The organism is Aminobacter sp. J41 (assembly GCF_000526635.1).
In the GTDB taxonomy this organism is placed as follows: Bacteria; Pseudomonadota; Alphaproteobacteria; order Rhizobiales; family Rhizobiaceae; genus Aerobium.
In genome coordinates this window covers 225,613-281,320 of the sequence record NZ_JAGL01000001.1, presented here as the reverse complement: position 1 = coordinate 281,320, position 55,708 = coordinate 225,613, and the positions used below count along the sequence as shown (strand labels likewise).

53 protein-coding genes (1 of these 53 cut by a window edge) are annotated in these 55,708 nt (G+C 65.0%); 30 read left to right on the top strand and 23 right to left on the bottom strand.

The features are described from left to right. The first annotated feature begins 38 nt into the window (after positions 1 to 38). Genes ffh through rpsP form a run of 3 tightly spaced genes read left to right on the top strand, consistent with a single transcriptional unit; the run spans position 39 to position 2,376 of the window. Positions 39 to 1,613 carry a signal recognition particle protein gene (gene ffh / locus L630_RS0101335; protein ID WP_024846489.1) on the top strand — a complete coding sequence of 525 codons (1,575 nt, stop codon included), beginning with the start codon at positions 39 to 41 and terminating at the stop codon, positions 1,611 to 1,613. Positions 1,614 to 1,620: 7 nt separating this feature from the next. Next, a complete protein-coding gene (locus tag L630_RS0101330) occupies positions 1,621 to 1,938 on the top strand; it encodes a chorismate mutase (protein WP_024846488.1) in 318 nt (105 codons plus the stop codon). Between the two features lie 45 nt (positions 1,939 to 1,983). Beyond that, positions 1,984 to 2,376, top strand: coding sequence for a 30S ribosomal protein S16 (gene rpsP / locus L630_RS20890; protein WP_034329083.1), 393 nt, complete (start codon positions 1,984 to 1,986; stop codon positions 2,374 to 2,376). Positions 2,377 to 3,030: 654 nt separating this feature from the next. Here rpsP and L630_RS0101320 read toward each other — a convergent pair. Beyond that, on the bottom strand, positions 3,031 to 3,735 hold the full coding sequence (locus L630_RS0101320) for a pyrimidine 5'-nucleotidase (protein WP_024846487.1): 705 nt from the start codon (positions 3,733 to 3,735) through the stop codon (positions 3,031 to 3,033). 154 nt (positions 3,736 to 3,889) lie between these two features. Between L630_RS0101320 and L630_RS0101315 the strand changes: the two genes are divergently transcribed. Beyond that, positions 3,890 to 4,669, top strand: coding sequence for a GGDEF domain-containing protein (locus tag L630_RS0101315; protein ID WP_024846486.1), 780 nt, complete (start codon positions 3,890 to 3,892; stop codon positions 4,667 to 4,669). A gap of 61 nt (positions 4,670 to 4,730) precedes the next feature. Beyond that, on the top strand, positions 4,731 to 5,636 hold the full coding sequence (locus tag L630_RS0101310) for a DMT family transporter (RefSeq protein ID WP_024846485.1): 906 nt from the start codon (positions 4,731 to 4,733) through the stop codon (positions 5,634 to 5,636). Positions 5,637 to 5,654: 18 nt separating this feature from the next. On the opposite strand, the gene L630_RS0101305 is transcribed toward L630_RS0101310, so the two are convergent. Both L630_RS0101305 and argB read right to left on the bottom strand, forming a co-directional pair. After that, positions 5,655 to 6,542 (bottom strand): SDR family NAD(P)-dependent oxidoreductase, encoded by an 888-nt coding sequence (locus L630_RS0101305; protein WP_024846484.1) that lies wholly within the window; start codon positions 6,540 to 6,542, stop codon positions 5,655 to 5,657. A 28-nt stretch (positions 6,543 to 6,570) separates the two neighbouring features. Continuing rightward, positions 6,571 to 7,467 carry an acetylglutamate kinase gene (gene argB / locus L630_RS0101300; RefSeq protein ID WP_024846483.1) on the bottom strand — a complete coding sequence of 299 codons (897 nt, stop codon included), beginning with the start codon at positions 7,465 to 7,467 and terminating at the stop codon, positions 6,571 to 6,573. A 136-nt stretch (positions 7,468 to 7,603) separates the two neighbouring features. On the opposite strand from argB, the gene L630_RS0101295 reads away from it, so the two are divergent. Continuing rightward, positions 7,604 to 8,998: an MATE family efflux transporter gene (locus L630_RS0101295; protein WP_051473057.1), complete on the top strand. Its 1,395-nt coding sequence runs from the start codon at positions 7,604 to 7,606 to the stop codon at positions 8,996 to 8,998. Between the two features lie 339 nt (positions 8,999 to 9,337). On the opposite strand, the gene L630_RS0101290 is transcribed toward L630_RS0101295, so the two are convergent. From L630_RS0101290 to L630_RS0101270, 5 genes are all read right to left on the bottom strand, one after another. Next, positions 9,338 to 10,261, bottom strand: a complete 924-nt coding sequence (locus L630_RS0101290) for a branched-chain amino acid ABC transporter permease (RefSeq protein WP_210246031.1) — start codon at positions 10,259 to 10,261, stop codon at positions 9,338 to 9,340. A 56-nt stretch (positions 10,262 to 10,317) separates the two neighbouring features. Beyond that, positions 10,318 to 11,205, bottom strand: a complete 888-nt coding sequence (locus tag L630_RS0101285; protein WP_024846480.1) for a branched-chain amino acid ABC transporter permease — start codon at positions 11,203 to 11,205, stop codon at positions 10,318 to 10,320. Between the two features lie 71 nt (positions 11,206 to 11,276). Continuing rightward, positions 11,277 to 12,476: an ABC transporter substrate-binding protein gene (locus L630_RS0101280; RefSeq protein ID WP_024846479.1), complete on the bottom strand. Its 1,200-nt coding sequence runs from the start codon at positions 12,474 to 12,476 to the stop codon at positions 11,277 to 11,279. A gap of 44 nt (positions 12,477 to 12,520) precedes the next feature. Then, positions 12,521 to 13,267 carry an ABC transporter ATP-binding protein gene (locus L630_RS0101275; protein WP_024846478.1) on the bottom strand — a complete coding sequence of 249 codons (747 nt, stop codon included), beginning with the start codon at positions 13,265 to 13,267 and terminating at the stop codon, positions 12,521 to 12,523. Next, positions 13,260 to 14,015 (bottom strand): ABC transporter ATP-binding protein, encoded by a 756-nt coding sequence (locus tag L630_RS0101270; RefSeq protein WP_024846477.1) that lies wholly within the window; start codon positions 14,013 to 14,015, stop codon positions 13,260 to 13,262. Before L630_RS0101270 ends, L630_RS0101275 begins: the two co-directional genes overlap by 8 nt. Before the next feature lie 354 nt (positions 14,016 to 14,369). Here L630_RS0101270 and L630_RS0101265 point away from each other — a divergent pair, with 354 nt between their 5' ends. After that, the gene (locus L630_RS0101265; RefSeq protein WP_024846476.1) at positions 14,370 to 15,740 is read left to right on the top strand and encodes a cytochrome P450; all 1,371 of its coding nucleotides are present in this window, start codon (positions 14,370 to 14,372) and stop codon (positions 15,738 to 15,740) included. A gap of 583 nt (positions 15,741 to 16,323) precedes the next feature. On the opposite strand, the gene mutS is transcribed toward L630_RS0101265, so the two are convergent. Continuing rightward, a complete protein-coding gene (gene mutS / locus L630_RS0101260) occupies positions 16,324 to 18,975 on the bottom strand; it encodes a DNA mismatch repair protein MutS (protein ID WP_084465672.1) in 2,652 nt (883 codons plus the stop codon). A 194-nt stretch (positions 18,976 to 19,169) separates the two neighbouring features. Between mutS and L630_RS0101255 the strand changes: the two genes are divergently transcribed. Further along, positions 19,170 to 21,455: an NADP-dependent malic enzyme gene (locus L630_RS0101255; protein ID WP_024846474.1), complete on the top strand. Its 2,286-nt coding sequence runs from the start codon at positions 19,170 to 19,172 to the stop codon at positions 21,453 to 21,455. Positions 21,456 to 21,512: 57 nt separating this feature from the next. Here the strand turns inward: L630_RS0101255 and L630_RS0101250 are convergent, their stop codons facing one another. The 10 genes from L630_RS0101250 to sppA all read right to left on the bottom strand — a co-directional run bounded on the left by L630_RS0101250 (position 21,513) and on the right by sppA (position 31,519). Continuing rightward, entirely contained in the window at positions 21,513 to 22,394 is an 882-nt protein-coding gene (locus L630_RS0101250) for a GNAT family N-acetyltransferase (protein WP_024846473.1), read from the bottom strand. A 158-nt stretch (positions 22,395 to 22,552) separates the two neighbouring features. After that, positions 22,553 to 24,841 carry a PAS domain-containing hybrid sensor histidine kinase/response regulator gene (locus L630_RS0101245; RefSeq protein ID WP_051473056.1) on the bottom strand — a complete coding sequence of 763 codons (2,289 nt, stop codon included), beginning with the start codon at positions 24,839 to 24,841 and terminating at the stop codon, positions 22,553 to 22,555. A gap of 69 nt (positions 24,842 to 24,910) precedes the next feature. Continuing rightward, a complete protein-coding gene (locus L630_RS0101240) occupies positions 24,911 to 25,906 on the bottom strand; it encodes an MDR family oxidoreductase (RefSeq protein WP_024846471.1) in 996 nt (331 codons plus the stop codon). Between the two features lie 54 nt (positions 25,907 to 25,960). Further along, positions 25,961 to 26,449, bottom strand: a complete 489-nt coding sequence (gene lspA / locus L630_RS0101235; RefSeq protein WP_024846470.1) for a signal peptidase II — start codon at positions 26,447 to 26,449, stop codon at positions 25,961 to 25,963. 7 nt (positions 26,450 to 26,456) lie between these two features. Continuing rightward, on the bottom strand, positions 26,457 to 27,302 hold the full coding sequence (locus tag L630_RS0101230) for an RNA methyltransferase (protein WP_024846469.1): 846 nt from the start codon (positions 27,300 to 27,302) through the stop codon (positions 26,457 to 26,459). Between the two features lie 523 nt (positions 27,303 to 27,825). Then, a complete protein-coding gene (locus tag L630_RS0101225) occupies positions 27,826 to 28,800 on the bottom strand; it encodes a class I SAM-dependent rRNA methyltransferase (protein ID WP_024846468.1) in 975 nt (324 codons plus the stop codon). A gap of 63 nt (positions 28,801 to 28,863) precedes the next feature. Beyond that, positions 28,864 to 29,826 (bottom strand): ornithine cyclodeaminase family protein, encoded by a 963-nt coding sequence (locus L630_RS0101220; RefSeq protein ID WP_024846467.1) that lies wholly within the window; start codon positions 29,824 to 29,826, stop codon positions 28,864 to 28,866. A 9-nt stretch (positions 29,827 to 29,835) separates the two neighbouring features. Further along, positions 29,836 to 30,168: a LapA family protein gene (locus L630_RS0101215; protein WP_024846466.1), complete on the bottom strand. Its 333-nt coding sequence runs from the start codon at positions 30,166 to 30,168 to the stop codon at positions 29,836 to 29,838. 30 nt (positions 30,169 to 30,198) lie between these two features. Then, complete coding sequence (locus tag L630_RS0101210) at positions 30,199 to 30,492, bottom strand: integration host factor subunit beta (RefSeq protein ID WP_024846465.1); 294 nt, start codon at positions 30,490 to 30,492, stop codon at positions 30,199 to 30,201. A gap of 58 nt (positions 30,493 to 30,550) precedes the next feature. Next, on the bottom strand, positions 30,551 to 31,519 hold the full coding sequence (sppA, locus tag L630_RS0101205; protein ID WP_024846464.1) for a signal peptide peptidase SppA: 969 nt from the start codon (positions 31,517 to 31,519) through the stop codon (positions 30,551 to 30,553). 246 nt (positions 31,520 to 31,765) lie between these two features. Between sppA and lptC the strand changes: the two genes are divergently transcribed. From lptC to ptsN, 6 genes are all read left to right on the top strand, one after another. Further along, positions 31,766 to 32,497, top strand: a complete 732-nt coding sequence (gene lptC / locus L630_RS0101200) for an LPS export ABC transporter periplasmic protein LptC (protein ID WP_024846463.1) — start codon at positions 31,766 to 31,768, stop codon at positions 32,495 to 32,497. Next, complete coding sequence (locus L630_RS0101195) at positions 32,487 to 33,035, top strand: LptA/OstA family protein (protein WP_024846462.1); 549 nt, start codon at positions 32,487 to 32,489, stop codon at positions 33,033 to 33,035. The genes lptC and L630_RS0101195 overlap by 11 nt, the downstream gene beginning before the upstream one ends. Before the next feature lie 3 nt (positions 33,036 to 33,038). Beyond that, positions 33,039 to 33,842, top strand: a complete 804-nt coding sequence (lptB, locus tag L630_RS0101190) for an LPS export ABC transporter ATP-binding protein (RefSeq protein ID WP_024846461.1) — start codon at positions 33,039 to 33,041, stop codon at positions 33,840 to 33,842. Between the two features lie 141 nt (positions 33,843 to 33,983). Then, positions 33,984 to 35,495 (top strand): RNA polymerase factor sigma-54, encoded by a 1,512-nt coding sequence (gene rpoN, locus L630_RS0101185; RefSeq protein WP_024846460.1) that lies wholly within the window; start codon positions 33,984 to 33,986, stop codon positions 35,493 to 35,495. A 226-nt stretch (positions 35,496 to 35,721) separates the two neighbouring features. Continuing rightward, positions 35,722 to 36,306, top strand: coding sequence for a ribosome-associated translation inhibitor RaiA (raiA, locus tag L630_RS0101180; protein WP_024846459.1), 585 nt, complete (start codon positions 35,722 to 35,724; stop codon positions 36,304 to 36,306). A gap of 81 nt (positions 36,307 to 36,387) precedes the next feature. Beyond that, positions 36,388 to 36,852, top strand: a complete 465-nt coding sequence (gene ptsN, locus L630_RS0101175; protein ID WP_024846458.1) for a PTS IIA-like nitrogen regulatory protein PtsN — start codon at positions 36,388 to 36,390, stop codon at positions 36,850 to 36,852. A 64-nt stretch (positions 36,853 to 36,916) separates the two neighbouring features. On the opposite strand, the gene L630_RS0101170 is transcribed toward ptsN, so the two are convergent. Together L630_RS0101170 and L630_RS0101165 are read right to left on the bottom strand one after the other, a co-directional pair. Then, positions 36,917 to 37,171, bottom strand: coding sequence for a DUF1150 family protein (locus L630_RS0101170; protein ID WP_024846457.1), 255 nt, complete (start codon positions 37,169 to 37,171; stop codon positions 36,917 to 36,919). Between the two features lie 75 nt (positions 37,172 to 37,246). Next, positions 37,247 to 37,672, bottom strand: a complete 426-nt coding sequence (locus tag L630_RS0101165; RefSeq protein ID WP_024846456.1) for an Hsp20 family protein — start codon at positions 37,670 to 37,672, stop codon at positions 37,247 to 37,249. Between the two features lie 112 nt (positions 37,673 to 37,784). Here L630_RS0101165 and L630_RS0101160 point away from each other — a divergent pair, with 112 nt between their 5' ends. Beyond that, positions 37,785 to 38,726, top strand: a complete 942-nt coding sequence (locus tag L630_RS0101160; protein WP_024846455.1) for a nucleoside hydrolase — start codon at positions 37,785 to 37,787, stop codon at positions 38,724 to 38,726. Between the two features lie 592 nt (positions 38,727 to 39,318). Here the strand turns inward: L630_RS0101160 and hrcA are convergent. Beyond that, entirely contained in the window at positions 39,319 to 40,389 is a 1,071-nt protein-coding gene (gene hrcA, locus L630_RS0101150) for a heat-inducible transcriptional repressor HrcA (RefSeq protein WP_024846454.1), read from the bottom strand. Positions 40,390 to 40,523: 134 nt separating this feature from the next. On the opposite strand from hrcA, the gene rph reads away from it, so the two are divergent. From rph to L630_RS0101090, 12 genes are all read left to right on the top strand, one after another. Continuing rightward, positions 40,524 to 41,240 (top strand): ribonuclease PH, encoded by a 717-nt coding sequence (gene rph, locus L630_RS0101145; protein ID WP_024846453.1) that lies wholly within the window; start codon positions 40,524 to 40,526, stop codon positions 41,238 to 41,240. 2 nt (positions 41,241 to 41,242) lie between these two features. After that, the gene (locus L630_RS0101140; RefSeq protein ID WP_024846452.1) at positions 41,243 to 41,653 is read left to right on the top strand and encodes a VOC family protein; all 411 of its coding nucleotides are present in this window, start codon (positions 41,243 to 41,245) and stop codon (positions 41,651 to 41,653) included. After that, the gene (locus tag L630_RS0101135; RefSeq protein WP_024846451.1) at positions 41,653 to 42,300 is read left to right on the top strand and encodes a non-canonical purine NTP pyrophosphatase; all 648 of its coding nucleotides are present in this window, start codon (positions 41,653 to 41,655) and stop codon (positions 42,298 to 42,300) included. Before L630_RS0101140 ends, L630_RS0101135 begins: the two co-directional genes overlap by 1 nt. 446 nt (positions 42,301 to 42,746) lie before the next feature. Further along, a complete protein-coding gene (hemW, locus tag L630_RS0101130) occupies positions 42,747 to 43,895 on the top strand; it encodes a radical SAM family heme chaperone HemW (RefSeq protein WP_024846450.1) in 1,149 nt (382 codons plus the stop codon). 3 nt (positions 43,896 to 43,898) lie between these two features. Beyond that, positions 43,899 to 44,795: a 16S rRNA (cytidine(1402)-2'-O)-methyltransferase gene (gene rsmI, locus L630_RS0101125; RefSeq protein WP_024846449.1), complete on the top strand. Its 897-nt coding sequence runs from the start codon at positions 43,899 to 43,901 to the stop codon at positions 44,793 to 44,795. After that, the gene (locus L630_RS0101120) at positions 44,785 to 45,159 is read left to right on the top strand and encodes a YraN family protein (RefSeq protein ID WP_024846448.1); all 375 of its coding nucleotides are present in this window, start codon (positions 44,785 to 44,787) and stop codon (positions 45,157 to 45,159) included. The genes rsmI and L630_RS0101120 overlap by 11 nt, the downstream gene beginning before the upstream one ends. A gap of 91 nt (positions 45,160 to 45,250) precedes the next feature. Beyond that, positions 45,251 to 46,078 carry a cyclase family protein gene (locus tag L630_RS0101115; RefSeq protein WP_024846447.1) on the top strand — a complete coding sequence of 276 codons (828 nt, stop codon included), beginning with the start codon at positions 45,251 to 45,253 and terminating at the stop codon, positions 46,076 to 46,078. Further along, entirely contained in the window at positions 45,967 to 49,005 is a 3,039-nt protein-coding gene (locus L630_RS0101110) for a [protein-PII] uridylyltransferase (RefSeq protein ID WP_280940231.1), read from the top strand. The genes L630_RS0101115 and L630_RS0101110 overlap by 112 nt, the downstream gene beginning before the upstream one ends. Positions 49,006 to 49,038: 33 nt before the next feature. Beyond that, entirely contained in the window at positions 49,039 to 50,643 is a 1,605-nt protein-coding gene (gene murJ, locus L630_RS0101105; protein WP_024846445.1) for a murein biosynthesis integral membrane protein MurJ, read from the top strand. A 75-nt stretch (positions 50,644 to 50,718) separates the two neighbouring features. Continuing rightward, entirely contained in the window at positions 50,719 to 51,786 is a 1,068-nt protein-coding gene (trpS, locus tag L630_RS0101100; RefSeq protein ID WP_024846444.1) for a tryptophan--tRNA ligase, read from the top strand. Positions 51,787 to 51,882: 96 nt separating this feature from the next. After that, entirely contained in the window at positions 51,883 to 52,374 is a 492-nt protein-coding gene (locus L630_RS0101095) for a universal stress protein (protein ID WP_024846443.1), read from the top strand. Positions 52,375 to 52,519: 145 nt separating this feature from the next. Next, positions 52,520 to 53,101: a NifU family protein gene (locus tag L630_RS0101090; RefSeq protein ID WP_024846442.1), complete on the top strand. Its 582-nt coding sequence runs from the start codon at positions 52,520 to 52,522 to the stop codon at positions 53,099 to 53,101. A 270-nt stretch (positions 53,102 to 53,371) separates the two neighbouring features. Here the strand turns inward: L630_RS0101090 and nth are convergent, their stop codons facing one another. Further along, positions 53,372 to 54,172: an endonuclease III gene (gene nth, locus L630_RS0101085; RefSeq protein ID WP_024846441.1), complete on the bottom strand. Its 801-nt coding sequence runs from the start codon at positions 54,170 to 54,172 to the stop codon at positions 53,372 to 53,374. 21 nt (positions 54,173 to 54,193) lie between these two features. Here nth and L630_RS0101080 point away from each other — a divergent pair, with 21 nt between their 5' ends. The 3 genes from L630_RS0101080 to L630_RS0101070 all read left to right on the top strand — a co-directional run. Next, entirely contained in the window at positions 54,194 to 54,676 is a 483-nt protein-coding gene (locus tag L630_RS0101080) for a DUF2244 domain-containing protein (protein WP_024846440.1), read from the top strand. A gap of 71 nt (positions 54,677 to 54,747) precedes the next feature. Further along, positions 54,748 to 55,635, top strand: a complete 888-nt coding sequence (locus L630_RS0101075; protein ID WP_024846439.1) for a bifunctional helix-turn-helix domain-containing protein/methylated-DNA--[protein]-cysteine S-methyltransferase — start codon at positions 54,748 to 54,750, stop codon at positions 55,633 to 55,635. Positions 55,636 to 55,687: 52 nt separating this feature from the next. Next, a protein-coding gene (locus tag L630_RS0101070) for a ribokinase (protein WP_024846438.1) crosses the window boundary here: on the top strand, positions 55,688 to 55,708 show its 5' end (the start). The gene runs 873 nt beyond the window's last position; the window shows 21 of its 894 coding nt (coding positions 1–21); the start codon lies at positions 55,688 to 55,690; its stop codon lies beyond the right edge, outside the window.

Genomic DNA, 55,708 nt, shown 5'->3' with positions numbered 1-55,708 from the left:
CTCTGGCGAGATCATTCGGCAGGGAACGGGAAAAGCGGATGTTTGAATCACTTCAGGAACGCCTCGGATCCATTCTGAACGGCCTTACCGGCCGTGGTGCGCTCTCGGAAGCCGACGTCTCGGCGGCGCTGCGCGAGGTTCGCCGCGCGCTGATCGAGGCTGACGTCGCGCTCGAGGTCGTGCGTTCCTTCACCGATCGCGTCCGCGCCAAGGCGGTCGGTGCCGAGGTCCTGAAGTCGATCAAGCCCGGCCAGATGGTCGTCAAGATCGTCCATGACGAGCTGGTCGAGATGCTGGGCTCCGAGGGCGAGACGATCGACCTTAATGCGCCGGCTCCCGTCGTTATCATGATGGTCGGCCTGCAGGGTTCGGGTAAGACCACCACCTCCGCCAAGATCGCCAAGCGGCTGACCGAGCGCCAGGGCAAGAAGGTCCTGATGGCCTCGCTCGACACCCGCCGTCCGGCCGCCCAGGAGCAGCTGCGCCAGCTCGGCGAGCAGACCGGCGTTTCGACGCTGCCGATCGTCGCCGGCCAATCGCCGGTCGAGATCGCGCACCGCTCGGTGCAGGCCGCGAAGCTCGGCGGCTACGACGTCGTCATCCTCGACACCGCCGGCCGTACCCACATTGACGAGCCACTGATGATCGAGATGGCGGAGATCAAGGCCGCCTCGAACCCGCACGAGATCCTGCTGGTCGCCGACTCGCTGACCGGTCAGGACGCCGTCAACCTCGCCCGCAATTTCGACGAACGCGTCGGCGTCACCGGCCTGGTGCTCACCCGCATGGACGGCGATGGCCGCGGCGGTGCGGCCCTGTCGATGCGCGCCGTCACCGGCAAGCCGGTCAAGCTCATCGGCGTCGGCGAGAAGATGGACGCGCTGGAGGAATTCCATCCCCGGCGTATCGCCGACCGCATCCTCGGCATGGGCGACATCGTCTCGCTGGTCGAGAAGGCGGCCGCCACCCTCGACGCGGAAAAGGCCGCGGCGATGGCCAAGAAGATGCAGTCGGGCAAGTTCGACCTCGACGATCTTCTCGATCAGCTGCGCCAGATGCAGAAAATGGGCGGCATGGGCGGCATCATGGGCCTGATGCCCGGCATGGCTAAGATGAAGGACCAGATTGCCGCCGCTGGCCTCGACGACAAGATGTTTGCGCGCCAGATCGCCATCATTCAGTCGATGACGAAGGAAGAGCGCGCCAATCCGGACCTTCTGAAGCACTCGCGCAAGAAGCGCATCGCCGCCGGTTCCGGCACCGATGCCGCGCAGATCAACAAGCTTCTGAAGATGCACCGCCAGATGGCGGACATGATGAAGGCGATGGGCGGCAAGGGCAAGGGCGGTGGCATGATGCGCGCCGCCATGGGTGGCCTTGCCTCCAAGATGGGCCTTGGCGGCCTGATGGGCGGCGGCATGCCCGACCTTTCGAAGATGGACCCCAAGCAGCTCGAGGCCCTGCAGAAGCAGGCCGAGGCAGCTGGCCTTGGCGCAGGTCTGCCGAAGAGCCTGCCCGGCGGTCTTCCGGGTGGACTTCCCGGCGGCGGCCTTCCGGGTCTGCCTGGTGGATTGAAGCTTCCCGGCCTGCCGGGCGGCGTGAAAAAGAAGTGAGGGGGCAATGACAGAAGACACGGCCAGGTCGCCTTACGAGCAGCTCGCCGAGTACCGCATCTCGATCGACAACATCGATGCGGCGCTCGTCCACATGCTCGCCGAGCGTTTCCGCTGCACCAAGGCAGTGGGCGTGCTCAAGGCCAAGTACGATCTGCCGCCCGCAGATCCGGCCCGTGAAACGCAGCAGATCGCGCGCCTGCGCCAGCTGGCTCAGGACGCGCGTCTCGACCCGGATTTCGCTGAGAAGTTCCTGAACTTCATCATTCGCGAAGTCATCCGCCATCACGAGGCAATTGCCTCGGAGAAGGAATCCCTTTCCTGAATTCAACGGAATGCCTTTAGGCCAGAACATCTAGGAGAAACGAACATGGCACTGAAAATCCGTCTTGCCCGCGCTGGCTCCAAGAAGCGCCCCTACTACCACATCGTCGTTGCCGACCAGCGCGCCCCGCGCGACGGCCGCTTCCTCGAGCAGCTCGGCTCGTGGAACCCGATGCTGCCGAAGGACGGCCAGCGCGTCGTGCTGAACGAAGACCGCATCAAGCACTGGCTGTCGACCGGCGCCCAGCCGACCGACCGCGTCGCCCGCTTCCTGGCTGACGCCGGCCTCGTTGCTCGCGAAGCCCGTAACAACCCGACCAAGGCTATCCCGGGCAAGAAGGCCCAGGAGCGCATCGCTGCTGCAAAGCAGGCCGAGGAAGAGGCTGCCGCCAAGGCTGCCGAGGCTGCTGCAGCTGCCGCCGAAGGCGCTTCCGAGTAAGCTTCTCGCCTAAAGGCACAAATGAAATGGCGGGTCCTCGACCCGCCATTTTTGTTTTCGGGCGGGGTTTCCTTCTGGCGCCCGATCACGCCCCGTCTGTGGACTCGAACGCGCCTTTTGTCTTCCCGGCGGGTCGGCCTTAGATTTCTTGCCGGAACGTGCACTTCCTCTGCAGAGCCAACCGTCGTAAGGATTTGGGGCTGCGCCCCTTCGCCCGCTCCAGCCTCCTCCGCTTCTGGGTGCGCCTCCCGCGTCTGGAAAGGTTCCGCGCGACCGCAAGCGGAACCCTCTGCTCCTGCCCTGCAACGTCTCCGGCATGGATGGCCGGGTCAAGCCTGGCCATGACGAACGGGAGAGGCGACAGGAAGAGGAGAGCCCTCCTCATCGTCTCCCATTGCGGAACACACGACTCTCGATGCCAACGGCGGGGCGAAGTTATGGATGATGCATTTCCACTTCGTCATGGCCGGGCTTGACCCGGCCATCCGTGCCTGAACGCTGAAGCCGCACCGGCGTTACGGAACGACGTGATGACATTGCCCCGCGGATCCTCCCCCATTTATGGGGGAGGGGGACCATGCGAAGCATGGAGGAGGGGGCGTGCTCGTGCGCCCCCATAACAGTACCATGCGCCGGATCCGCCACCGGCCGCCGCTACAGCCCCGCAAGGATCGTGTTGAGGAAGCCGGAGAGGTTGTCGGTCACGTAGTCGACATCGTCCTCGTGCTCGGGATCCTGCTCCCAGATCTCCGAGAAGGTCGGCTCGAAATTGTTCGGCACGATCAGCACCGTCGTCATGCCGAGCGCCTTGGGGACCGAGAGGTTGCGCGCGAGATCCTCGAACATGACCGCGTTCGGCGCGTCCACCCGGTGGATGCCGAGGAACTTGTCGTAGGGCTCGCGCGCGGGTTTCGGCACGAGGCCGGCCGCGACGATGTCGAAAATGTCGTCGAAATCGTCGAGGATGCCGAGCTGGCGCGCGGTGTTTTCCGCGTGCCGCCGGTCGCCATTGGTGAAGATGAACTTTCGCCCGGGCAGCTGGCGGATCGCCGCGCCCAGCGCCGGGTCCGGCTGCACCCAGGAATAGTCGATGTCGTGCACCTTGTTGAGAAAATCGTCCGGATCGATGCCGTGGCGCGTGATCAGCCCGTTCATCGTCGTGCCGTATTCGCGGTAAAGCTCTTTCTGCACCTTGCGCGCCTCGTCCCGCGGCAGCTGCAACAGCTCGGCCACATAGGCCGTCATCTTCACGTCGATCTGCGCGAACAGGTTCGTGTGATGCGGGTAGAGCGTGTTGTCGAGGTCGAACACCCAGTCGGTGACATGGGCGAAGCGGGCGGGATCGGGTGCGTTTGTCATGGCCACTGCCTAGCCCATCTGTGGCCCGGAATGAAGGCCGCTGCCGGGCGGCGACAAGGAAATGCGGCCGATCGTTCAAATTTGATCTATTAGCGAAATCGGCGCGCAACAAGAATCTGGCATTCCGCTGGGGAAGTTCCCGAGAGTGCCGCCGATGTTTTCCCTGCTCGCCCGCGCAGCCATCTTTTCGATCATCGCGACGATGCTCGCTCTGTTCATGATCGTGCGGCTGATTCCGCTCGCGGGCGGCGAGGTCGATTTCAGCGCGGTTCCAGTCAAGATCTTTTGCCCGTTCGTGGTGATCTTCGCCGGCAGCGTCTATTTCCTGCTGCAGAAGCGCAAGCTTCGCCAGGCGATCTCGGACCTCACCTTTGTGCATGCGCAGCTTGCCGAGACGCATGCGGAGCTCGCCGCCGCCTACGCGCAGCTGGCGGAAAAGGCGCGCCACGACGAAATGACGGGCCTCCTCAACCGCGAGACCTTCTTCAAGGCATTCGGCAACACCCGCCGCCGCAGCGATACCGGCGCGCTGCTCATCGTCGACGCCGACAATTTCAAGTACATCAACGACACCCACGGCCATCAGCAGGGCGACGTCGCACTCCTCCTGATCGCCGACGCGATCCGCCGCTCGGTGCGCGAAAACGATATTGTCGGCCGCATTGGCGGCGAGGAATTCGCCGCCTTCCTGCCGGGCGCGAGCGTCGAGGATGCGATGCTGGTTGCCGAGCGCATGCGCATTGCCGTCGAGGAACTGCGGTTCCATCCGGGCGAGGGCAAATACCTGCCGCTGTCGGTCAGCATCGGCGCGACGCGGTTCCGCCCGAACGTGGCGCTGGCAGAGATGATGCGCGAGGCGGACATTCGCCTCTACGAGGCCAAGCGTCGGGGCCGCAATCGTGTCGTCTTCGATATCGTCCGCGAGGCTGCCTGAGCGACGAGGCTTGTCAGGAGAGCCTTAAAGCGCCTAAGTCGCTTCACCGACTGGGGGCGACATGGAACTCTGGATACCCATCACCATCGCCGCGGCCTTCCTGCAGAACCTGCGTTCGGCCGCGCAGAAGCACCTCAAGGCCGTCATGGGCACGACCGGGGCGACCTTTGTGCGCTTCGGCTTCGGTGTTCCGTTTGCCTGCCTCTATCTCTGGCTGCTCGCGACGGTCGGCGGCTATGATGTTCCATCGGCCAACGGCACCTTCCTGTTCTGGGTGGGCGTCGGCGCATTCGGCCAGATCGCGGCGACCTTCCTGCTCATTCACCTGTTCTCCTACCGCAACTTTGCGGTCGGCACTGCCTATTCGCGCACCGAGCCCGCGCAGGCAGCGCTGTTCGGGCTGATCTTCTTCGGCGAGACGATCACGGCGGGCGTTTTGTCCGCCATCGCCATCAGCGTCTTCGGCGTGATGCTGATCTCGGTCGCGCACATGGAAATGAGCTGGCGCAATCTCGTCGCCTCGGTGTTCGCTCGCAATTCGCTGATCGGCCTTGCTTCCGGCACCCTGTTCGGCATTTCGGCCGTTGCCTACCGCGCCGCCTCTCTGGCACTTGGCGGCCCGAACTTCGCGATGCAGGCGGCCGTCACGCTGGTGTGGACGATCTGCCTGCAGACGATCGTCATGGCCGGCTGGATGATGTGGAAGGACCGTGCCGAGATCGGCCGCATCGCGCGCGCCTGGAAGGTGTCGCTGTTCACCGGCTTTGTCGGCTCGACGGCCTCGTTCGGCTGGTTCATGGCGATGACGCTGCAGCAGTCCTCGATCGTCAAGGCGCTGGCGCAGATCGAGATGCTGTTCACCTTCGCGGCCTCGGTGTTTTTCTTCAAGGAGAAGATCAACCGCTACGAGACGGTCGGCTGCATCCTGATCGTGCTCGGAATCGTCGTGCTGGTGCTCACCCGCTAGGGCGGCGCTTGGCGAGGATCAATTCTTCGCCAGCCTTGCCGCCTCGGCCTTGGCGAGTTCGTGCTCGAGCTGTCGGAAGCCGGTGTCCGGCTCGAACTCGTTGTCGCGGTCCATGACCTCTTCCCAGCGCTCGACCAGCCGTTCGGCGACGTCCGGGCCGTCCTCGAGGAAAACGCCTTCGGTGAGCGTCACATGGGCGGTCTCGAAGCTGCCGCCGCCGGCAGCAAGCACCACGCGCGTCGGCGCGTCCTCGCGCACCAGCGCCAGTACCGCGGGGCTCACCCGGTGCGGCTCGAGCATTGCCAGCTGCTCCGGCGGGAACAGGTCGCCGACCATCCGCGTCGCGGCGGTGGGCGCAAGGCAGTTGACGCGGATGTTGTACTTGGCGCCTTCGAGCGCCAGCGTAAGCATCAGGCCCACCAGCCCCATCTTGGCGGCGGCGTAGTTCGCCTGGCCGAAATTACCGTAGAGGCCTGAGGACGACGTCGTCATGACGATGCGGCCATACTTGCGCTCGCGCATGTGGTCCCACACCGCCTTGCAGCAGTTGGCGGCGCCCATCACGTGCACGTCGAGGACCAGCCGGAAGTCGGCGAGATCCATCTTGGCGAAGCTCTTGTCGCGGATGATTCCGGCATTGTTGACGAGGATGTCGATCTGGCACCAGCGCTGCAGCGTCTCGGCGACCATCGCCTGCACGGCGTCGAAGTCGGTCACCGATGCGGCGAAGGGAAACGCCTCGCCCCCTGCCGCAATGATCTCGTCGACCACCTTCTGCGCCGGTTCGGCGTTCATGTCGTTGACGACGACCTTCGCGCCGCGTCGTCCCAGGAGCAGGGCATGTTCGCGTCCGAGGCCCGAGCCAGCGCCCGTGACGATTGCCACCCGCCCAGTCAGATCGATCATGCCATGCTCCTTGGAATGTTGTCCTTGCTTACGGAACGATCAGCGTTCCGGCGCCGTGCTCCGTGAACAGCTCGAGCAGGACGGAGTGCGGCGTCTTGCCGTTGAGGATGACGACGCCTTCGACCCCGCGCTCGATGGCCTCGATGCAGGTCTCGACCTTCGGGATCATGCCGCCCGAAATCGTGCCGTCGGCGATCAGCGCGCGCGCTTCCGCCACCGTCAGCTCGTCGATCAGCTTCTTGTCCTTGTCGAGGACGCCCGGAACGTCGGTGAGGAAGAGGAGACGCGAGGCGTTGAGCGCGCCTGCGATGGCGCCGGCAAAGGTGTCGGCATTGATGTTGTAGGTGTGGCCGTCGCGGCCCGGTGCCACCGGCGCGATCACCGGGATCATCTCGGAGCGGGCCAGCAGGTCGAGCAGCGTGCGGTCGACCTCGACCGGCTCGCCGACGAAGCCGAGATCAAGCACCCGCTCGATGTTGCTGTCGGGATCCTTCACGGTCTTCTGCGCCTTCTCGGCGAAGACCATGTTGCCGTCCTTGCCGCACAGGCCGATCGCCCATTCGCCCTCGGCGTTGATGAGCGCGACGATCTCCTTGTTGATCGAGCCGGCCAGCACCATCTCGACGATCTCGACCGTCTTCTGGTCGGTGACGCGCAGCCCGCCCTCGAACTTCGATTCGATGCCCATCTTGTTCAGCATGGCGCCGATCTGCGGGCCGCCGCCATGCACGACGATCGGGTTGACGCCGGACTGCTTTAGTAAGGCGATGTCGCGCGCAAAGGCGCGGCCGAGCTCAACATTGCCCATCGCATGACCGCCATATTTCACCACGACAGTCTTGTTCTCGTAACGCTGCATGTAGGGCAGCGCCGCCGAAAGAAGGCGGGCCTGCTCTTCGGCGGTGGCAAGCTGATCGGTCGTCATCAGAACCTCGGGCGTTTGGCGGGCAATTGCTGGACTGGGGTCTTAGCCCCAAATAAATCCCCCCGCAATTGCTTGCGCCAAGGAAGCATGCCGCCGTGGTGCTGGATTCGCCGTGGCAAAACGGTAATGACCACGGATGACCAGTCTTCCCGCTGATTCCGCGCCGGTGCGCACCGGCTCCTCATGGCTCGCCGAGGCAAGGGCGATGCTCGCGCTCGCCTGGCCGATGGTGCTGACCAATCTCGGCCAGACGGCGATGAACACCACCGACGTGATGATGATGGGCCGCCTCGGGCCCGAAGCGCTTGCCTCCGGCACGCTCGGCTCGAACCTCTATTTCGCGCCGATGATGTTCGGGCTTGGCCTGATCCTCGCGGTCTCGCCGATGGTCGCCTTCGAGATCGGCCGCAACCGCCATTCCGTGCGCGACGTGCGCCGCACGGTGCGTCAGGGGTTCTGGATCGCCTGCATGGTCGTCGTGCCGCTGTGGCTGTTCCTCTGGCACACGGAGGAAATCCTGCTCGCGATGGGGCAGGAGCCGGAGCTTGCGGCAGGCGCCGGCGTCTACATGCGTTCGATGCAGTGGTCGATCCTGCCCTTCTACGGCTTCATCGTGCTGCGCTCCTTCATCTCGGCGCTCGAGCGGCCCGGCTGGGCGCTCGTCATCGTCTTTGCCGCCGTGGGCTTCAATGCGCTGTCCAACTACTGCCTGATGTTCGGCAAGTTCGGCTTCCCGGCGCTCGGCCTGTTCGGCGCCGGCATCAGCACGACGCTGTCCGCCACGCTGATGTTTGCCGGCATGGCAATCGTGGTCACGCGCCATCGCGTCTTTCGCCGCTACCGCCTGTTCGGCCGCTTCTGGCGCCCCGACTGGCCGCGTTTCTGGGAAATGCTCAGGATCGGCCTGCCAATCGCCGGTATCCTCGTTTTCGAGGTCGCGGTGTTCGGTGCTTCCGGCCTGTTGATGGGCCTGATCGACACAACCTCGCTAGCCGCCCATGCCATCGCGCTGCAGATCGGCGCCATCACCTTCATGGTGCCGATGGGGCTTGGGCAGGCGGCAACCGTGCGTGTCGGCCGTTTCCATGGCGCCGGCGACCGCGAAAGCCTTGGCCGCGCCGGCTGGACCGCTCTTGCCATGGGCCTTGCCTTCATGGCGATGACGGCGATTGCCATGATCACCGTGCCGCGGCTCCTCATCATGGGCTTCATCGACATTTCCGATCCGGCCAATGCCCCCGTGGTCGCCAAGGCGATAACCTTCCTGTCGGTTGCGGCGGTGTTCCAGCTGGCCGACGGCGCGCAGGCGGTCGGCAGCGGCATGCTGCGCGGCCTGCGCGACACGCGCGTGCCGATGCTCTACGCCGCCATCGGCTACTGGGCGGTCGGCCTGCCGCTCGGCGCGGGCCTTGCCTTCTGGGGCGGCTTTGCCGGTGTCGGTATCTGGATCGGCCTCGCCACCGGCCTTGCCGTCGTCGGCGCCCTGCTGATCGGACGGTGGGTGAGGCGGGAGCGGCTGCTCGGGGCTTGATGTGATGCTCCCCTGCGCGCCGCTGAGGGGGGGAAGGGGTACGGGAGAAATAGATAGCCACTGATTGATGTTCATTCCCGGCGCGTCCGGTTCGGCGCCGCGGGCACACGGGACACATTCAGGCATGAATCCGCGGGTGAGGCCCGCGGATGACGAGGAGGAAATGCCGGGAAAACCTGGTGACGCCTCGGCTGCGCAACGGCGGCAATCTCGCGCTTACTTTCCAACTTCGTCATCGTCGGCCTTGAGCCGACGATCCATGCCGGAACTCCTCCGTTACACCAGCGAGCGACACGCCAGACGCAACGTCCCCTCGCGCCTGAAGCCCACAGGCGCCCATCACAGCGGCTTCTTCAGCCACCTTGCCAGCACGCCGACAACGCCCTCGCGGAACAGCAGCACGCAGATGACGAAGATGCAGCCCTGGATCACCGTCACCCATGCACCCATGGTGGCGAGGTAGTTCTGCATCGTCACGATCACCGCGGCGCCGACGATCGGCCCGAACACGGTGCCCATGCCGCCGATGAGCGTCATTAGCACCACCTCGCCCGACATCGACCAGTGCACGTCGGTGAGCGACGCCAGCTGGAACACGATCGCCTTGGTGGCGCCCGCGAGCCCCGCCAGCGTCGCCGACAGCACGAAGACGGCGAGCTTGTAGCGGTTGGTGCGGTAGCCGAGTGAGATCGCGCGCGGCTCGTTCTCGCGAATCGCCTTCAGCACCTGTCCGAATGGAGAGTGGATGATGCGGTAGATGAGCAGCAGCCCGCCGAGGAAGATCGCCAGCACCACGAAGTAAAGGCTGAAGTCGGATCGCAGGCTGAGGACGCCGAACAGGTTGCCGCGCGGCACAGCCTGGATGCCGTCTTCGCCGCCGGTGAATGGTGCCTGCAGCGAGAAGAAGAACACCATCTGCGCGAAGGCGAGCGTCACCATGGCGAAGTAGATGCCCTGCCGGCGGATCGCCAACGCGCCGAACACCGTGCCGAGGATCGCCGACGCCACGACGCCGGAGAGGATTGCCAGCTCCGGCGGAAAACCCCAGACCTTGGCCGCGTGGGCCGAAACGTAGGCCGCGCCGCCGAAATAGGCCGCGTGGCCGAAAGAGAGCAGGCCGCCATAGCCGAGCAGCAGGTTGAAGGCGCAGGCAAACAAGGCGAAGCACAGCACCTTCATCACGAAGACGGGGTAGAGCAGGAACGGCGCGACGAGGCCGGCTGCGAGCAGACCGATGAAGATCGCCGCATGGTGGGCTGGCATGCCGGCGCGCGCCTGCTGCCCGGCAATGCCGGATTGCGTTTCGATAGCCGCGGTCATCAGGCAGTCCTCCCGAACAGGCCGGCGGGTTTGACGAGCAGGACCACCGCCATGATGACGAAGATCGCCACTGACGATGCCTCCGGATAGAAGACCTTCGTCAGGCCCTCGATCAGACCGAGGCCGAAGCCCGTCACGATCGCGCCGAGGATGGAGCCCATGCCGCCGATCACGACGACGGCGAACACGACGATGATGAGGTCGGCGCCCATATTGGGGTTCACCGAGTAGATCGGTGCGGCGAGGACGCCGGCGAAGGCAGCGAGCGCGACGCCGAAGCCGTAGGTCAGCGTGATCATGCGCGGCACGTTGATGCCGAAGGCGCCAACCAGCGTCGGGTTCTCGGTGGCGGCGCGCAGATAGGCGCCGAGCCGCGTCTTCTCGATCACGAACCATGTCCCAAGGCAGACGACGAGCGAGGCGACCACGACCCAGCCGCGATAGTTCGGCAGGAACATGAAGCCGAGGTTCTGTCCGCCGGCAAGCTGGGGCGGGATCGCATAGGGCAGGCCGGAGATGCCGTACTGGTTGCGCAGCACGCCCTGGATGATCAGCGCCAGGCCGAAGGTGAGCAGCAGCCCGTAGAGATGGTCGAGGTGGTAGAGCCGCGAGATCAGCAGCCGCTCGATGATGATGCCGGTGATGCCAACGACGACCGGCACGATGAGGAGCGCCCACCAGTAGCCGATGCCAAGATAGGTCAGCAGCATCCAGGCAACGAAGGCACCCAGCATATACTGCGCGCCGTGCGTGAAGTTGATGATGTTGAGCAGGCCGAAGATCACTGCCAGCCCCAGCGACAGGATCGCATAGAAAGACCCGTTGATCAGACCGAGCAGCAGCTGCCCGAAGAGCGCCTGTGGCGGGATACCAAGTAGTTCGAACATAGATTCGTCCTGCCGGTTGATGCGGGAGAGGGCGCGCACCACGATGGCGCGGCGCGCGCGGTCTCAGGCTCTTACTGGACGAGCGGGCAGCCGCCGTCAGCGAGCGGGCGGAATGCCTTGTCGGCCGGGATGGTGGCGAGCTTCTCGTAATAGTCCCACTCTCCCTTGGAGTCGCCCGGCGCCTTGACCTTGAACAGGTACATGTCGTGCACCTTGCGGCCGTCTGCGCGGATCTCGCCCTTGCCGAACAGCGGATCGTCCGTCGGCAATTCCTTCATCTTGGCGATGACGGTGTCCGCATCAGCCGACTTTGCCGCCTCGACCGCCTTCAGGTAGTGCAGCACGCCGGCATAGACGCCGGCCTGCACCATTGTCGGCTTGTCGCCGTCCTTCTCCTGGAAGCGTGCGGACCATTCGCGGGTGCTGTCGTTGAGATCCCAGTAGAAGCTCTCGGTCAGCACCAGGCCCTGCGCCGTCTCAAGGCCGAGCGCGTGCACGTCGGTGAGGAAGATCAGCAGGCCGGCCAGCGCCTGGCCGCCCTGGGTGATCCCGAACTCGGCCGCCTGCTTGATCGAGTTGATGGTGTCGCCGCCGGCGTTCGCGAGGCCGATCACCTTGGCGCCGGACGACTGCGCCTGCAGCAGGAACGAGGAGAAGTCCGTGCCGGGGAACGGGTGGCGCACCGAGCCGACCACTGAGCCGCCGGAGGCTTCCACCACCGCGGTGGTGTCGCGTTCGAGCGCATGGCCGAAGGCGTAGTCGGCCGTCAGGAAGAACCAGCTGTCACCGCCGTTCTCCACCATCGCCGAGCCGGTGCCGTGGGCGAGAGCCCAGGTGTCGTAGGTCCAGTGGACGGTGTGCGGCGAGCAGGCAGGGCCGGTGAGGTCGGATGCCGCCGCACCCGAATTGATGAAGACGGCGTTGGCTTCACGCAGCACTTCGTTGACCGCGAGCGCTGCCGAGGAAGTCGGTACGTCGACGATCGCCGTCACGCCTTCCTGGTCGACCCACTGGCGCGAGATGGTGGAGGCAACGTCCGGCTTGTTCTGGTGGTCTGCCGAGACGATCTCAACCTTGATGCCCTTGTCCGCGGCGCCGAAATCGTCGACCGCCATCTGCGCGGCGATCACGGATCCTTCGCCGGCGAGGTCGGCATAGACGCCCGAGCGGTCGTTCAGCACGCCGATCTTGACGGAGATGTCCTGCGCCAGCGCGCTCGACGCCATAAGCGAGGCAGCGAGGGATGCCAGCAGAATTCCAGTCTTCCTCATGTCAGTCTCCTCCGATTGCGGCGCATTTTGCGCCATTGCTCCCCCTACACGCCGAGATAGGCGTGCAGTTTTTCGAGATTGGCCTCGAGCTCGTTATTGGCGATTTCGTCGATGACGCGACCCTGCTCCACCACGTAGTGACGGTCGGCAACCGTCGAGGCGAAGCGGAAATTCTGTTCGACGAGGACGATGGTGAAGCCCTCGTTCTTCAGCCGCGCGATGGTGCGGCCGATCTGCTGGATGATGACGGGCGCGAGCCCTTCGGTAGGCTCGTCGAGCAGCAGCATCTTGGCGCCGGTGCGCAGGATGCGCCCGATCGCCAGCATCTGCTGCTCGCCGCCCGAAAGCTTGGTTCCCTGGCTCGACAGGCGTTCCTTGAGGTTCGGGAACAGCTCGAAGATTTGCTCAACCGTCATGCCGCCTGGCTTCACCTGCGGCGGCAGCATCAGGTTCTCCTCGACCGAGAGCGAGGAGAAGATGCCGCGTTCCTCCGGGCAGAAGGCGATACCCTCGCGCGCCACATAGCGCGCCGGCACATGCATCAGCTCCTTGCCCTGGAAGACGACCGAGCCCTTGCGTTTGGGCAGGATGCCCATGACGGACTTCAGCGTCGTCGTCTTGCCCGCGCCGTTGCGACCAAGCAGCGTCACCACCTCGCCCGGATAGACGTCAAAACTGACGCCATGCAGCACGTGGCTTTCGCCGTACCAGGCTTCGAGGTTGCGGACGGACAGCAGCGGATCGCGCGCGGGACTGGTTTGCGCGCGGGGTGCGGTGGCAGCCTCAGCCATGGCCAGCTCCAATGTAGGCCTCGACGACGCGTGGATCCTTCGAGACAGTTGCGTAGTCGCCCTCGGCGAGCACCTTGCCGCGCGCCAGCACCGTGATGGTGTCGGAAAGCGAGGCGACGACCGAAAGATTGTGCTCGACCATCAGGATGGTGCGGTCGGCGGAGATGCGCTTGATGAGCGCGGCGATGCGGTCGACATCTTCATGGCCCATGCCGGCCATCGGCTCGTCCAGCAGAAGCATTTCCGGGTCGAGCGCCAGCGTGGTTGCAATTTCCAGCGCGCGCTTGCGTCCATAGGGCAGGTCGCCGGCAAGCGTCGTCTCGAACTGGGCGAGGCCGACGTCGGCGAGCAGCTCCCGCGCCCGGTCGTCGAACTGCGACAGCACCTTTTGCGAGCGCCAGAAGTCGAAGGAGTCGCCGCGCTGGCGCTGCAGCGCGATGCGCACGTTCTCGAGCGCGGTGAGGTGCGGGAAGACGGCGGAGATCTGGAACGAGCGGACGAGGCCGAGCCGGGCGATGTCTGCCGGCGACATCGCGGTGATGTCCTGGCCCTTGTAGGTGATGCGCCCGCGCGTCGGCGACAGGAACTTGGTGAGCAGGTTGAAGCAGGTGGTTTTGCCAGCCCCGTTCGGGCCGATCAGGGCGTGGATCTGCCCCTTTCTTACGTTCAGGCTGACGCCCTCGACGGCGTAGAAACCCTTGAATTCCTTGGTCAGGTCTTCCGCGGCCAGAATGACGCCGTCCTGCATGCGTACCTCACACCCGGGCGATCGCGCGCAGCGCGTCGCAATTGTTGCCGTGTGCCTCCTCCCAGAGGCTTTTGGTCATTCCCCCTGGCCGCGCGATCTGCTGTCACGCGTTCCATCTTTGAAAATGCACAAAGGAAAACGCAAAGCAAGAAAACAGTTACTCAAAATCGTTTCTTCCGCGCCGGAAGCGAAAATCAGGAGCTTCGCAAAAATACACGCGTTAATTAAATTCGGAATTTATGTCAGCACTTCTGACCGAACTTCGAGAGTTCTCGCGAGTTATTTGACACGGACTCCGTAGCCGTTTCCCGCTGTCCGATTGAACCCGCTCGAGCCCTTGCCTAGGTAGGAAAGATGGACATCAAGCCGACACCGTTCGTCCCGCCCGCGCCCAAGCCGCGAACCCGTCCGCCGACGACGCTGGAGCTGATGCGGATCGTCTACCGCAACCCGCTCGAGCTGTGGGGCGAGCCTTCTTACAACGAACCGTGGATCTCGATCGGAACCGGCGTCGGCGGCCCGCTGCTGATCGCCAACGATCCGGCGCTGATCCGCCACATCCTCGTCGACAACGCGAAGAACTACCGCATGGCGCGCGTGCGCCAGAAGATCCTGCGCCCGATCCTGCATGACGGCCTGCTCACCGCCGAAGGCGAGGTCTGGCGCCGCTCGCGCAAGGCGATGGCGCCGGTTTTCACCCCGCGCCACATCGAGGGCTTCGCCGGGCCGATGCTGCGCATCGCCGAAAAATTCGCCGGGCGCTACCACGACGGCATGGTCACCGATGTCGCCCGCGACATGACCATGCTGACCTATGACATCCTCGCCGAGACGCTGTTTTCCGGCGAGGTTTCCGGCAACCCCGACGATTTTGCCCACCAGGTCGACCATCTCTTCGAGACGATGGGCCGCGTCGACCCGCTCGACCTCATCGGCGCGCCGGACTGGATCCCTCGCATCACCCGTATTCGCGGCCGCAAGACCATGGCGTTCTTCCGCAAGCTGGTCGCCGACACCATGCAGATGCGCAAGGACAAGCTTGCCCGCGACCCCGATGGCTCGCCGAACGACTTCCTGACCCTGCTCCTCAAGGCCGAGGGTCCGGACGGCTTGAAGGCCAGCGAGATCGAGGACAACATCATCACCTTCATCGGCGCCGGCCACGAGACCACCGCGCGTGCGCTCGGCTGGACGCTCTATTGCCTTGCCGAGGCGCCGTGGGAGCGTGACCGTGTCGAGGCCGAGATCGACGAGGTCATCGCCTCGACGCCGGACCCGTATGAGTGGCTCGGCAAGATGCCCTATACTCGCGCTGCCTTTGAGGAAGCGATGCGGCTCTACCCACCGGCGGCTTCCATCAGCCGCGAGGTCATTCAGCCCGAGCGCTGGCGCGACCTCGACATCATCGCCGGCGCGCAGATCCAGATCATGCCGTGGACGATCCACCGCCACCGCAAGCTCTGGGATAATCCCGAGGCGTTCCTGCCCGAGCGCTTCCATCCCGGCAACCGCGAGAAGATCGACCGATACCAGTATCTCCCGTTCGGCGCCGGCCCGCGCATCTGCATCGGAGCGGCGTTCGCGATGCAGGAGGCCATCATTGCGCTTGGCGTCCTCATGTCCCGCTTCCGCTTCGACACCACGCCGCAGACGAAGCCCTGGCCGGTGCAAAAACTCACCACCCAGCCGCAAGGCGGCCTGCCAATGCGGGTGACGCGGAGGTGAGGGGGTAGGGGCTTAGGGGAGTAGGGACTTAGGGGAGGTAGGTAGCTAGATAGCTAGTAGTTAGGCAGATTTGCCCCTCATCGCCCACCCGGGCACTTCTCAGCGTAAAGGGGGAAAAGGCCGCTGTTCCACGGCTTTCGCCAATCGTTGATGCGGGGATCAGGAAGCAGAAAGTTATGAGCAACCAATGGCCTAGATGGCTATCGCTCCTCTCCCCGTTGCGGGGAGAGGATGCCGGCAGGCAGGTGAGGGGCAAGGCCGTCGGTTCAAGTTCAGCGCGACTTCGCCGGCAGGCAGGTGAGGGCAGCGCCGGCTTCCGGAAGGGGGCGTGCTGCCCCTCATCCGCCCTCCGGGCACCTTCTCCCCGCAAGCGGGGAGAAGGGAGGAAGGCGCTTTTGCAGAGTGCTTCCACGGCTGGGGAACGAGCGCCTCAGTCCGCGTCCATCTTTAGTTATGAACAAGGGTGGGGATGGTGATGCAGAATGGTCTCACCTCGCTCCTCTCCCCGTTCACGGGGAGAGGATGCCGGCAGGCAGGTGAGGGGCAGCGCGAGGTTTCAGAACCCGCTCCGGCGCCCAAAACCTCACTTCTTCGCCGCCAGTTCCTTCAGCCGGTACAGCGCTTCCAGCGCCTCGCGCGGCGTCATGTCGTCCGGCTGCAGCCCGGCGACGGCTTCCGTCAGCGCATCGTTCGCTTTTGGCGCGGCGGCTTCGCGTTTGGCGGCAACCGAGAACAGCGGCAGGTCGTCAACCAGCCGGTCGGCTTTGCCGGACGTCTCACCTTCCTCAAGCTGGTGCAGCACCTCGCGCGCGCGTTCGACCACCGCCTCGGGCAGGCCCGCCAGCCGTGCCACCTGCACGCCATAGGATCGGTCGGCCGCGCCCATGCCGACCTCGTGCAGGAAGACGACGTCGCCTTCCCACTCCTTCACCCGCATCGTCACATTGTGCAGGCGCGGCAGCTTGCCGGCGAGCGCGGTGATCTCATGGAAGTGGGTGGCGAAGATCGCGCGGCAGCGGTTCTTTTCGTGAAGGTATTCCACCGCCGCCCAGGCGATCGACAGGCCGTCGAAGGTCGAGGTTCCGCGGCCGATCTCGTCGAGGATCACCAGCGAGCGCTCGCCCGCCTGGTTGAGGATCGCCGCCGTCTCGACCATCTCGACCATGAAGGTCGAGCGGCCGCGTGCAAGGTCGTCCGAGGCGCCGACGCGCGAGAACAGCCGGTCGACAACGCCGATATGGGCGCTGGTCGCCGGCACGAACGAGCCCATCTGCGCGAGAATCGCGATCAGTGCGTTCTGGCGCAGGAAGGTCGACTTACCGCCCATGTTCGGGCCGGTCAGCAGCCAGATGGCACCGTATTTGCCGCCGTCCTCGGGCGAAAGATTGCTGTCATTGGCCACGAACGGGTCGCCCAGCTGGCGCCGCAGCGCCTGCTCGACCACCGGATGGCGACCGCCCTCGATGCGGAAGGCAAGGCTGTCATCGACGCGCGGTCGGCAATAGTTCTCGCTGGTCGCCAGCACAGCGAGCGCGGCCGAGACGTCCAGTTCCGCCAGCGCCGCCGCGCCCGCGCGGATCGCCTCGGCATGCGAGACGACTTCGGCGAGCAGCGTGTCGAACACTGAAAGCTCGATCTGCAGCGCCCGGTCGGCGGCGTTGGCGATCTTCGTCTCAAGACCCGCCAGCTCCGTCGTGGTGAAGCGCATCGCATTCGCCATGGTCTGGCGATGGATGAAGCGCGCCTTGGCGGCATCCGTGCCCGTCAGGGCTTCGGCATTGTTGGCCGTCACCTCGATATAGTAGCCGAGCACGTTGTTGTGGCGGATCTTCAGCGACCGGATGCCGGTCTCCTCGATCAGCTCGCGCTCCATCTCAGCGATGACGCGGCGCGACTGGTCACGCAGCGCCCGCATCTCGTCGAGCTCGTCATGATAGCCCTCGCGCACGAAGCCGCCGTCGCGCTTCAGGAGCGGCATTTCCTCGGCAAGGGCGCGGTTGAGGTGGTCGCGCAGGCTTTCCGGCAGCGCCCGCAGCTCCTCGCAGCATTTCGTCAGCCGCTCCGGCAGCATGGCCGAGGAGAGCAGCTCTGCCACCTGCCGCGCCGCGTCGATGCCGGTGCGCAGCGCGCCGAGGTCGCGCGGCCCGCCGCGGTTGAGCGCAAGGCGCGACAGCGCGCGCGGCATGTCCGGCGCGCCCTTTAGCAGTGCGCGCAGACCCTCGCACAGCCGCGTCTCCGACTGCAGGAATGAGACGCAGTCGAGCCGCGCCTCGATCTCGGCCGGGTTGGTGAGCGGGGCGGTGAGCCGCTCGGCTAAGAGCCGCGCGCCGCCGCCGGTGACCGTGCGGTCGATCGCCTTCAGAAGCGAGCCGTCGCGGTTGCCCGACAGTGTGCGTACGAGTTCCAGGTTCGCGCGCGTCGCCGCGTCGATGAACAAGGTCGCGGCGTTCTCCTCACGTTCGGGCCGCGCCAGCGGCGGACGCTCGGAGATCTGCGTCTTCTCGACATAGGCGATCGCCGCCGAAATCGCCGATAGCTCGGCGCGGCTGAACTGGCCGAAACTCTCCGGCGTCGCGACATTGTAGAAACGGGCGATGCGGCTGGTGGCCGCCGCCGAATCGAACAGCACCGCCGGGTGCGGGCTGGCGACCCGCCCGAGCACGTCGAACACCGGCTTCAGCTCCGGATCATGGAACACGGGCTCGGCGACGACCACCTCGCGCGGGTCGACGCGCAAAATATCGGCGAGCAGCCGGTCGGCGGCCGATTCCGCCACCTTGAAGGCGCCGGTCGAGATGTCGATCCAGGCGAGCGCGTAAGCGTGTTCGGTCGTGCCGCGCACGCGGCCAATCGCCATCAGGTAGTTTGCCTCGCCGGGCGCAAGCAGCTTTTCCTCGGTGATAGTGCCGGGCGTGACGAGGCGCACCACGTCGCGCTTCACCACCGCTTTGTAGCCGCGCTTTTTCGCTTCCGCCGGATCTTCCATCTGCTCGCAGACGGCGACGCGGTAGCCCTGCGCGATCAGCTTTTCGAGATAGTCGTCTGCCGAGTGCACCGGCACGCCGCACATGGCGATGTCCTCGCCCTGATGCTTGCCGCGCTTGGTGAGCGCGATGCCCAGTGCCCGGCTGGCGATTTCCGCGTCCTGGAAGAACAGCTCGTAGAAATCGCCCATCCGGTAGAACAAGAGCGAATCAGGATTCGCGAGCTTGATCTCGATGTACTGCTCCATCATCGGCGTCGCGCCTTCGGCGGACAGCTGGAGCGTGGAAGCGGGGTTGATTGGCGTCTGCTGATTCAAGGGAACTTGCCTTCGCTGAAAGCCGATGTCCTGCTTGGCGATTTAACGCTGGCAAGTGTAGCCTCAATCGATATAGGTCGGCAAAACTCCACAGAAACGAGCCTGCCCAGGAAGGAAACAAGCGCCAGATGCCACTGAACGACACGACCGCCGAAGGGGGACCGTCGGTCACTCCGCAAGAAGCCCTCGATTTTCATGCGATCGGCCGCCCGGGCAAGCTCGAGGTCACGCCGACCAAGCCGATGGCCACCCAGCGTGACCTGTCGCTGGCCTATTCGCCCGGCGTCGCGGTCCCGGTGAAGGCGATCGCGGAGGATCCGACCCGCGCCTTCGATTACACGTCGCGCGGCAACATGGTGGCCGTGATTTCCAACGGCACGGCGATCCTTGGCCTCGGCAATCTCGGCGCGCTGGCTTCTAAGCCGGTGATGGAAGGCAAGGCGGTTCTGTTCAAGCGCTTCGCCGACGTCGACGCGATCGACCTCGAGGTCGACACTCAGGACGTCGATGAGTTCATCAACTGCGTGCGCTATCTCGGCCCGTCCTTCGGCGGCATCAACCTCGAGGACATCAAGGCGCCCGACTGCTTCATCATCGAGCAGCGCCTGCGCGAGATCATGGACATTCCGGTGTTCCATGACGACCAGCACGGCACCGCGATCATTGCCGCTGCCGGCCTCATCAACGCGCTGGAAATCACCGGCCGCGACATGAAGACGACCAAGCTCGTCTGCAATGGCGCGGGCTCTGCTGGCATCGCGTGCATCGAGCTCGTCAAGGCGATGGGCTTTGCCCCGGAGAACGTGATCCTCTGCGACACCAAGGGCGTGGTCTACAAGGGCCGCACCGAGGGCATGAACCAGTGGAAGTCGGCGCATGCGGTCGAGACCGACAAGCGCACACTGGCCGACGCCATGGAAGGCGCGGACGTCGTGTTCGGTCTCTCCGCCAAGGGCGCCTTCACCGACAAGATGATCGCCTCGATGGCGAAGAACCCGATCATCTTCGCGATGGCGAACCCGGATCCGGAGATCCTGCCGGAAGAGGTCGCCGAGATCCGCACCGACGCGATCGTCGCGACCGGCCGCTCCGACTACCCGAACCAGGTCAACAACGTCCTCGGCTTCCCCTACATCTTCCGCGGCGCACTCGACGTTCGCGCGACCACCATCAACGACGAGATGAAGATCGCGGCTGCCCGAGCGCTCGCCGAGCTTGCCCGCGAGGACGTGCCGGACGACGTTGCTGCCGCCTATCGCGGCAACCGCCCGAAGTTCGGCCCGAACTACATCATCCCGGTTCCGTTCGATCCGCGTCTGATCTCGGCGATCCCGCTTGCGGTCGCCAAGGCCGCGATGGATTCGGGCGTTGCCAGCCGGCCGATCCTCGACCTTGAAAAGTACCGGCAGGAGCTGCTTGCCCGCCGCGACCCGATGGCGTCGACCCTGCAGCGCATCTACGAGCGCGTGCGCCGTCAGCCCAAGCGCGTCGTCTTCGCCGAGGGCGAGGAGGAGCAGGTCATGCGCGCCGCGGTTTCCTACGTGAACCAGCAGCTCGGCAGCGCGATCCTGATCGGCCGTGACGACGTCATCAAGGAAAATGCCCGCCAGGCCGGCATCGACCTCGACCGTCCAGGCATCGAGATCATCAACGCGCGCCTGTCGCGCAAGAACTCGATCTATACCGAGTTCCTGTACGAGCGCCTGCAGCGCAAGGGCTACCTGGTCCGCGACTGCCAGCGCCTGATCAACAACGACCGCAACCATTTTGCCGCCTGCATGGTGGCGCTCGGTGATGCGGACGCGATGGTGACGGGCGTGACCCGCAACTACTCGATCGCGCTTGACGATGTTCGCCACGTCATTGACGCCCGCCCCGGCCACCGCGTCATTGGCGTCTCGATCGTCATTTCCCGCGGCCGCACCGTGATCGTCGCCGACACGGCCGTCCACGACATGCCGAATGAGACCGAGATCGCCGACATTGCCGAGGAGGCAGCGGGCTTTGCCCGCCGCATGGGCCATGAGCCGCGCGTGGCGCTGCTGGCCTACTCGACCTTCGGCCACCCGCAGGGCGAACGCTCGGCCCGCGTCGCGGAAGCGGTGCGCATCCTCGACAAGCGCCGCGTCGACTTCGAGTATGACGGCGAGATGGCGGCGGATGTCGCGCTCAACCCCGAGCTGATGCGCCAGTATCCGTTCTGCCGCCTGTCGGGCCCGGCCAATGTGCTTGTGATGCCGGCTTATCACTCGGCTTCGATTGCGACCAAGATGCTGCAGCAGCTCGGCGGCTCGACGGTGATCGGCCCGCTGCTCGTCGGCCTTAACAAGCCGGTGCAGATCGTGCCGCTGAACGCCAAGGACAGCGACATCGTCAACATGGCCGCAATCGCTGCCTACACCTCCAACGGCTGATGCAAATGCTGCACCCGGCGCCCCTGCGGCGCCGGGTGACTCTGCGTAAGTTGGTTCTTACGAAACGCGCGGGGCGAAGCGGTCGGCGTCCGCGCCGTAATAGTTGATGTAGCGCGACGAGATGCTCTCGACCGGCAGCACGATGAAGACGTCGGTCGTGCCGAATTCGTGGTCGACGACGCAACCGTCCCCAATCTTCGCGCCCAGCCTCAGATAACCCTTGATCAGCGGCGGCATCTCGTTGAGGGCCGCGCGCGCGTCGATCGCCTCGGCCGGCATCAGGTCCATCTCGTGGTAGCGCGACGGCACTGCCGAGACGCGCCAGTCGCCGCCGGCGCGGCAGTTCTGCGCCAGGAACGATAGCGCCTGCGCGTGTGCAGCCGGCACCGTGCCGTGAAACGAGGCGCATCCCGTCATTGCGCCGATGCCGTAGTGGCGCACATAGGCCCAGATGCCCTGCCACAAGAGTTCGATGGTACGGCGCGAGCGGTATTCGGGCAGGACGCAGGAACGCCCGAGTTCCAGGAAGCGGATGTCGGGGTGGCGCGCAACCAGCCGGTCGATCTCGAATTCGGCGCTCGAATAGAAGCCGCCGGTCGCCATCGCCACGTCCTGGCGCAGCAGCCGGTAGGTACCGACGACCTCATTCTTCGTGCCATCTGTTCCGCGGTCGATGACGAGCAGGTGGTCGCAGACGTCGTCGAAGCGGTCGGCATCGACCTGGTCGGCAGCGCTCGCAAGGGTTGCTCCCTTTGCGCCCAGCTCCTCGTGAAAGACCCGATAGCGCAGCTTCTGCGCGACCGAAATGTCATGCGTGCCGCCGGCCAGCCGCACTTCCAGTGTCGCGATCCGTCCAAGCACGGTTCCGGGCTGCAATTCGTTGCCACGCGAGGTGACGAAACCGGAAAGCCCGCGCGATGGGTCCAGCAGGTCTTGCATGGTCGATTCTCCTCGGCTGCCGTCAGCAGTCCTAAGCCATCTGTCGGGAAGGGCGAAGGCCTTTGCGGACGGCAAGGCCAATTATGCTTGCCGGACCCGCCCCTGACCACCGCCGCAACGCCGGTCGACCAACGATATAGGCGTTTTCTGCAACGGAACTATGACCGTGCGGCGTGTTGTTCCGTTTCCAGCCGCTTGCCATGGCGCTCCACCGCGGCGACCAGCGCCTGCGGGTCGAGCGGCTTGGTGAGGAACCCGGTGGCACCGTGGGAAATCACGCCCTTGCGTGTCGCCTCCTGCCCGTCGGCGGACAAGACAAGGATCGGCACGGGCGGCTTGCCCTTGGCTTCCTCGAACTTGCGGATGTGGGCAATCGCGTCGAGCCCGTCCATCACCGGCATGTGCAGGTCCATCAGCACGACATCGAAGTCGCGCTCCTGCACCGCGTCGACCGCCGCGCGGCCGTTGCCGACGACCTTCACCTGATGACCGCTTTTGGTAAGCGCAGAGCGCGCCAGCAGCGCGTTGATGTCATTGTCCTCGGCGATCAGCACGGAGAAAGACGTCGCGCCGCTGGCGGTGGTTTCGATACGGCGCTCGCCGTCGCCGGCGGGCGCCGCGTTTGCCGCCACAGGTGCCGCGGTCAGCACCCGCATCAGCGTTTCGCCGCGCACGGGCCGTGCCAGGAACGCATCGTAGCCTGCCGCGCGGTAGCGCGGCAGCTTGCCGCGATCGGTCGGCGAAATCAGGATGATCGCTTGCGACGGGCGAATGCCGGCGCCGCGCAGCCGCTTGAGCAGCCGCGCGTCGACATTTTCCATCTCCGCGTCCATGAAGACGACGTCATAGGCGGCGCGGCCCGGTGCAGCGACGAGATGCTCGATGCACGGCACGATCTCGGGTTTTCCGCCATGGGCGGTAATCGTCCGTGCGATTGCCTCTGCTTCCATGCCGTTCTTCGACACGATCAGGCAGGAGCGGCCGTTCAGCGTGCGCACGATCTGCGGCTTGCGGCGCCCCTTCTGCGCGGGAAGCGAGATGGTGAAGCGCGAGCCCTTGCCGCGCTCCCCGGTGGCGGTGATTTCGCCGCCCATCGCCTCGACGATGCGCCGCGAGATGGCGAGCCCGAGGCCTGCGCCGCCATGCTTGCGGGTCGAGGTGCCGTCGCCCTGCTCGAACTCCTCGAACAGCCGGCCGATGTCCGCCTCGTCGAGGCCGGGACCGGTGTCGGTCACATCGATGCGCAGCATGTCGCCCTCGAGCTTCAGCTCCACCAGCACGCCGCCGGCTTCGGTGAACTTCACCGCATTGCCGATCACGTTGAGCATCACTTGCCGCAGCCGGCCGGGATCGGCTCTGATCGTGTCCGGCACCTGCGGGTCGATGTGGCAGCCAAGGCCAATCGATTTCGCGTAGGCGCGCGGGGCAAGCAGCTCGACGACGTTCTCGGCCAGCTCGCGCGGCGAGACTTCCTGCGCTTCGAGTTCAAAGCGGCCGAACTCGATCTTGGAGTAGTCGAGCAAATCCTCGATCAGCGCAAGGAGCGCCGAGGCCGAGGTTGAAACGGCATTGACGTAGGTCTTCTGCTCCGGCGACAGGCGCGTGTCGGCAAGCAGCTTCGCCATGCCCATGATGCCGTTCATCGGTGTGCGGATCTCGTGGCTGACGGTGGCAAGGAAGCGCGACTTCGCCTGGTTGGCCGATTCCGCCCGCTCGCGGGCAATGTTCGCCGCCTCTTCGGCGCGCTTCAGCGCGGTGATGTCGCGGGCGATCGCCCGGTGCGAGACGGCGTTGTTCACCTTGTCGCGCGCCGACAGCTCGATCCATGAGAACCAGCGCTCGCCGTCCTTTGCGCGGATGACGACGTCGGTTGAGGACAGATACTCGCCGTTCGAGAAGGCGCTGTCGGGCACGACGCCGATCTCGACGCCGACGTCGCGCAGTTTCTTGCCGACCAGCTGCTCCGGCCGGCAGCCGAGCAGGTCCGAAAGCACCCGGTTGGCATAGACGATGCGCCCGTCCCGGTCGCGGTGGACGATGATGTCGCCCAGTGCATCGATCAGCTCGTGGAAGCGCTCCTCGCTCTCCTGCATCTCCCACATGCGGTCGGCGAGGTGCTCGATCTCGAAGCGGTTGCGGTTCGCAGTCTCGTCGATCAGCGAGGCAAGCCGTCCCTTGTCGCGCAGCTCCGCGACCATCAGGTAGATCGTGACGAGGCTGATGAAGACGAGCCCAGCCGCGACGGTCAGCGAGGAGTGGGTGAAATAGGTGACGGCTGCAAGCGTCAGCAGCGCCAGCACCAGCGCCGGCCGCAGCAACGAGCGCGCCGGGCTCGCCTCGGGCTCGTGGGCCAGCGGCGGCGGGGTGATGCGCATCCGCACGCGCCCCTGCGCGTCGGAGTTTTGGGTGTCGCGTTCGGGTCGGTTCGTGGCACGCTTATCCAACATGCCATGACCCTACGGCATAACGCTTAGGGAAGGTTGTGGCCCGCCGCTACAATTTTAGCGATTTCGCCTTTACGCCGTCATGTCGATGACGAGACGGCCGCGAACCTTGCCTTCGATGATGTCATGCGCCGCGTTTTCGATCGCGTCGAACGGCATTAGCGTGGAGATCGCGCGCAGGTGCTCGCGGTCGAGATCCTTCTCGATCCGCTGCCAGGCTTCCAGCCGCAGCTCGCGCGGCGCCATCACCGAATCGACGCCAAGCAGCGAAACGCCGCGCAGGATGAACGGGGCAACGCTTGATGGCAGGTCCATGCCGCCGGCAAGGCCGCAGGCCGCGACCGCGCCGCCATATTTGGTCATCGACAGGACGTTGGCGAGCGTATGGCTGCCAACCGTGTCGACGCCGCCTGCCCAGCGCTCCTTGCCGAGCGGCCGCGCCGGGTTGGTCAGTTCCGCGCGCTCGATCACCTCAACCGCACCCAGCTGCTTCAGGTATTCGTGCTCGGACGGGCGGCCCGTCGAGGCGATGACGTGATAGCCGAGCTTTGACAGGATCGAGATCGCGACCGAGCCGACGCCGCCGGCGGCACCGGTGACGATCACCGGCCCGCGCTCCGGCACGATGCCGTGCCGCTCCAGCGCCATCACGCACAGCATGGCGGTGTAGCCGGCGGTGCCCACGATCATCGCGTCGATCGGTGACATGCTGGCCGGCAGCGGCACCAGCCACTCGCCTTTGACGCGGGCGCGCTTTGCATAGGCGCCGTGATGCGTCTCGCCGACGCCCCAGCCGTTGAGGACGACCTTGTCGCCGGGCTTCCAGTTCGGATTTTCGGAGGAGATGACCGTGCCGGCAAAGTCAATGCCGGGGATCAGCGGCCAGCGCCGGATCACCGGCGCCTTGCCGGTGATCGCAAGCCCGTCCTTGTAGTTGACCGTGGTGGCTTCGACGGCGACGGTGACGTCGCCTTCCATCAGATCCGCGTCGGTCAGTTCGACAATGGCGTTGGTCTGGTTCTTTGCTTCGTCCTGCGAAACGAGCAACGCGGTGAAACGTTCGGACATGAGGCTTCCTCGTGAGGCATTTGCCCGCGAGTTTGGCCGCCGCCTGTCGCAGGGTCAACCGTTTCGCTGTGCGCTCTTGCTTCTGCGCCAGACGATGAACTCATCCAGCACCACCAGTGCAGCGCCGACCGAAATGAAGGCGTCGGCGAGGTTGAACACCGCAAACGACCAGGTCGGCAGGTGGAAAAGCACGTAGTCGACCACGTAGCCGAGCCAGACGCGGTCGATCAAATTGCCGATCGCGCCGCCGACGATCAGCGCAAAGCCCAGCCGCGCCAGCACCTGCTTCTCGTCGGTGCGCGCCGCGATCCAGATGACGAAGGCGGTCACCGCCAGCGTGATGACGACGAGGCCGAGCGAACCGAAGTCCGACATCATCGAGAAGGCGATGCCAGTATTGTGCGTGCGATAGAGCGCGAGGAACGGCAGCACCGGCACTCCTTCATGCATCGGCAGATACGCCTCGACGGCGAACTTGATCGCCTGGTCGACGATCACAGAGAGGATCGCGATGAGCCCGTAGGGGAAAAGGAGTGCCTTCATGAAGAGCCTATACGCCGCCTGATGGCAGCGCATGCCGCCGGATTTCGTAGAGAGCAACGCCGGTGGCAACCGCCAGGTTCAACGAATCGGCGCGGCCGGTCTGCGGAATGCGGATCAGCTGGTCGCAGGCCGCGGCGAGCTGGTCAGGCAGGCCCTGCTGCTCGTTGCCCATCATCAGGATCACCGGCCCGCCATCATATTTCGGCTGGCGGTAGTCGACGGAGCCTTTCAGATGCGTGCCGAACAGGCGCGCGCCGCTCGCCTTGCGCCAGGCAAGGAAGTTGTCGACATTGGTCTTGGTCACCGGCACCGCGAAGATCGAGCCCATCGTCGCGCGCACGGTCTCGAGCGAAAACGGGTCGGTCGTGTCGCCGATCAGGATGACGCCCTTGGCTCCGACCGCGTCGGCGGTGCGGATGATGGTGCCGAGATTGCCGGGATCGCGCACCCGGTCGAGCGCGACATAGACGTCGTTGCCCTCGGGGCGAATGTCCTTTAGCGGCATCCAGCGCTGCTTGAAGACACCCAGCACCATCTGCGGGTTGTCCTTGCGGGTGATGGCGCCGAGCACCTTTTCCGACACTTCCAGCACCAGCCCGCCGGCGGCAAATGTCTTGGCCGCTATCTTCTCGACGGCGGCGTTTCCACGCTGGTTCTTGGCGAACACCAGCGTGCGGATCGTCCAGCCGAGCTCCATCGCGTCGATGACCAGCTTCAGCCCTTCGGCCATAAAGGCGTCCTGGACATCGCGAAACTTCTTCATCGCCAGCGCGCGGATGTCCTTGACGATAGGGTTGGAGAGGCTCGTGACCTCCTTCACCTGCCCGACGCGTCTTTGCTCTTCACCGCTCATGGATGGATTTCCTCGAATGGACCCCCACCCCTAGCCCCTCCCCACAAGGGGGAGGGGGATCGGAGAGGTCTGTCCTCGTCTTTCAAACTCTGCTGCGCCCGCTGCACGGGACCTTGCTGCGCCGAACGAGCTGGGTCGTCAATGCGCCACAACGCCTTCGGGGATCTTGTCACGTCACTTATGGCCAGTCGTGTCCCCGGGCAGACAGGCTTCCTCATCAACATTTGCTGACGGGGTGTGGGAACGATACCCCCACCCCTACCCCCACCCCTAACCCCTCCCCACGAGGGGGAGGGGGATCGGAGATGTCGCTCATCAACCCGTGGGTTGGACGGATAGTGGGCCCTCACGACCAAAGCCCACCGCCCCACCCAGAAACCTCGCCACCGCGAGACCGGGGAAACCTGCCAACGTTCCCCTCCCCCTTGTGGGGAGGGGTTAGGGGTGGGGGTACAACTGGCACCGGTTGCCAGCGCTCTGCGCGGCGACCGTCCGGTCGGCTCCCGTCCCGCCGCACCGAACCTCATTCCGCGACCCAGCGCGAGAACAACGAGGTCGACAGCACGCGGCCGGCGGATTTTTCGCGGATGACCAGCTCGCCCGATTCCACGCGCCCGCCCATACCGGCGAAAGTGTCGCGCATCAGCGTGTGGATCGCAAAGAACGAGGCGCGGATCGAATAGGCGGTCAGCACGACGGCGAGCGGCTTCGGCGTCAAAATCTCGCGGCACACATCCGCCATCGCCGGCAGGTGGTCGAACAGCTGCCAGACCTCGCCCTTCGGTCCGCGGCCATAGGCAGGCGGGTCGAACAGGATGATGTCGTAGCGGCTGCCGCGGCGCTCCTCGCGCTCGACGAACTTCATCGCGTCGTCGCAGATCCAGCGGATCGGCTTGTCGGTGAGACGGGCGAGCTCCTGGTTTTCGCGCGCCCAGCCGATCGCCTTCTTCGACGCGTCGACATGGGTGACCTCTGCGCCCGCCCGGGCCGCGACCAGCGAGGCAAGGCCGGTATAGCCGAAGAGGTTCAGCACCCTGACCGGGCGCTTCGCCTTGCGGATCAGCTCTTCCATGAAGTGCCAGTGCGTCGCCTGCTCGGGGAAGACGCCGACATGGCGGAACGAGGTGAAGCGCCCGAGATAGTCGGTGTCGTCAAAGCGCATCGGCCAGGTTTCGCCGAGCGGCGCCTTGGGGAAGCGCCAGCGGCCCATGCCTTCCTCGTCGGTGTCGCCGGTGAAGATCGCGTCGGCCTTGGCCCATTCCCTTTCGGGCAGCGCGCGCTTCCAGATCGCCTGGCCCTCGGGCCGGTCGATGCGGTAGGGGCCGTACTGCTCGAGCTTGCGGCCGTCGCCCGAGTCGAGCAGCGCATAGTCTGCATTGGGTTCGACGGTCAGGATCAGCGGCAGCGTTTCGGCCGGCAGCGCGCCCGGGCGCCGCACGATTTCGCGGCGCGGGGCGGCGTTCTGACTGTCATTGCGTTTGTCGCGCGGGGCTTTCAAGCGTCTGCTCCGGATGTCTGGCTGTTCGCGCTTCTGCCACAGCGCCAGCCGGGCCGCAACGCGTCAGCCCTTCATCGCCCGGTAGACCGCGATTCCGGCGGCGAGATCTTCCAGCGCCGCACCAACCGACTTGAACAGGGTAATTTCGTCAGCACTCTGGCGGCCCTGCGCCTTCCCGCGCGTCAGCTCGAACAGGTCGCCGACGATTCCTTCCGAAGTGAGCACGCCGGAAGCAATTGCCCGGACGATGTCGCCGGCCTCCTTGGTGGCGCCCGCGCGGGTGTCGACATAGACCCGCGCCCTGGCGACGGCCGCGTCATCGCTTTCGCGCAGCGTCGGCGTGAAGGCGCCGACGAGGTCGACGTGGGTGCCGGGCTTCAAAAATTCGCCCTTCACCAGCGGCGCATCGGAAATCGTCGCCGATGAGACGATGTCGGCCCAGCCGACTGACTCATCGAGATCATCGGCAACCGACACGTTCAGCCCCTCGGCCTTCAGGCTCTCGGCTACCGCTTCGGCGCGGCTTCTGGTGCGGTTCCAGATGCGGATTTCTCTGATGGGACGCACGGCCGAATGGGCACGGGCCAGGAACGGCGACAGCGCGCCGGCGCCGATCACCAGCAGCTTCGAGGCGTCTTCGCGCGCGAGATAGGTGGCGGCGAGCGCGGAGGCGCAGGCGGTGCGCCAGGTGGTCAGCCGCTGCCCGTCGATCAGCGCGAGCGGCTCGCCGGTCTTGCCGTCGAGGAGGAGATAGACGCCCATCACGGCCGGCTTGCCGATCGCGTTGTTGTCCGGCGAGACGGTAACGATCTTGACGCCGATATGCCCGTCGCCCGAGGCGCTGTTGGCAAAGTCGGTCCAGGCCGGCATCAGCAGCAGCGTGGAGTCGGCTCCCTGCGGATGCTCGACCGTGTGGTGATGCCGCACCGGCTGGATCGCGCCTTCGCGGAACGCATTGCGGAGGGTTTCGACGAGCCCCGAATAGGTCAGGCTGCGATCGACGTCAGAAGCGGAAATGTTCAGCATGAAGCCTTCTCAGGCGTTGGGACGAGGAAGTGCCCGCGCATCGACGGGTGCAGCCGGCGCCGGCGTTGCCTTCTGCACAGCGGCGAGCTCTGCGTCGCGCTTGCGCGCGAGCTTGCGGTAGCGGCCCTGGCGCAGCCAGGTCGCGAGCGAGCCGATGATCAGGCCGATCGCCAGCGCGATGAAAAGAAGCACGAACAGCGGAAGCGTGATCGTCAGCCCCGGATTGCCGGGGTTGAACGGATCGATCGTAAAGCTTGTCGGCGCCCGGTTGGCCACGGCAAGGGCGATCAGGATGACCGCGAGCGGAATCAGGACGACGACGGTGATGAAGCGGTTGAGCATGTGCATTTCCTGGCGTCGTCGCCCGTCTTCCTATTCGTCTTCGTCGGTGGCGTTCAGCCGCTCGCGCAGCTCCTTGCCGGTCTTGAAGAACGGAACCCACTTCTCCTCGACGTCGACGGATTCGCCGGTGCGCGGATTGCGGCCGACGCGCGCGGGGCGATTCTTCACCGAAAATGCCCCGAATCCGCGCAGCTCTACGCGGTTGCCCTTGGCCAGCGCCTCGGTGATCTCCTCGAAAATCGCATTGACGATGTTCTCGACGTCGCGAAGGAACAGGTGCGGATTGCGATTGGCGATGGTTTGTACCAGTTCAGACTTGATCATCGTAGGCAGCTCCCGCCAAATGCCATGGTCCAACTATCCAAGTGATTTTACTTGCCTTTTAGTCGCCCAGCCCCGGGGCAGGTTGCCAGACGGACAACAGCCCGTCAAGGAACATGCGGTCGGCGCCGGTGCGTGCGGCAAGATCGGCTCCCAGCTTATCGAGGCCGAGCAATGCGCCCAGGGTCCCGGCCAGCGAAAGCGGCGAGAACAGGCTTTGGCGCTCGGTCGACTTCCACTCGACCACGGCGAGCTCCGCATCGACGCCCTTGCCGGCAAGCCACTCGATCGCCTTTTCCTCTCCGCCGAGCGCATCGACCAGCCGGCGCTCCAGCGCCTGCCTGCCGGTGAAGATAGAACCGTCCGCGACCTGCAGCACTTCTGCGCGCGACATGCCGCGACGCTCGCCGACGAGGCCGATGAACCATTCATAGCTGTCCATCACCAGCGCGCGGACCATCGCACGCTCTTCTTCCGTGGTCGGGCTGAACGGTGACGGTTCTGCCTTGAGCGGCGACGATTTGACACCCTCCAGCTTGACGCCGACGTTCTCCATCAGGCCGGTGACGTCCGGATACTGCACCAGCACGCCAATGGAGCCCACGATCGACGACTGGCGCGCGACGATCTGGTCCGCGGCGCTGGCGATCATGTAGCCGGCGGAAGCTGCCAGCGTTCCCACCTGCGCCACCACCGGCTTCTCCGCCGCGAGCTTGCGGATCGCCTCGTAGAGCGCCTCGCCACCGGCGGTGGTGCCCCCCGGCGAATTGATCCAGACGATAACGCCCTTGACCTGCTCGTCCTGCCGGATTCGGTCGAGACGCTTCAACAATTCGTCATCTTCGGTGATCGTGCCTTCGATCCTGACCTTGGCGATATGGGCGATGCCGGTGCCCATGCGGTCTCGCATTGCCCAGGAGGCAAAGGCACCCACAGCAACAATCAGTGCCAGCAGGCCGAAAAGCCGCCAGAAAGTAAGCTTTCGCCGCAATCTCCTGCGGTCGATGATGTCGTCTGCGCGGTTAGCCATGATGCGCCTCTTTGGTTCGGCCCCATCTTTCAGAGAGGAGCTTTTAGTCGATGCTGATAGACGCGGGAAGTGTTTGCGGGTGCCGTTTGGGAAGTTAACGCTTTCCAAACCGGGTCTGTATCTCTATTGCCATCTCGCAAACTCATCCAAAAAACACCATATTGGAGTGTGATCGCGCCAGGGGACGCTGAGCAGGGCGGCTATTGTGCTGTCGCAGCGAGCGCAGGCTCGGAGAACGGATACAACATGACCCATACGGCTACGGCACGGTCGCCCGACGCGCGACTGCAGACGACGCCCACTCATGGCGCCCGCGCGCACACCCAGGCCAGCCGCGTTGAAGCCGCCTTCAGCCACGCGCAGCGCCATTCGCGCCGCGTGCGCGTCCTCAAGATCGTCCTGCCGACGCTGGCGGTCATGGCGACGGTCGGCTTCTTTGCGACGTCGTGGCTGGCGACGCCGCTGGGCGTGTCGTTTGACCTTGGCGCCACGGCGATCGAGGACGGCCGCATCGTCATGTCCGATCCGCGGCTCGATGGCTTTACCGGCAATGACCGCCCGTATTCGATGGCGGCATCGCGCGCCATGCAGGACCTCGGCAACACCAACATCATCGACCTTGAGGGCATCGAGGCGAAGCTTCCCTTCGACGATGCCAACTGGGTGAACATTGCCGCAAAGAGCGGCACGCTCGACCGCACGGCGAATACGCTCAACCTCAACGACAAGATCGAGCTGTCCACTGACACCGGTATCACCGCCGTCCTGCAGTCGGCAAAGGTAGATTTTCGCGGCGGCAATCTGGACTCGGATACCCCGGTCGACATAACTCTGTCTGGCGCTCGCATCGAAGCGGATTCCTTCCAGGTGCGTGACCGCGGCGCGGTCATGATCTTCGACAAGCGGGTGCGTATGGAAATCGAGCCGCAACGGCTGCAGACGGCGAAATCCGGAGAGGGAGGAGCCAATGAGAATTGATACCCGCGGGGTCTTGCTGGCTGCTGCGATGCTCCTGCCACTTGGTGGCATTTCGTTTGCGCAGGAAGGCCGGATGACGGGCATCAAGCTCGATGGCGGCAAACCGATCCAGATCGAGAGCGACAGGCTCGAGGTGCGCGAGGCCGACGGCCTGGCGCTGTTTACCGGCAACGTCTCGGTCGTGCAGGGCCCGACCCAGCTGCGCGCCGGCCAGATGACGGTCTACTACAACAACAAGGGCGGCGGCTCGGCGACGACCGGCCAGGCCGACATCGACCGCCTCGAGGTTTCGGGCAAGGTCTATGTGAAGTCGGAGAACCAGGTCGCCACCGGCGACGAGGGCAGCTTCGACATGCGCACCGAGGTGCTGGTGCTGACCGGCAAGGAAGTCGTGCTGACCGAGGGCGATAACGTCATCGTCGGCTGCAAGCTCACCGTGCAGATGGCGACCGGCCAGGCACAGCTCGACGGCTGCGGCGGCAAGCAGACGGGCGGCCGGGTCAAGATGCTCCTGAACCCGGGTTCGCAAAGGCGCTGATCCTTGAAGTTTCCCGCCTTTCTTCGTCGATCCGGGGCAGCCGCCCCGGCGGCCGCGCCAAGCGCTGCTGACCGCGACCGCTTCCGCGGCACGATGATCGCCCGCGGGCTGACCAAGAGCTACAAGGGCCGGCAGGTCGTCAGCGGCGTCTCCTTCGGCGTGCGTGCCGGCGAGGCGGTCGGGCTGCTGGGCCCCAACGGCGCCGGCAAGACCACCTGCTTCTACATGGTCACGGGCCTCGTCCCGGTCGATCAGGGCACCATCGAGATCGACGGCTACGACGTCACCGCGCTGCCGATGTATCGCCGCGCGCGCCTTGGCATCGGCTATCTGCCGCAGGAAGCGTCGATCTTCCGCGGCCTCTCGGTCGAGGCCAACATCCGCGCCATCCTCGAAGTGGTGGAGAAGAGCCGCAAGCAGCGCGAAAAGCGCCTCGACGAACTCCTCGAGGAGTTCCACATCTCGCACCTGCGCAAGTCGCCGTCGATGGCGCTGTCGGGCGGTGAGCGCCGCCGCCTCGAGATCGCACGCGCACTCGCCAGCAACCCGAACTTCATGCTGCTCGACGAGCCGTTTGCCGGCGTCGACCCGATTGCGGTGTCCGACATTCAGCAGCTCGTGCGGCATCTGACCGCGCGCGGCATCGGCGTGCTCATCACCGATCACAATGTCCGCGAAACGCTCGGCCTCGTCGAGCGCGCCTATATCATCCACGCCGGCCAGGTGCTGACCCATGGCGTGCCGGACGAGATCGTCCGCAACCCGGACGTTCGCCGCCTCTACCTTGGTGAAGGGTTCACGCTTTAGGCACCCGCATGCCTAAACGTTAATCACAAGATAAGCCTTCTCTGGCACTTTCCCTTGACAAGCAAAAGCCGGGCCAGTTTGGTACGGCCTTCGTCGAGAACGCTTCAGGCACAGGAGCGTCCAACCGGGATAGTGGGGTAAATGGGTCTAAGCGCCAAACTGCAATTGCGCCAGTCGCAGTCGCTGGTGATGACGCCCCAGCTCATGCAGTCGATCCGGCTGCTGCAGTTCACGCATCTCGAACTTGAACGCTTCATCGACGAGGAAATCGAGAAAAATCCGCTGCTTGAGCGGCCCGAGGCGCAGTCCGAGGAGCCGGAGACGGACGTTCGCAGTTCGCTGGACGTGGCGGAGGCGGCGGACGCCACCATCGACCAGATGTTCGAGGCGGCCGAGACCAGCGTCGACACGCTCGCTGAGCACCTCGATACGTCGATGGAGAACGTCTTTCCGGACGATCCCGTCTCCGAGACTGGCGCTTATGAGGGTCCGCTCAACGCCGTCGGCATGGCTGGTGGCAGCGGCGAAGCCTTCGCCATCGAGGAGATGGCCAGCGCCGAGGTGTCGCTGGCCGACCATGTCGCCGAGCAGATCGCCTTTGCCTTCCGCCATCCCGGCGACCGCATGATCGCCCGCGAGCTCGCCGACGCGCTCGACGAGGCGGGCTACATGCGCGGATCCGTCGAGGAAATCGCCGAACGGCTCGGCACCGAGGTCGAGGACGTACTCGCAGTGCTCGAAGTCTGCCAGACCTTCGACCCGCCCGGCCTGTTTGCCCGCGACCTTGCTGAATGCCTCGCGCTGCAGCTACGCGCTCGCGACCGGTTTGATCCGGCCATGCAGGCAATGGTCGCCAACCTCGAACTGCTGGCCCGCCGCGACTTCGCGCAGCTGCGCCGCATCTGCAAGGTCGACGACGACGACCTCATCGACATGCTGGCCGAGATCCGCGGTCTCGACCCACGCCCCGGCCTTGCCTTTACCTACGGCACGGCCGACACCATCGTTCCGGACGTCATCGTCAAGCCGGCCGCCGACGGCAGCTGGTCAGTCGAGCTCAATGCGGACACGCTGCCGCGCGTCCTCGTCAATCAGACCTACTTCGCCAGCGTTTCGAAGCAGGCGGCGAGCCCTGCGGAGAAGGAATTCCTGGCCGAATGCATGCAGACGGCCAACTGGCTGACCCGCAGCCTCGACCAGCGGGCTAAGACCATCCTCAAGGTTGCTTCGGAGATCGTCCGCCAGCAGGACGCCTTCCTCCTTCACGGCATCCGCCATTTGCGCCCGCTGAACCTGCGCATGGTTGCCGACGCGATCGGCATGCACGAGTCGACCGTGAGCCGCGTCACCGCCAACAAGTACATGATGACGCCGCGCGGCCTGTTCGAACTGCGCTACTTCTTCTCGGTCGCGATCGCCTCCGCCGAGGGCGGCGATGCCTATTCGTCGGAGGCCGTGCGCGACCGCATCCGCGCCCTGATCGAGGCGGAGTCCCCGACGGACGTGCTGTCCGATGACGCCATCGTCGACGTCCTGAAGAAGGAAGGTATCGACATCGCCCGCCGCACCGTCGCCAAGTATCGCGAAGCGATGAACATCCCTTCTTCTGTCCAGCGCCGGCGCGAGAAGAGAGCCAGAGCCTCGGCTGCCTGAGAAAACTCCTAACAAGGGGTTAATTGACAACGTCACGGGAAGTGACTAGAAGCCCGCCGCACTAAGGCGGCCAGCGACACGACGGTAGCAAGCCACCTGAAACGAGCGGGATTGAGAGGTCGGGTAGTAGCCTCAAAACCGGAATGTCGGGCGCAAGAACCTTGTTTGCGTCTCCTTCCGGTATAAACTCTTCAGTATCGATAACCCGCAAGAAGGTGACTTTCTCATGAACCTGCGTATCTCGGGTAAGCACATGGAAATCGGCGACTCGTTCCGCACGAAGATCGAGGGCCGTATCGGTGATGCCGTCGACAAGTACTTCGATGGCGGCTTCTCCGGCCACGTGACGGTGGAAAAGTCGGGTTCGCGTTTCACCGCAGACTGCATGGTGCGGCTTGATACGGGAATCTCCCTTCAGGCGACGGGTCAGGCTCAGGATCCGCAAGTGGCATTCGATGCTGCGGCCGAGCGTATTGAGAAGCGTTTGCGGCGCTACAAGCGCCGCCTGAAGTCCTACGCTCCCAATGGGGCCGGTGGCGCCGACGTAATCGACGTAGACTACCGGGTGTTTGCCCCCGTTGCGGACGAGGACGAGGAAGTCCCGGAAGACTATGCACCGGCCATCGTGGCTGAATCGACGATGGCGCTGAAGACGATGTCGGTCGCTTCGGCAGTCATCGAGCTTGACACGAAGGACAGCCCGGTCTTCGTGTTCCGCAATGCAGGCAATGATCACGTGAATGTCGTTTACCGCAGGGCAGACGGCAATATCGGGTGGATCGATACTTCGGCCGCATCAGCAAAGGCATAGAAATCTGATAGCATTACGACTCGGCCCGACCGCAGGCGGGGGCTTGCACCGCGGCACAATGGCAGAGCAAAGGACAGCACAATGGATCTCAGCGACCTGATCGGGGTTTCGGCAGTGATGCCGGCCTTGAAGGCCAATTCCAAGAAGCAGCTTCTGCAATTGCTGGCTGAAAAAGCAGCGGCGGTGACCGGCCTGCCGGAGCGGGAAGTGTTCGACACGATCCTGCAGCGCGAGCGCCTTGGCTCGACCGGTGTCGGCAACGGCATCGCCATTCCGCACGGCAAGCTGCCGGGGATCGACCGGATCACCGGCATCTTCGCCCGGCTGGAAACGCCGGTGGACTTCGAGGCGCTGGATGACCAGCCGGTCGACCTGGTGTTCCTGCTGCTCGCGCCGGAGGGTGCCGGCGCGGATCACCTGAAGGCGCTGTCGCGCATCGCGCGCGTGCTGCGTGATCAGGACACGGTCACGAAGATCAGGGGAACCAAGGACGCGCAGGCGATCCACACGTTCCTGTCGCAGGCTCCGGCTTCGCACGCAGCCTGAGAGATTTACAGAAAGATATGACGGCGGCCCGGGCTAACGCCGGGGCCGTCGCTGTCATTTGAGCTTAGTGGATGCTCACGGGGATGAGGTCGTTCTGCCTTGCCCCGGCAATGGCTGCATCACGTGCGTCGGTGAGCATGATAGGCGTGCCATTGGCGGCAAAGACGGCCCAGAGGCGGATGCCGGGTGCCATTTTTGGCATGCCAGGGAACTTGCCGACCAGGTCCTCGCTGTTCATCTCACGCAGATAGGCGACCGAGCCCTCGCCCAGACCAGCCAGTTCCGCGTCTGACAGGACGTTCTTGTCAATTTCATTCATGTCAGCCTCCTGATCCTGCGGAGTGTCATCATGACCAACCCGCATAAGAGCCGTTGGTTCCGGTAGAGACCGGAGTCAGTCTGCCACTGAAATGTTTATTTTCCGTACGAGCCTTTCTGGTTCCGGCCGGTCGAGATCGATCGCGAGCAGGCCGTTCCTGAGCTCCGCGCCCGCCACCTTCATGCCGTCCGCCAGGACGAAAATCCGCTGGAACTGGCGCGCCGCGATGCCGCGATGCAGGAATTCCCGCTCGGTATCGTCGTTCTGGCGGCCGCGGACCACGAGCTCATTATCCTCGACAGTCACTTCCAGGTCGGATTCGGAAAATCCTGCAACCGCAAGGGTGATACGCAGACGGTCGCCGGAGCCGTTTGTGCCGCGCAGCCGCTCGATGTTGTAGGGCGGATATCCGTCGCCACTCTTGGCGACGCGTTCCAGCGTCTTCTCGATCGTATCGAACCCGAGCAGAAGCGGGCTCGAGAATGGCGTCATACGGGTCATTTACGTGTCCTCAGTGAGCGACGTTGGAGGGTGAAAACCCAGATGGCATTTCCACCCGTGCCACTGATATGGTCTGACTCCAATTCGAGTTCAAGACAGGTATGGGGGCAACATGAGCGAGCCGCGCAAGATCATCATCGACACCGATCCGGGGCAGGACGACGCCGTGGCAATCCTGTTGGCGCTGGCAAGTCCCGAACTCGAAGTGCTTGGAATTACTGCGGTTGCCGGCAACGTTCCGCTGGCACTGACCGAGAAGAACGCGCGCAAGATCTGCGAGCTCGCCGGTCGCACGGATGTGCCGGTCTTCGCCGGTGCCGTGCGCCCGCTCACCCGCCGGCTGGTCACCGCCGAGCATGTCCACGGCCGCACCGGCCTCGACGGTCCGGACCTGCCGGAACCCGCCATGAAGCTGCAGGACAAGTACGCCGTCGACTTCATCGTCGAGACGCTGATGGGCGAGCCCGACGGCGCCGTCACCCTCTGCGTTCTCGGCCCCCTCACCAACATCGCGCTCGCGATGATCCGCGAGCCGGCGATCGTTTCGCGCATCCGCGAGATCGTGCTGATGGGCGGCGGCTATTTCGAGCAGGGCAACGTCACGCCGTCTGCCGAGTTCAACATCTATGTCGACCCGCAGGCAGCCGAGGTCGTGTTCAAGTCCGGCGTGCCGATCGTGATGATGCCGCTCGATGTCACTCACAAGGCGCTGACCACCAATGCGCGCGTTGCCGCCATCCGCGACCTTGGCACGCCGGTCGGCCTTGCGACCGCGCAGCTCCTCGACTTCTTCGACCGCTATGACGAACAGAAATACGGCACCGATGGCGGCCCGCTGCACGACCCGTGCGTGATCGCTTACCTGCTGAAGCCGGAACTCTTCTCCGGCCGCCACTGCAACGTCGAGATCGAGACGTCGTCGGAACTTACCATGGGCGCCACCGTCGTCGACTGGTGGGGCGTCACCGACCGCCCGAAGAACGCACTCGTCATGCGCGACATCGACGCCGATGGCTTCTTCACGCTGCTGACGGAGAGGTTGGCGCGGCTGTAGGGCCTCCGCCACCGACCAACTTCTGGGTGGCTGGCGCAGCTCTGACACCGGGCGGCTCACCCCGCCGCCTCGCAGCTCAAGAAGCCAGATTTGCCTGCTCCGGAGGATGAGACGTTCCGGAATGGATACCGCGGTCGAGACGTGGCATGACGAGGCGGAGAGGGTGGCGCACATCGACAAACGCATGCCTGTGCCTTGGTGCGGCAACGGTACTGGCACTCAATGACATCTCGAATTTCTTCAAAATCGCTCTCCATCGTCATCCTCGGCTTGAGCCGAGGATCCATGCCTGAACGTCTCTGGTAGAGCACGCGGCAGCCACCTGCACGCCACGGATCCTCCCCCCATTTATGGGGAGGGGGACCATGCGAAGCATGGTGGAGGGGGCTACCGGGTTCGGCGCTAACCACGGAGGTCAACGCCCGCCCTCGGACGGGCCAACCTCGCTTATCCGGCGCCGAACCTGTCCATGGCCGAGAAATATCGTCCATAGACGTCGTCGGGAAGCGGTCCAAGCCCGAAGGCGGCGGCGGTCGGACCAGCAACTGTCAATAGGCCGTGCCGAGTGCCCGCCCCTCCCACGCGCCGCCCGCTACCGCAGCATCCGGCTGATCATCTGCGCGGTATAATCCACCATCGGCACGATGCGGGCGTAGTTGAGCCGGGTCGGGCCGATGACGCCGAGGGCGCCGATGACGCGCGAGTCCTTGTCGCGGTAAGGCGCGACGATGAGCGAGGAGCCGGACAGCGAGAACAGCTTGTTCTCCGAGCCGATAAAGATGCGAACGCCCTCGCCCTCCTCGGCGAGCCCGAGCAGCTGCAGCAGCCCTTCCTTGGTTTCGAGGTCGTCGAACAGGTGGCGCACGAGGTCAAGCTCGGCCTGCGCCGAGATATTTTCAAGGAGGTTCGCATGCCCGCGCACGATGAGGCGTGCCGGAAGCTCGCCCTCGGTGCCGGCCCAGACGGCCAGCCCGCGCTCGACGAGATCCTGCGACAGCGCGTCGAGCGCGGCCTTCGTCTCTTCCTTAAGCCTTGCGATCTCGGTTTTCACCTCGGCGAGCGTGCGGCCGCGCAGATGCGCGTTGAGGAAATTCGACGCCTCGTTGAGCTGCGAGGCGGTGATGCCGGCCGGCAGCTCGATGACGCGGTTTTCCACGTCGCCGTTCTGCGACACCAGCACCGCCAGCGCCTTGGTGCTTTCCAGCTGGATGAACTCGATGTGCTTGAGCGGCACTTCCGCCTTGGCGGTGACGACGAGGCCCGCGCCGCGCGACATGCCGGACAGCATCTGGGTCGCCTCGGTGAGCATGTGCTCGAGCGAAGACCCTTTGCCGGAGGCGCGCACCTGCGCCTCGATCATGCGCCGCTCCTGGTCGGCAAGGTCGCCGATTTCGAGGAAGGCATCGACGAAGAAGCGCAGACCAGCCTGGGTCGGCAGGCGGCCAGCCGACACGTGCGGCGCGTAGACCAGTCCGAGATGCTCGAGGTCACTCATCACGTTGCGGATCGTCGCCGGCGACAGCGACTGCGGCAGGAGACGCGACAGGTGGCGCGAGCCCATCGGTTCGCCGTCACGCAGATAGGACTCGACGATCATCCGGAAGATCTCGCGCGAGCGTGCGTCGAGCGACTGCAATTGCTGATCGACCAACGGTTTTGTCATCGCGTTTCTCTGGTTCCTTCAAACCGTTGATATAATGGCGCGGCGGCGCAACGCAAAGCAACGTCGATGCTCGCGCATTGCGCCCGGAGCGAGGCGCGGTTACAAGCCGGGACACATCAAACAGGATCTTTACCATGCGGCCATCCAAGCGCCAGCCCGACGAGATGCGGGCGATCTCCTTCGAATGCAATGTCTCCAAGCATGCCGAAGGCTCCTGCCTCGTGCGCTTCGGCGACACCCACGTGCTGTGCACGGCGAGCCTCGAGGAGCGCGTTCCGTCCTGGCTGCGCAATTCCGGCAAGGGCTGGGTGACCGCCGAATACGGCATGCTGCCGCGCTCGACGGGCGAGCGCATGCGCCGCGAGGCATCGTCCGGCAAGCAAGGCGGCCGCACGCTGGAAATCCAGCGCCTGATCGGCCGCTCGCTGCGCGCCGTCGTCGACCTGCAGGCGCTGGGCGAGGTGCAGATCACCGTCGACTGCGACGTGATCCAGGCCGATGGCGGCACCCGCACCGCGGCGATCACCGGCGGCTTCATTGCCCTGCACGACTGCCTCAAGTGGATGGAGGCACGGCAGATGATCAGCGTCCAGCGCGTGCTCAAGGATCACGTCGCCGCGATCTCCTGCGGCATCTATGACGGCGTACCGGTGATCGATCTCGACTACGCCGAGGATTCGTCGGCCCAGACCGACGCCAACTTCGTGATGACCGGAAAGGGCGGTATCGTTGAGGTTCAGGGCACGGCCGAAGGCGAGCCGTTCTCGGAAGAAGAATTCGCCGCGCTGCTGGCTCTGGCAAAGAACGGCATCGCGCGTCTGGTCAACCTGCAGAAGATGGCGATAGCATAGACATGATTCCAACAGGCATCCTCGAAACTGCTCTCTACGTCGACGACCTCGACAAGGCCGTCGAATTTTACGGTGGCGTCCTTGGCCTGCAGTTGCTGGGCCGCCTGGAAAATCGCCACGCCTTCTTCCGCTGCGGGGACGGCGTGCTGCTGCTTTTCAATCCGGCAGAGACCGAAAAGCCGTTTGCGGTGGATGCCCGGCTTCCGGTTCCGCCGCACGGGGCGCGCGGTCCCGGCCACATGTGCTTCCGTGGCACCGCGGAAGACCTGGTGAAGATGAAGGCGCATCTGGAATCGCAGGGCGTCGAAGTCGAAGCGGAGCTCGAATGGCCCAATGGCGGGCGCTCCATCTACTTCCGCGATCCGGCGGGCAATTCGCTGGAGATGGCCGAACCAAGGATATGGGGATTTTGATGCGCAAATTCGAAGGTGGCAAGCTGGTGGTCGCGAGCCACAACAAGGGCAAGATCGCGGAAATCGCCGAGCTGATTGGCCCCTTCGGCATCGAGGCCAAGTCGGCCGCCGACTTCAACCTGCCCGAGCCTGAGGAAACCGGCACCACCTTCGAGCAGAATGCTTACATCAAGGCCTTCGCGGCCGCCTCGGCGACCGGCCTGCCGGCGCTGTCGGACGACAGCGGTCTGGTGGTCGATGCGCTCGGCGGCGCGCCGGGCGTCTACACCGCCGACTGGGCGGAGACCGGCAACGGCCGCGACTTCGACATGGCGATGCGCAAGGTCGAGCACCTTCTGCAGCAGGAAGGCGCCACGACGCCCGACAAGCGCACCGGCCGTTTCGTTGCCGTGTTGTGCCTCGCCTGGCCGGACGGCCATGCCGAGTATTTTCGTGGCGAGGTCGAGGGCACGCTGGTCTGGCCGCCGCGCGGCGAGCGCGGATTTGGCTACGATCCGGTGTTCATGCCCGATGGCTATGACGAAACCTTTGGCGAGATGCCGGCCTCGAAGAAACATTCGTGGGAAGCAGGTCGCGGCGACCTTGGCCTTTCCCACCGTGCCCGCGCCTTCGCGAAATTCGCCAAGGCGATGCTTGGAGCGGAATAGGTGAGCAAAACCGCAGTGCCAGGACGTGTGGCGTTGGATGGCGCAGAAATGTTGGCACCCCCACCCCTGACCCCTCCCCACAAGGGGGAGGGGAATTCTGGTGTGCCTGTCATGCCGGCAGGGTCGATCCCGTCTTTTTCGCGCACACGTCCTTCCGTCGCTTGGAAGAGCCGCCTCCTGAACGGGAGGCGCTTTCTGAACAGGGACCATTTTCTGGAGCCTCTTCGCCCCGCCAGCGGCTTTGCATCGGCGGTGACGCTGACTGCGAAAACGGTGAGGTTCACGACGAATGTCGGGCTCGAGTTGCGGAACCCTTCCCAATTCCCCTCCCCCTTGTGGGGAGGGGTAAGGGGTGGGGGTAACCTCGCGCCGGCGGCTGCGGCCTTGAGACTAAGGGCCGGCGTTTCTTTCCGGCCATCAGCACTCTTTTCCTCAGGGGAGCCGCGATGAGCGATCCCGGTTTCGGCGTCTACATCCACTGGCCGTTTTGTGCGGCCAAGTGCCCGTATTGCGACTTCAACAGCCACGTCCGGCACCGGCCGGTCGATCAGGAGCGCTTTGCGGCCGCGTTCGACCGCGAGATGGCAACGATGCGCGAGCGCAGCGGCCCGCGCACCGTGACGTCGATCTTCCTTGGCGGCGGCACACCGTCGCTGATGAAGCCGGAAACCGTGGCCGCTGTCCTCGACAGCGTGGCGAAATACTGGGACGTGCCGGACGGCATCGAAGTCACGCTGGAAGCCAATCCGTCCTCCGTCGAGGCTGAGCGTTTCCGCGGCTACCGGGCCGCCGGCGTCAACCGCGTCTCGCTGGGCGTGCAGGCGCTGAATGACGCGGACCTGCGCTTCCTTGGCCGCCTGCACGACGTCGAGCAGGCACTGGGCGCAATCCGCCTTGCGCGAGAAACGTTTCCGCGGCTTTCCTTCGACCTGATCTATGCGCGGCCCGGCCAGACGCTCGACGCGTGGCAGGCGGAGCTTGAGCAGGCGATCAGCTACGCCGTCGACCACCTGTCGCTCTACCAGCTCACCATTGAGGAAGGCACGCGCTTCTTCACCCTGCATCAGGCGGGAAAATTCGTGATGCCGGAGCCGGAGCTCTCGGCGGACCTCTATCGCCTGACGCAGGAGGTGACGGCCGCGCACGGCCTTCCGGCCTATGAAATTTCCAATCATGCGAAGCCCGGCGCGGAAAGCCGCCACAACCTCGTCTACTGGCGCTATGGCGAATATGTCGGCATCGGCCCCGGCGCGCATGGCCGCTTCATCGAGCATGGCCGCCGCACCGTCACCTTCACCGAGCGCCTGCCGGAGCGCTGGCTCGACCTCGTCGAACTCAAGGGCCACGGTGTCATCGGCGGCGAGGTGCTGACCCGCTCGGAAGAAGCCGACGAGTATCTTTTGATGGGCCTGCGCCTCACCGAAGGCATCGACCTTGCTCGCTACGAGGCGCTGGCGGGACGCCCGCTGTCTTCGCGGCGCATCTCCACCCTGCAGGACGAAGGCGTCGTCGCCCCGGTCGGCAATTCGCGTTTGCGTGCAACCCCTGCGGGCATGATCGTGCTCGACGCGGTGGTCGCCGATCTGGCACGATAGGCCATGAGCGACGAAGAGAAGCCCCGCAGCTACGTCATCGGCCAGAGCAACTTCACCGCCCGCCCGTTGGAGCCGGCGCTGTATCTGGTTGCAACGCCGATCGGCAACATGGCCGACATCACCATCCGCGCGCTGGAGACGCTGGCGGCTGCCGACGTGCTGGCGTGCGAGGACACGCGCGTCACGCGCAAGCTGCTCGACCGCTATGGCATCCGCCGCCGCTCGACGCCCTATCACGAGCACAACGCGGCAGAAGCCGGCCCGCGCCTGGTCGGGGCCGTCATTTCGGGCCAGAGCGTGGCACTGGTTTCCGACGCCGGCACGCCGCTCGTCTCTGATCCGGGCTACCGCCTGGCTTCTGAAGTCATCGCTGCTGGCGGCCGCGTCATCCCGATCCCGGGCCCGTCGGCGCTGCTGCCGGCGATTTCCGCTGCGGGGCTGCCGTCCGACGCCTTTTTCTTTGCGGGCTTCTTGCCGTCGAAGGCCGGCCAGCGCCGCACGCGGCTGGAAGAGCTGAAGAACGTGCCGGGCACGCTGGTCTTCTATGAATCGCCGCGCCGCGTCGCCGAAAGCCTCGCCGCCATGGCCGAGGTGCTGGGCGACCGGCCAGCAGCCGTCTGCCGCGAGCTGACCAAGGCCTTCGAGGAATTCCGCCGCGGCTCGCTTGCCTCGCTCGCCGCGGCCTATGCGGACGAAGACACGCCGAAGGGCGAGATCGTCGTCTGCGTCGCTCCGCCCGGAGAGGCGCAGGACGAGGTCGAGGACATCGACTCACTGCTCCTTTCGCTCGCCGAAGAGATGGGCGCGTCGAAGGCGGCTGCGGAAGCCGCGAAGATGACGGGCGCGAGAAAATCCGATCTCTACCGCCGCCTCATGGAACTGAAAGGCGATGCCGGCTGACGGGCGCACCAGCCGGCAGCTGCACGAGCGTCGCGGCCATCGCGGCGAATGGATCGCCTGTCTTGCTCTGATGCTGAAGGGCTTTCGCATCCTCGAGCGCCGCTACCGCACGAAGCTCGGCGAGATCGACATTATTGCGCGGCGCGGTGACCTCGTCGCCATTGTTGAGGTCAAGGTGCGGCCAACGCTCATCGAGGCGATGGAAGCGATCGGCCGCGCAAGCGAGCGCCGGATCGAGGCCGCTGCCGACCTCTGGCTCTCCCGCCAGCCGGATCATGCGCGCCTGTCTTTGCGCTTCGACATGGTGGCCGTGCTGCCCTGGCGCTGGCCGGTGCATGTCGAGAATGTATTTTACGGCAACTAACCTTCCGCAACGGAAAGCATTTTCTTGCGCGGCTCAGTTCCTCGCGACATTCTCCTGTTTGTCGTTAGACAAACCGGAGGGTTCATAAGAAATGTGCCACCATTGCGTTATGGAGACGGTCAAGTCGCGGATGCTCAGCCGCCGGGACCTTTTCCGCGGCAGTGCCGCCGCTGCAGGGGCTGCCGCCCTTGCCTCCGTATCCGCGCCGCCGCGGGCTGAAGCCCAGCCTGCGACCGCCTCCAAGTGGGTGGATCTCACCCACGAACTGCACCAGGACTTCCCGACCTTCAGCGGGGAGCCGAACATCTGGCTCGAGCCGAAGTACAAGATCGACGGAGACGGCTACAACCTGAACTACTGGAAGCTCGAGGAGCACTGCGGCACCCACATGGATGCGCCGCTGCACTTCTCGAAGGACGGGCGTTCGGTCGCCGAACTCGAAGTCGGCGAGCTCGTGGCCCCGCTGGTCATCATCGACATCCGCGAGAAAGCCTCCCAGAATCCGGATGCCCAGGTGACCCCGGAAGACATCGACGTATGGGTGTCGAAGAATGGCGACATCCCGCAGGGCGCGTGCGTCGCGATGCTGTCGGGCTGGTCCGAGAAGGTCAACAGCAAGGAATTCCGCAACGCCGACGACAAGGGCGTGATGCATTTCCCGGCCTTCCACGTCGAGGCGACCAACAAGCTGCTCGAGGAAAACCGCGCCGCTGCAATCGCGGTCGACACGCTGTCGCTCGACTTCGGCCCGTCGCCGGACTTCGCGGTCCACTACTCGTGGCTGCCGGCCGGCCGCTTCGGCATCGAGTGCGTCGCCAACCTAGACCAGCTGCCGGCTGCGGGCGCGACCATCGTTATCGGCGCGCCGAAAATACGCCAGGCCACCGGTGGCCCGGCGCGCGTATTCGCCTTCTACTGAGGCGTGTTAAACCAAGGGGCGCGGTTCGTTTCGGGCCGCGCCCCTTTGTGATCGTGCCCGGGTGCGGGGCTCTGTTCCAGGCGCACAAATCGCGGTATAGAGCCGCATCCACCCGGACGCGGGAACGCATGGCAAAGATCCCCCTTAATCTTGAACAGATCGTCGATGGTCAGGCACTGCGGCGAGAACTCTCCGAACTCACGGCCGCGCATGGCGGCAGCGGCGCCTCGCTTGAGGTCCGCAAGGCCGCCCTCGCGCTCCTGAAGGAGCACCTCGCGCGCGGCCGCGCCGCAGCCGAAGCGATGCTGACGAAGGACGGCAGCGGTACCGCCTGCGCCGAGCGCCTCTCGCATCTGATGGACGAGGTCATCACCTCGCTCTATCACTTCGCCAGCGAGCACGTGTACTGCTCGAACAATCATTCGACCGCCGAGCGCATGAGCGTCGTTGCCGTGGGCGGCTATGGCCGCGGCACGCTGGCGCCGGGCTCAGACATCGACCTCCTGTTCGTGCTGCCCTACAAGCAGACGCCGTGGGGGGAGCAGGTCGCCGAATACATCCTTTATCTCCTCTGGGATCTCGGCCTGAAGGTCGGCCATGCGACGCGCAACCTCGACGACTGCGTGCGCCTGTCGCTAACGGACGTCACCATCCGCACCTCGATCCTCGAGGCCCGCTTCATCGTCGGCGACGATAAGCTGTTCAACGAGCTGATCACCCGCTTCGATGAGGAAGTGGTCAAGGATACCGGCCCGGCCTTCGTCCAGGCCAAGCTCGCCGAGCGCGACGAGCGCCACGCGCGCGGCGGCGAGAGCCGCTATCTCGTCGAGCCGAACGTCAAGGAAGGCAAGGGCGGCCTGCGCGACCTGCAGACGCTGTTCTGGATCGGCAAATACTTTTACCGCGTCCCCACCGCCGAGGAGCTGGTTGGCAAGGGGGTGTTCACCCGCGCCGAGTTCAACCAATTCCGCAAGTGCGAGGATTTCCTCTGGGCGGTGCGCTGCCACATGCACTTCCTCACCGGCCGCGCAGAAGAGCGCCTGCACTTCGACATCCAGCGCGAGATCGCCCAGCGCCTCGGCTACACCCGCCATCCCGGCCTTTCCGCCGTCGAGCGCTTCATGAAGCACTACTTCCTGATCGCGAAAACGGTGGGCGACCTCACCCGCATCTTCTGCGCCGCGCTCGAGGAAGAGCAGGCCAAGCACGTGCCGGGCTTCGACCGCATCTTCCTCAACTTCTCGCGCCGCAAGCGCAAGCTCGCCGGCACCTCCGACTTCATCGTCGACAACCACCGCATCAACGTGGCCGACGAGGAGGTGTTCAAGCGCGACCCGGTCAACATGCTGCGGCTGTTCTGGTTTGCCGACAAGCACGGCCTCGAGTTCCACCCCGACGCGCTCAAGCTGCTTACCCGCTCGCTCAAGCTCGTCGACCGTAACCTGCGCCGCAACAAGGAAGCCAACCAGCTGTTCATGGACGTGCTCACGTCCGATCGCGACCCGGAGCTCAACATGCGCCGGATGAACGAGGCGGGATTGCTCGGCAAGCTCATCCCCGACTTCAACAAGATCGTCGCGATGATGCAGTTCAATATGTACCACCACTACACGGTGGACGAGCATCTGTTGCGTTGCGTCGGGGTTCTGTCGCAGATCGAGAAGGGCGAGGCGGAGGACATTCATCCGCTGACACATGGCCTGGTCCCGAGCCTCAAGGCCCACCGCAAGCTGCTCTACGTCGCGGTCCTGTTCCACGACATCGCCAAGGGCCGCCCGGAGGACCACTCCGAAGCAGGCGCGAAGATCGCGCGCCGGCTCTGCCCGCACATGGGCTTCTCCGCCGCCGACACCGAGACGATCGCCTGGCTGATCGAGAACCACCTCGTCATGTCGATGACGGCGCAGACCCGCGACCTCAACGACCGCAAGACGATCCAGGATTTTGCCGACGTCGTGCAGTCGGTCGAGCGGCTGAAGCTGCTGCTGGTGCTCACCGTCTGCGACATCCGCGGCGTCGGCCCCGGCGTCTGGAACGGCTGGAAGGGCCAGCTGCTGCGCACCCTCTATTTCGAGACCGAGCTGCAGCTCACCGGCGGCTTCTCCGAAATGTCGCGTTCCAAGCGCGCGCAGATCGCCCGCGAGGAGCTCGATGCGGCCCTCGCCAACTGGGACGAGGAAGAGCGCAAGCGCTACACCCGCCTGTTCTATGACAACTACATGCTGACGGTGGACCTGCCCGACCAGATCCGCCACGTCGAGTTCATCCGCGACGCGGACAAGGCCGGCCGCAGGCTCGCGACCGCCGTGCGCACGCTGCAGTTCGAGGGCGTCACCGAGATCACGGTGCTCGCGCCCGACCATCCGCGCCTTCTGTCGATCATCGCGGGTGCCTGCGCGGCAGCGGGCGGCAACATCGTCGACGCGCAGATCTTCACGACTTCAGACGGCCGCGCGCTCGACACCATCCTCATCAGCCGCGAGTTCGACATGGATGAGGACGAGACGCGCCGCGGCCAGCGCGTCGGCAAGCTGATCGAGGACGTTTTGTCAGGCAAGACCTGGCTGCCGGAGATGATCGAGAAGCGCACCAAGCCGAAGCGGGGCTCGAAGGCGTTCCAGATCGAGCCGCGCGTCGACATCGGTAACACGCTGTCCAACCGCTTTTCGGTGATCGAGGTGGAGGGTCTCGACCGTCCGGGCCTCTTGTCCGAGATCACCCGCGCGATCTCCGACCTGTCGCTCGACATTGCGTCGGCCCACATCACCACCTTCGGCGAGAAGGTGATCGACACATTCTACGTCACCGACCTCACCGGCCAGAAAATCGACAATCCGACCCGGCAGGACAAGATCAGGCAGAGCCTGATCGCGGTCCTGGCGGGCGAGAGCCGGCGCGCCTCGGCTTCCCCGACCGTGGCGGCATAAGCCCGTGTTGAACCCTCGATCCAGAGCGACTCGATGAGCCTCGTCCAGAAATTCGCCACTGTCGGCGGCGCAACGACCATCAGCCGGATCGTCGGCTTCGTGCGCGAGGCGCTGATCGGCGCAGCCCTTGGCGCGGGGCCGATGGCGGACGCCTTCTACGCGGCGTTCCGCTTCCCGAACCTCTTCCGTCGCCTGTTTGCGGAAGGCGCGTTCAACTCGGCCTTCATCCCGCTCTTCGCCAAGGAGCTGGAAGGCGGCGGCCACGAGGCGGCGAAGAAGTTCTCCGAGCAGGTGCTGTCGGTGCTGACCGCCTGGCTGCTCTTGCTCTCGGGCGTTGCCATCATCCTGATGCCGCTGCTCACGCGCTGGATCATCGCGCCCGGCTTTGCCGACGATCCCGACAAGCTGAACATGACCGTGCTGATGACGCAGATCATGTTCCCGTATCTGCTGTGCATGTCGCTGGTGGCGATGCTGTCGGGCATGCTGAATTCCATGCGGCGCTACTTCCTTGCCGCCTTCGTGCCGATCCTGCTCAACGCGGGCATGATCGGCGCCCTCGCCATCAGCCTCACCATGGGCATGGACGAGCGCCAGACCGGCCTGCTGCTGTCGTGGGGCGTGATCCTGTCGGGCTTTGCCCAGCTTGGCTGGCTCTACTGGGCGGTACGCCGCGAAGGTTTTCCGATGCGGATTCGCCGGCCGAGCCTGACGCCGGACGTCAAGAAGCTGCTGATCCTGATGGGCCCGGCGATGCTCACCGGCGGCGCGATGCAGATCAACGTGCTCGTCGGCCAGATCATCGCCTCGTCGCAGGAAGGCGCGATCGCGCTCCTGAACTACGCCGACCGCATCAACCAGCTGCCGCTCGGCATCATCGGCATTGCCGTCGGCGTCGTGCTGTTGCCGGAGCTGTCGCGCGCGCTGAAGGCCGGCGACCATGACGACGCGCAGCACCTGCAGAACCGCTCGCTCGAATTCGCACTCGGCCTGACGCTGCCCGCCGCCGTTGGCTTCATCCTGTTTGCCGGCCCCCTCGTCAACATCGTCTACGAACGCGGCGCCTTCACGCCGGAAACGACTGCCCTGACTGCGTCGGCGCTCGCAGCCTTCGCGACGGGTCTACCGGCCTACGTGCTCATCAAAGTGTTCTCGCCGGCCTATTTCGCCCGCCTCGACATGAAGAGCCCGATGTGGTTCTCGATGATCGCCGTCGTCGTCAACATCGTCGCCAGCATCATCCTGTTCCCGTTCTTCGGCCATGTCGGCATCGCCGCCGCCACTTCCATTGCCTCCTGGGTCAATTTCGGTCTGCTCGCCGTCGTCCTGTGGCATCGCGGCGACTTCCGCCCGTCGCCGACGACGCTACGCCGCGTGGCCATGATCGTTCTTGCCAGCGTTGTCATGGGCGCGGTCGTGCTTGGTCTCGATGCCGCCCTCAGCTCCCTCCTGCGCAACCCGTCGCTTGGCGTGCGTGCGCTGACGGTGTTTGGCATCATCGGCGTCGCCGCCATCGTCTACTTCATCATCGTCATCCTGACCGGCGCCATCGACCGCGACGAGCTGATGGGCGCGCTGCGGCGCCGGCGCAACGCAAAGGCAGCCAGGAAGGCGGAGGTGGCGCCACTTGAACAGTGACATCGCATCCGCCATAAGCCAAACCCGTTCAACTCCTCGCTCAACGAGGCCCTCCACCAGCCCCGGACCACGTTCATGACAAGCTTCAAGCCTCTCGTCTTCTCCGGCGTCCAGCCGACCGGCAATCTCCACCTCGGCAACTATCTAGGCGCGATCCGCAAGTTCGTCGACCTGCAGGAAAGCAACGACTGCATCTACTGCGTCGTTGACCTGCACGCGATCACCGCGCAGCTCGTCCACGGCGACCTCGGCGCCCAGACGCGCTCGATCACCGCGGCATTCCTCGCATCCGGCATCGACCCGAAGAAGCACATCGTCTTCAACCAGGCTCGCGTGCCGCAGCACGCCGAGCTTGCCTGGATCTTCAACTGCGTGGCCCGCATCGGCTGGATGAACCGCATGACGCAGTTCAAGGACAAGGCCGGCAAGGACCGCGAGAACGCTTCGCTTGGCCTGCTCGCCTATCCGAGCCTGATGGCGGCCGACATTCTCGTCTACCGCGCCACCCACGTTCCGGTCGGCGACGACCAGAAGCAGCACCTGGAACTTACCCGCGACATCGCGGCCAAGTTCAACAACGACTTCTCCGAGAAGATCGGCGAGCTGGGCGTCGGCGTCGAAATGCAGGTCGGCGACGAGACGGTCAACGGCTTCTTCCCGATGACCGAGCCGCTGATCGACGGCCCGATCACCCGCGTCATGAGCCTGCGCGACGGCACCAAGAAGATGTCGAAGTCCGACCCGTCGGACCTGTCGCGCATCAATCTCACCGACGATGCCGACACGATCTCCAAGAAGATCAAGAAGGCCAAGACCGACCCGGAGCCGCTGCCGTCCGACATCGAGGGCCTGAAGGGCCGCCCGGAAGCCGAAAATCTCGTCGGCATCTATGCTGCCCTTGCCGGCACCACGCGCGAGCAGGTGATCGCCGATTTCGGCGGCCAGCAGTTCTCGGTCTTCAAGCCGGCACTCGCGGATCTGGCCGTCGACAAGCTCGCGCCGATCGCAACCGAAATGCGCAAGCTCGAGGCTGATCCCGCTTACATCGACTCCGTCCTGCGTGACGGCGGCGAGCGCGCCGGCGCGATCGCGGAGGCGACGATGAAGACGGTCAAGCAGATCGTCGGCCTGCTCGACAACTGATGAAATTTCGGGGCAGGCGGGTGTTGCAACGCGCTTGCCCCGGAACCTGCCGAATGGCAGATTGCACCGGATTGGCGCGGCCAAGCGGGAAAATTCATGGTTTCAAGACGTCTCAGCCGTGAGGCTGGTCACCGGCGAAAGTTCCTCGCCATCGCGGACGGAACCCCGGAATCGGAGCGCGCGATTGCCTACGCGGCCTATCGTGCCAAGGCGACCAACGGCGCGCTCGTCCTCTTGCATGTCATCGAGCCCGGCGACTTTCAGCACTGGCTGGGCGTCGAGCAGATCATGCGTGAGGAGGCGAACGCCGCCGCAAGCAACGCGCTGCATGCGCATGCGGTGAAGGTGCGCGAGACGGTCGGCATCGAACCCGAGCTCGTCATCCGCGAGGGCACCACCAAGGAAGAGATCCACAAGCTGATCGAGGAAGACCAGGACATCGCCATCCTGGTGCTCGCCGCCGGCAACAACAAGGAAGGCCCGGGTCCCTTGGTCACCTCGGTCGCCGGCAAGGGTGCCGCCTTCCCGATCCCCGTCACGGTCGTGCCGATGGGCCTCTCCGACGAGGAAATCGAGAGCTTCACCTGAGCTCGGCCTTCCGCGATTGCTAATTTGCACCCTGATCCCCATATTCGGGTCGATCACGATTGCTCGACCTGCCAATTGCAGCTTGCCGCGCGGCCGGTTGACCATTATTTAGAATAATTCCAAAGTTCCGACGCGGAGAGCGCCCATGTTCATCCAGACCGAATCCACGCCCAATCCCGCGACGCTGAAGTTCCTGCCTGGCAAGGTCGTGCTCCCGGAGGGAACCGCCGATTTCCGTGATGCCGAGACCGCCAGCAATTCGTCGCCGCTTGCCGGCCGCCTGTTCGATGTTCCGGGCGTCGTCGGCGTCTTCTACGGCTATGACTTCGTCACCGTCACCAAGAACGACGAGTACGACTGGCAGCACCTGAAGCCGGCCATCCTCGGCGCGATCATGGAGCACTTCATGTCCGGCCAGCCGGTCATGGCGTCCGCGACCCGCATTGCCGAGAACGATGCCCACGCCGCCGGCGAGGAGTTCTATGACAAGGAGGACGAGGAAATCGTCCTGACCATCAAGGAGCTGCTCGACACGCGCGTGCGCCCGGCCGTTGCCCAGGACGGCGGCGACATCACCTTCCGCGGCTACGAGAACGGCACCGTCTTCCTGCACATGAAGGGCGCCTGCGCCGGCTGCCCGTCCTCGACGGCGACGCTGAAGCACGGCATCCAGAACCTGCTTCGCCACTTCGTTCCGGAAGTGCAGCAGGTCGAACAGGTGGCGTGACCTTTCTGCGCTGACGCGCGGATAACTGATTAATCTTCAGAGGCGCCGGATTTTCCGGCGCTTTTGTTTTGCGGCGGGCAGTGCTTGCACCGCCGTGCGTCGGAGGCGTTCAGGCCTGGATGCCACGGTCAAGCCGTGGCATGACGAGGTGGATATGCTTAGGGCAGCGGTCCACTCGTGCCCGTCCCGCCAGTTTGCTGCCACGCTTCCACTTCGTCATCCCCGCCAAGCCCGCGAAGCGGGCGCGAGCAGGGGATCCATGCCCGAACGCTAAACCGAGCCGAAGCGGGTCAGAGAGGGGAGGCCCTCCCCCGACACCGTCTCGGGCAGCTCTTCGAGCGGTACCAGCGGTGCGGGGATGTCGGTCGTCTTCTCGGCCGACTTGCAGATGTCGGCGATGACGCATTTCGGGCAGTCCGGCTTCCTCGCCTTGCAGACATAGCGGCCGTGCAGGATCAGCCAGTGGTGCGCGTGGCGCATGAATTCATCGGGAATGATGCGCACCAGAATGTCCTCGACCTGCTCCGGCGTCTTTCCGGGCGCAAGGCCGATGCGGTTGCCGATGCGAAGAATGTGCGTGTCGACCGCCATGGTCGGCTGGCCGAACGACATGTTGAGCACCACGTTTGCCGTCTTGCGCCCGACGCCCGGCAGCTTCACCAGCTCGTCGCGGTCGGCCGGCACCTCGCCGCCATAGTCGCGGATCAGCGCCTCGCTGAGCGCGATCACGTTCTTGGCCTTGTTGCGCCACAGGCCGATGGTGCGGATGTATTCGCCGACCTTTTCCTCGCCCAGCGCCAGCATCTTTTCCGGCGTGTCGGCGACGGCAAACAGGCCGCGCGTTGCCTTGTTGACGCCGGCGTCGGTCGCCTGCGCCGACAGCACCACGGCGACCAGCAGCGTGAAGGCGTTGACGTGCTCGAGCTCGCCCTTCGGCTCCGGGCGCTGGATCGAGAAGCGGCGGAAGATCTCGCGAATCTCCGCCTGCGAATAGCGGGTGCGCGCACGCTTCGCAGAAGCGCGGGAACGGGTGGCGGCCGGTAACGCGGTTTTGCTCTTGGGCTTTTCCATGCCGCCTCTATACTGCGCGCCATGCAGGAAACGAAAGCCTTGGACGAGCCGATCTTCCGCGCCCTGTTGACGCCCCATCGCTCGCTGGGGCGAAAGGGCTTTCTCATCGTCATGAGCATCTTTGCGGTCACCTGGCTCGGCACCGGGGCGTTTTTCATGTCGCTCGGCGCCTGGCCGGTGTTCGGCTTCTTCGGGCTCGATCTGCTTCTTCTCTACATCGCTTTCAAGGTGAACTACCGCGCCGCGCGGGCGCGCGAGGAGGTGACCGTATCGCGAACGGCGCTGGAGATCCTGAAGGTCGCGCCCTCCGGCAAGCGCCAGCAGTTCTCGTTCAATCCGTTCTGGGCAAAGTTCCGCGTGCAGCGCCACGAGGAGATCGGCATCACCGACATGGCGGTGGAAGGCGAAGGCCGGCGCGTGCCGATCGGCTCGTTCCTGAACCCCGACGACCGCGAAAGCTTTGCCGCCGCCTTCGGCAGCGCCCTGGCAACCGCGAAGCGCTAGACCGCTTTGGCGAGAATCGGGTGGCGAATGACTCCCGGCCGTCCGATATTGGCGTTCAGGGAGATAGTTCCATGAACGTCCAGACCGCAACACTCGAACGCGACATCACGCCGGTCGGCAGCGACTATGAGATCGTCCGCCGCGCCATCGAGCTGATCAGCCTCGACTACCGCCAGCAGCCGACGCTGGACATGCTGGCCGAGGCGGTCGGCGAAACCCCATCGGGGCTGCAAAAGCTGTTCACCCGCTGGGCCGGGCTGACGCCGAAAGGCTTTTTGCAGGCCGTTACCCTCGACCATGCAAGAAGGCTGCTCGACCAGGGCGCGCCGCTGCTCGACGCCGCCTTTGAGCTCGGTATGTCGGGGCCCGGCCGGCTGCACGACCTCTTCGTTGCGCATGAGGCGATGTCGCCCGGCGACTACAAGAGCCGCGGCAAGGGGCTCACCATCCGCTACGGCTACCACCTCTCGCCCTTCGGCATCGCGCTGGTAATGACGACGGACCGGGGCCTGTGCGGCCTTGCCTTCTGCGATGCCGGCGGCGAGCGCGCGGCTTATGAGGACATGACGCGGCGCTGGGTGAACGCGACCTATGTCGAGGACATGGCGGCCACCTTGCCCTATGCGACCCGCATCTTCGACCCGCGCCGCTGGCGGCCGGATCAGCCGCTGCGCGTGGTGCTGATCGGCTCGGATTTTCAGATCCGGGTGTGGGAGGCGCTGCTGCGCATTCCGATGAATCGGGCAAAAACCTATTCGGACCTCGCGGCCGAGATCGGCAATCCGGCGGCGAGCCGCGCGGTGGGTGCGGCGGTCGGCGCAAACCCGGTGTCGTTCGTCGTGCCCTGCCACCGGGCGCTCGGAAAATCCGGCGCGCTTACCGGCTATCACTGGGGCCTGACGCGCAAGCGCGCCATTCTTGGCTGGGAAGCCGGGCGGCTGCTTGGCGCTTCCTCCTGACGCAGCGGCAGAAATCGGCTAAGCGATCACGGACAGCAAGGGAGACTACTTCGTGATCGTCGTCATCGGTTCC

Excerpts from the sequence above, each read along its gene's own strand:
- hrcA (WP_024846454.1), bottom strand. The coding sequence starts at position 40,389 with ATGACAAAACCGTTGGTCGATCAGCAATTGCAGTCGCTCGACGCACGC.
- L630_RS0101265 (WP_024846476.1), top strand. The coding sequence starts at position 14,370 with ATGGACATCAAGCCGACACCGTTCGTCCCGCCCGCGCCCAAGCCGCGA.
- L630_RS0101315 (WP_024846486.1), top strand. The coding sequence starts at position 3,890 with ATGTTTTCCCTGCTCGCCCGCGCAGCCATCTTTTCGATCATCGCGACG.
- L630_RS0101280 (WP_024846479.1), bottom strand. The coding sequence starts at position 12,476 with ATGAGGAAGACTGGAATTCTGCTGGCATCCCTCGCTGCCTCGCTTATG.
- L630_RS0101095 (WP_024846443.1), top strand. The coding sequence starts at position 51,883 with ATGGTTTCAAGACGTCTCAGCCGTGAGGCTGGTCACCGGCGAAAGTTC.
- ptsN (WP_024846458.1), top strand. The coding sequence starts at position 36,388 with ATGGATCTCAGCGACCTGATCGGGGTTTCGGCAGTGATGCCGGCCTTG.
- L630_RS0101220 (WP_024846467.1), bottom strand. The coding sequence starts at position 29,826 with ATGCTGAACATTTCCGCTTCTGACGTCGATCGCAGCCTGACCTATTCG.
- L630_RS0101140 (WP_024846452.1), top strand. The coding sequence starts at position 41,243 with ATGATTCCAACAGGCATCCTCGAAACTGCTCTCTACGTCGACGACCTC.
- rpsP (WP_034329083.1), top strand. The coding sequence starts at position 1,984 with ATGGCACTGAAAATCCGTCTTGCCCGCGCTGGCTCCAAGAAGCGCCCC.
- L630_RS0101285 (WP_024846480.1), bottom strand. The coding sequence starts at position 11,205 with ATGTTCGAACTACTTGGTATCCCGCCACAGGCGCTCTTCGGGCAGCTG.
- L630_RS0101075 (WP_024846439.1), top strand. The coding sequence starts at position 54,748 with ATGAACGTCCAGACCGCAACACTCGAACGCGACATCACGCCGGTCGGC.
- ffh (WP_024846489.1), top strand. The coding sequence starts at position 39 with ATGTTTGAATCACTTCAGGAACGCCTCGGATCCATTCTGAACGGCCTT.
- L630_RS0101305 (WP_024846484.1), bottom strand. The coding sequence starts at position 6,542 with ATGATCGATCTGACTGGGCGGGTGGCAATCGTCACGGGCGCTGGCTCG.
- L630_RS0101115 (WP_024846447.1), top strand. The coding sequence starts at position 45,251 with ATGTGCCACCATTGCGTTATGGAGACGGTCAAGTCGCGGATGCTCAGC.
- L630_RS0101160 (WP_024846455.1), top strand. The coding sequence starts at position 37,785 with ATGAGCGAGCCGCGCAAGATCATCATCGACACCGATCCGGGGCAGGAC.
- L630_RS0101270 (WP_024846477.1), bottom strand. The coding sequence starts at position 14,015 with ATGCAGGACGGCGTCATTCTGGCCGCGGAAGACCTGACCAAGGAATTC.
- L630_RS0101210 (WP_024846465.1), bottom strand. The coding sequence starts at position 30,492 with ATGATCAAGTCTGAACTGGTACAAACCATCGCCAATCGCAATCCGCAC.
- sppA (WP_024846464.1), bottom strand. The coding sequence starts at position 31,519 with ATGGCTAACCGCGCAGACGACATCATCGACCGCAGGAGATTGCGGCGA.
- murJ (WP_024846445.1), top strand. The coding sequence starts at position 49,039 with ATGAGCCTCGTCCAGAAATTCGCCACTGTCGGCGGCGCAACGACCATC.
- lspA (WP_024846470.1), bottom strand. The coding sequence starts at position 26,449 with ATGAAGGCACTCCTTTTCCCCTACGGGCTCATCGCGATCCTCTCTGTG.
- L630_RS0101290 (WP_210246031.1), bottom strand. The coding sequence starts at position 10,261 with ATGCCAGCCCACCATGCGGCGATCTTCATCGGTCTGCTCGCAGCCGGC.
- L630_RS0101165 (WP_024846456.1), bottom strand. The coding sequence starts at position 37,672 with ATGACCCGTATGACGCCATTCTCGAGCCCGCTTCTGCTCGGGTTCGAT.
- hemW (WP_024846450.1), top strand. The coding sequence starts at position 42,747 with ATGAGCGATCCCGGTTTCGGCGTCTACATCCACTGGCCGTTTTGTGCG.
- raiA (WP_024846459.1), top strand. The coding sequence starts at position 35,722 with ATGAACCTGCGTATCTCGGGTAAGCACATGGAAATCGGCGACTCGTTC.
- L630_RS0101320 (WP_024846487.1), bottom strand. The coding sequence starts at position 3,735 with ATGACAAACGCACCCGATCCCGCCCGCTTCGCCCATGTCACCGACTGG.
- trpS (WP_024846444.1), top strand. The coding sequence starts at position 50,719 with ATGACAAGCTTCAAGCCTCTCGTCTTCTCCGGCGTCCAGCCGACCGGC.
- L630_RS0101230 (WP_024846469.1), bottom strand. The coding sequence starts at position 27,302 with ATGAGCGGTGAAGAGCAAAGACGCGTCGGGCAGGTGAAGGAGGTCACG.
- L630_RS0101275 (WP_024846478.1), bottom strand. The coding sequence starts at position 13,267 with ATGGCTGAGGCTGCCACCGCACCCCGCGCGCAAACCAGTCCCGCGCGC.
- L630_RS0101255 (WP_024846474.1), top strand. The coding sequence starts at position 19,170 with ATGCCACTGAACGACACGACCGCCGAAGGGGGACCGTCGGTCACTCCG.
- L630_RS0101135 (WP_024846451.1), top strand. The coding sequence starts at position 41,653 with ATGCGCAAATTCGAAGGTGGCAAGCTGGTGGTCGCGAGCCACAACAAG.
- L630_RS0101090 (WP_024846442.1), top strand. The coding sequence starts at position 52,520 with ATGTTCATCCAGACCGAATCCACGCCCAATCCCGCGACGCTGAAGTTC.
- lptC (WP_024846463.1), top strand. The coding sequence starts at position 31,766 with ATGACCCATACGGCTACGGCACGGTCGCCCGACGCGCGACTGCAGACG.
- L630_RS0101215 (WP_024846466.1), bottom strand. The coding sequence starts at position 30,168 with ATGCTCAACCGCTTCATCACCGTCGTCGTCCTGATTCCGCTCGCGGTC.
- L630_RS0101310 (WP_024846485.1), top strand. The coding sequence starts at position 4,731 with ATGGAACTCTGGATACCCATCACCATCGCCGCGGCCTTCCTGCAGAAC.
- argB (WP_024846483.1), bottom strand. The coding sequence starts at position 7,467 with ATGACGACCGATCAGCTTGCCACCGCCGAAGAGCAGGCCCGCCTTCTT.
- L630_RS0101170 (WP_024846457.1), bottom strand. The coding sequence starts at position 37,171 with ATGAATGAAATTGACAAGAACGTCCTGTCAGACGCGGAACTGGCTGGT.
- L630_RS0101245 (WP_051473056.1), bottom strand. The coding sequence starts at position 24,841 with ATGTTGGATAAGCGTGCCACGAACCGACCCGAACGCGACACCCAAAAC.
- mutS (WP_084465672.1), bottom strand. The coding sequence starts at position 18,975 with ATGATGGAGCAGTACATCGAGATCAAGCTCGCGAATCCTGATTCGCTC.
- nth (WP_024846441.1), bottom strand. The coding sequence starts at position 54,172 with ATGGAAAAGCCCAAGAGCAAAACCGCGTTACCGGCCGCCACCCGTTCC.
- L630_RS0101195 (WP_024846462.1), top strand. The coding sequence starts at position 32,487 with ATGAGAATTGATACCCGCGGGGTCTTGCTGGCTGCTGCGATGCTCCTG.
- rsmI (WP_024846449.1), top strand. The coding sequence starts at position 43,899 with ATGAGCGACGAAGAGAAGCCCCGCAGCTACGTCATCGGCCAGAGCAAC.
- L630_RS0101295 (WP_051473057.1), top strand. The coding sequence starts at position 7,604 with ATGACCAGTCTTCCCGCTGATTCCGCGCCGGTGCGCACCGGCTCCTCA.
- L630_RS0101240 (WP_024846471.1), bottom strand. The coding sequence starts at position 25,906 with ATGTCCGAACGTTTCACCGCGTTGCTCGTTTCGCAGGACGAAGCAAAG.
- rph (WP_024846453.1), top strand. The coding sequence starts at position 40,524 with ATGCGGCCATCCAAGCGCCAGCCCGACGAGATGCGGGCGATCTCCTTC.
- L630_RS0101250 (WP_024846473.1), bottom strand. The coding sequence starts at position 22,394 with ATGCAAGACCTGCTGGACCCATCGCGCGGGCTTTCCGGTTTCGTCACC.
- L630_RS0101080 (WP_024846440.1), top strand. The coding sequence starts at position 54,194 with ATGCAGGAAACGAAAGCCTTGGACGAGCCGATCTTCCGCGCCCTGTTG.
- rpoN (WP_024846460.1), top strand. The coding sequence starts at position 33,984 with ATGGGTCTAAGCGCCAAACTGCAATTGCGCCAGTCGCAGTCGCTGGTG.
- L630_RS0101120 (WP_024846448.1), top strand. The coding sequence starts at position 44,785 with ATGCCGGCTGACGGGCGCACCAGCCGGCAGCTGCACGAGCGTCGCGGC.
- L630_RS0101330 (WP_024846488.1), top strand. The coding sequence starts at position 1,621 with ATGACAGAAGACACGGCCAGGTCGCCTTACGAGCAGCTCGCCGAGTAC.